The sequence below is a fragment of the Buttiauxella izardii genome (genome assembly GCF_003601925.1).
Taxonomy (GTDB): domain Bacteria; phylum Pseudomonadota; class Gammaproteobacteria; order Enterobacterales; family Enterobacteriaceae; genus Buttiauxella; species Buttiauxella izardii.
The window spans coordinates 1-57,671 of record NZ_QZWH01000015.1 but is presented as its reverse complement, the minus strand read 5'-3'; the positions used below and the strand labels follow the sequence as shown (position 1 = coordinate 57,671).

54 protein-coding genes, 1 rRNA gene and 2 pseudogenes (1 of these 57 running past the window's edge) are annotated in these 57,671 nt (G+C 48.8%); 32 read left to right on the top strand and 25 right to left on the bottom strand.

What is annotated here, in order from left to right; genetic code table 11:
• Nucleotides 1-596, bottom strand: partial view of a glycine C-acetyltransferase gene (kbl, locus tag D6029_RS08610; RefSeq protein ID WP_120064378.1) — the 5' end (the start) only. 601 nt of this gene lie to the left of the window's left edge; only the first 596 of its 1,197 coding nucleotides appear in the window; it begins with the start codon at nucleotides 594-596; its stop codon lies off the left edge, out of view.
• A gap of 216 nt (nucleotides 597-812) precedes the next feature.
• Between kbl and rfaD the strand changes: the two genes are divergently transcribed.
• Genes rfaD through D6029_RS08580 form a run of 6 tightly spaced genes read left to right on the top strand, consistent with a single transcriptional unit; the run spans nucleotide 813 to nucleotide 7,040 of the window.
• Entirely contained in the window at nucleotides 813-1,745 is a 933-nt protein-coding gene (gene rfaD, locus D6029_RS08605; protein WP_120064377.1) for an ADP-glyceromanno-heptose 6-epimerase, read from the top strand.
• 16 nt (nucleotides 1,746-1,761) lie between these two features.
• Nucleotides 1,762-2,811 (top strand): ADP-heptose--LPS heptosyltransferase RfaF, encoded by a 1,050-nt coding sequence (gene rfaF, locus D6029_RS08600; protein WP_120064376.1) that lies wholly within the window; start codon nucleotides 1,762-1,764, stop codon nucleotides 2,809-2,811.
• Nucleotides 2,811-3,788, top strand: a complete 978-nt coding sequence (gene rfaC, locus D6029_RS08595; protein ID WP_120064375.1) for a lipopolysaccharide heptosyltransferase RfaC — start codon at nucleotides 2,811-2,813, stop codon at nucleotides 3,786-3,788. Before rfaF ends, rfaC begins: the two co-directional genes overlap by 1 nt.
• Before the next feature lie 6 nt (nucleotides 3,789-3,794).
• A complete protein-coding gene (locus D6029_RS08590; RefSeq protein WP_120064374.1) occupies nucleotides 3,795-4,871 on the top strand; it encodes a glycosyltransferase family 9 protein in 1,077 nt (358 codons plus the stop codon).
• 46 nt (nucleotides 4,872-4,917) lie between these two features.
• The gene (locus tag D6029_RS08585) at nucleotides 4,918-5,838 is read left to right on the top strand and encodes a glycosyltransferase family 2 protein (protein WP_120064373.1); all 921 of its coding nucleotides are present in this window, start codon (nucleotides 4,918-4,920) and stop codon (nucleotides 5,836-5,838) included.
• The gene (locus D6029_RS08580; protein WP_120064372.1) at nucleotides 5,826-7,040 is read left to right on the top strand and encodes an O-antigen ligase family protein; all 1,215 of its coding nucleotides are present in this window, start codon (nucleotides 5,826-5,828) and stop codon (nucleotides 7,038-7,040) included. The genes D6029_RS08585 and D6029_RS08580 overlap by 13 nt, the downstream gene beginning before the upstream one ends.
• Before the next feature lie 16 nt (nucleotides 7,041-7,056).
• On the opposite strand, the pseudogene D6029_RS08575 reads toward D6029_RS08580, so the two are convergent.
• A pseudogene (locus D6029_RS08575) lies at nucleotides 7,057-8,015 on the bottom strand (polysaccharide deacetylase family protein).
• 159 nt (nucleotides 8,016-8,174) lie between these two features.
• Here D6029_RS08575 and rfaQ point away from each other — a divergent pair.
• From rfaQ to coaD, 7 genes are all read left to right on the top strand, one after another.
• A complete protein-coding gene (gene rfaQ, locus D6029_RS08570) occupies nucleotides 8,175-9,251 on the top strand; it encodes a putative lipopolysaccharide heptosyltransferase III (RefSeq protein WP_418230252.1) in 1,077 nt (358 codons plus the stop codon).
• A complete protein-coding gene (locus D6029_RS08565) occupies nucleotides 9,248-10,375 on the top strand; it encodes a glycosyltransferase family 4 protein (RefSeq protein ID WP_120064370.1) in 1,128 nt (375 codons plus the stop codon). Before rfaQ ends, D6029_RS08565 begins: the two co-directional genes overlap by 4 nt.
• 3 nt (nucleotides 10,376-10,378) lie before the next feature.
• Nucleotides 10,379-11,479 (top strand): glycosyltransferase, encoded by a 1,101-nt coding sequence (locus D6029_RS08560; RefSeq protein WP_120064369.1) that lies wholly within the window; start codon nucleotides 10,379-10,381, stop codon nucleotides 11,477-11,479.
• Nucleotides 11,480-11,499: 20 nt separating this feature from the next.
• Nucleotides 11,500-12,501: a glycosyltransferase gene (locus D6029_RS08555; RefSeq protein ID WP_120064368.1), complete on the top strand. Its 1,002-nt coding sequence runs from the start codon at nucleotides 11,500-11,502 to the stop codon at nucleotides 12,499-12,501.
• A 166-nt stretch (nucleotides 12,502-12,667) separates the two neighbouring features.
• Complete coding sequence (gene waaA, locus D6029_RS08550; RefSeq protein ID WP_120064367.1) at nucleotides 12,668-13,942, top strand: lipid IV(A) 3-deoxy-D-manno-octulosonic acid transferase; 1,275 nt, start codon at nucleotides 12,668-12,670, stop codon at nucleotides 13,940-13,942.
• Nucleotides 13,942-14,715, top strand: a complete 774-nt coding sequence (locus D6029_RS08545; RefSeq protein ID WP_120064366.1) for a glycosyltransferase family 2 protein — start codon at nucleotides 13,942-13,944, stop codon at nucleotides 14,713-14,715. The genes waaA and D6029_RS08545 overlap by 1 nt, the downstream gene beginning before the upstream one ends.
• Complete coding sequence (gene coaD / locus D6029_RS08540; RefSeq protein ID WP_120064365.1) at nucleotides 14,712-15,191, top strand: pantetheine-phosphate adenylyltransferase; 480 nt, start codon at nucleotides 14,712-14,714, stop codon at nucleotides 15,189-15,191. Before D6029_RS08545 ends, coaD begins: the two co-directional genes overlap by 4 nt.
• Here coaD and mutM read toward each other — a convergent pair whose 3' ends face one another.
• The 4 genes from mutM to radC form a co-directional block, all read right to left on the bottom strand.
• Complete coding sequence (gene mutM / locus D6029_RS08535) at nucleotides 15,192-16,001, bottom strand: bifunctional DNA-formamidopyrimidine glycosylase/DNA-(apurinic or apyrimidinic site) lyase (RefSeq protein WP_120064364.1); 810 nt, start codon at nucleotides 15,999-16,001, stop codon at nucleotides 15,192-15,194.
• Between the two features lie 72 nt (nucleotides 16,002-16,073).
• Complete coding sequence (gene rpmG / locus D6029_RS08530) at nucleotides 16,074-16,241, bottom strand: 50S ribosomal protein L33 (protein ID WP_002208990.1); 168 nt, start codon at nucleotides 16,239-16,241, stop codon at nucleotides 16,074-16,076.
• Nucleotides 16,242-16,254: 13 nt separating this feature from the next.
• Nucleotides 16,255-16,491, bottom strand: a complete 237-nt coding sequence (gene rpmB / locus D6029_RS08525; RefSeq protein ID WP_034461465.1) for a 50S ribosomal protein L28 — start codon at nucleotides 16,489-16,491, stop codon at nucleotides 16,255-16,257.
• 216 nt (nucleotides 16,492-16,707) lie between these two features.
• Entirely contained in the window at nucleotides 16,708-17,373 is a 666-nt protein-coding gene (radC, locus tag D6029_RS08520; protein WP_418230253.1) for a RadC family protein, read from the bottom strand.
• Between the two features lie 174 nt (nucleotides 17,374-17,547).
• Here radC and coaBC point away from each other — a divergent pair, with 174 nt between their 5' ends.
• The 3 genes from coaBC to slmA all read left to right on the top strand — a co-directional run bounded on the left by coaBC (nucleotide 17,548) and on the right by slmA (nucleotide 19,915).
• On the top strand, nucleotides 17,548-18,762 hold the full coding sequence (gene coaBC, locus D6029_RS08515) for a bifunctional phosphopantothenoylcysteine decarboxylase/phosphopantothenate--cysteine ligase CoaBC (RefSeq protein ID WP_167455989.1): 1,215 nt from the start codon (nucleotides 17,548-17,550) through the stop codon (nucleotides 18,760-18,762).
• A complete protein-coding gene (dut, locus tag D6029_RS08510; protein ID WP_167455988.1) occupies nucleotides 18,740-19,198 on the top strand; it encodes a dUTP diphosphatase in 459 nt (152 codons plus the stop codon). The genes coaBC and dut overlap by 23 nt, the downstream gene beginning before the upstream one ends.
• A gap of 120 nt (nucleotides 19,199-19,318) precedes the next feature.
• On the top strand, nucleotides 19,319-19,915 hold the full coding sequence (slmA, locus tag D6029_RS08505; protein WP_120064363.1) for a nucleoid occlusion factor SlmA: 597 nt from the start codon (nucleotides 19,319-19,321) through the stop codon (nucleotides 19,913-19,915).
• 30 nt (nucleotides 19,916-19,945) lie between these two features.
• On the opposite strand, the gene pyrE is transcribed toward slmA, so the two are convergent.
• Nucleotides 19,946-20,587: an orotate phosphoribosyltransferase gene (gene pyrE / locus D6029_RS08500; protein ID WP_120064362.1), complete on the bottom strand. Its 642-nt coding sequence runs from the start codon at nucleotides 20,585-20,587 to the stop codon at nucleotides 19,946-19,948.
• A gap of 186 nt (nucleotides 20,588-20,773) precedes the next feature.
• Nucleotides 20,774-21,490 (bottom strand): ribonuclease PH, encoded by a 717-nt coding sequence (gene rph / locus D6029_RS08495; RefSeq protein ID WP_120064361.1) that lies wholly within the window; start codon nucleotides 21,488-21,490, stop codon nucleotides 20,774-20,776.
• Nucleotides 21,491-21,614: 124 nt separating this feature from the next.
• Here rph and D6029_RS08490 point away from each other — a divergent pair, with 124 nt between their 5' ends.
• Both D6029_RS08490 and D6029_RS08485 read left to right on the top strand, forming a co-directional pair.
• Nucleotides 21,615-22,478: a YicC/YloC family endoribonuclease gene (locus tag D6029_RS08490; RefSeq protein WP_120064360.1), complete on the top strand. Its 864-nt coding sequence runs from the start codon at nucleotides 21,615-21,617 to the stop codon at nucleotides 22,476-22,478.
• A 248-nt stretch (nucleotides 22,479-22,726) separates the two neighbouring features.
• Nucleotides 22,727-23,344 (top strand): trimeric intracellular cation channel family protein, encoded by a 618-nt coding sequence (locus tag D6029_RS08485; protein WP_120064359.1) that lies wholly within the window; start codon nucleotides 22,727-22,729, stop codon nucleotides 23,342-23,344.
• On the opposite strand, the gene ligB is transcribed toward D6029_RS08485, so the two are convergent.
• The gene (ligB, locus tag D6029_RS08480; RefSeq protein WP_120064358.1) at nucleotides 23,338-25,029 is read right to left on the bottom strand and encodes an NAD-dependent DNA ligase LigB; all 1,692 of its coding nucleotides are present in this window, start codon (nucleotides 25,027-25,029) and stop codon (nucleotides 23,338-23,340) included. The two genes, D6029_RS08485 and ligB, sit on opposite strands and share 7 nt — an antisense overlap.
• Before the next feature lie 254 nt (nucleotides 25,030-25,283).
• Between ligB and gmk the strand changes: the two genes are divergently transcribed.
• Genes gmk through recG form a run of 5 tightly spaced genes read left to right on the top strand, consistent with a single transcriptional unit; the run spans nucleotide 25,284 to nucleotide 31,147 of the window.
• Nucleotides 25,284-25,907, top strand: a complete 624-nt coding sequence (gene gmk / locus D6029_RS08475) for a guanylate kinase (RefSeq protein WP_120064357.1) — start codon at nucleotides 25,284-25,286, stop codon at nucleotides 25,905-25,907.
• A 54-nt stretch (nucleotides 25,908-25,961) separates the two neighbouring features.
• Nucleotides 25,962-26,237 (top strand): DNA-directed RNA polymerase subunit omega, encoded by a 276-nt coding sequence (gene rpoZ, locus D6029_RS08470; protein WP_034461476.1) that lies wholly within the window; start codon nucleotides 25,962-25,964, stop codon nucleotides 26,235-26,237.
• 18 nt (nucleotides 26,238-26,255) lie between these two features.
• Nucleotides 26,256-28,367, top strand: a complete 2,112-nt coding sequence (spoT, locus tag D6029_RS08465) for a bifunctional GTP diphosphokinase/guanosine-3',5'-bis pyrophosphate 3'-pyrophosphohydrolase (RefSeq protein WP_115631689.1) — start codon at nucleotides 26,256-26,258, stop codon at nucleotides 28,365-28,367.
• Between the two features lie 4 nt (nucleotides 28,368-28,371).
• Nucleotides 28,372-29,061, top strand: a complete 690-nt coding sequence (gene trmH, locus D6029_RS08460) for a tRNA (guanosine(18)-2'-O)-methyltransferase TrmH (RefSeq protein ID WP_120064356.1) — start codon at nucleotides 28,372-28,374, stop codon at nucleotides 29,059-29,061.
• A gap of 4 nt (nucleotides 29,062-29,065) precedes the next feature.
• A complete protein-coding gene (gene recG, locus D6029_RS08455; RefSeq protein ID WP_120064355.1) occupies nucleotides 29,066-31,147 on the top strand; it encodes an ATP-dependent DNA helicase RecG in 2,082 nt (693 codons plus the stop codon).
• On the opposite strand, the gene gltS is transcribed toward recG, so the two are convergent.
• On the bottom strand, nucleotides 31,148-32,350 hold the full coding sequence (gene gltS / locus D6029_RS08450) for a sodium/glutamate symporter (RefSeq protein ID WP_120064354.1): 1,203 nt from the start codon (nucleotides 32,348-32,350) through the stop codon (nucleotides 31,148-31,150).
• Nucleotides 32,351-32,580: 230 nt separating this feature from the next.
• Here gltS and D6029_RS08445 point away from each other — a divergent pair, with 230 nt between their 5' ends.
• Together D6029_RS08445 and D6029_RS08440 are read left to right on the top strand one after the other, a co-directional pair.
• Nucleotides 32,581-33,972: a nucleobase:cation symporter-2 family protein gene (locus D6029_RS08445; RefSeq protein WP_120064353.1), complete on the top strand. Its 1,392-nt coding sequence runs from the start codon at nucleotides 32,581-32,583 to the stop codon at nucleotides 33,970-33,972.
• A 126-nt stretch (nucleotides 33,973-34,098) separates the two neighbouring features.
• Nucleotides 34,099-35,781: an AsmA family protein gene (locus D6029_RS08440; RefSeq protein WP_120064352.1), complete on the top strand. Its 1,683-nt coding sequence runs from the start codon at nucleotides 34,099-34,101 to the stop codon at nucleotides 35,779-35,781.
• Nucleotides 35,782-35,792: 11 nt separating this feature from the next.
• On the opposite strand, the gene fabY is transcribed toward D6029_RS08440, so the two are convergent.
• The 7 genes and pseudogenes from fabY to typA form a co-directional block, all read right to left on the bottom strand.
• Complete coding sequence (gene fabY, locus D6029_RS08435; protein ID WP_120064351.1) at nucleotides 35,793-36,734, bottom strand: fatty acid biosynthesis protein FabY; 942 nt, start codon at nucleotides 36,732-36,734, stop codon at nucleotides 35,793-35,795.
• 104 nt (nucleotides 36,735-36,838) lie between these two features.
• Nucleotides 36,839-37,276: a D-aminoacyl-tRNA deacylase gene (gene dtd / locus D6029_RS08430; protein ID WP_120064350.1), complete on the bottom strand. Its 438-nt coding sequence runs from the start codon at nucleotides 37,274-37,276 to the stop codon at nucleotides 36,839-36,841.
• The gene (locus tag D6029_RS08425) at nucleotides 37,273-38,145 is read right to left on the bottom strand and encodes a virulence factor BrkB family protein (protein ID WP_120064349.1); all 873 of its coding nucleotides are present in this window, start codon (nucleotides 38,143-38,145) and stop codon (nucleotides 37,273-37,275) included. Before D6029_RS08425 ends, dtd begins: the two co-directional genes overlap by 4 nt.
• Nucleotides 38,142-38,738: a glucose-1-phosphatase gene (yihX, locus tag D6029_RS08420; protein WP_120064348.1), complete on the bottom strand. Its 597-nt coding sequence runs from the start codon at nucleotides 38,736-38,738 to the stop codon at nucleotides 38,142-38,144. The genes D6029_RS08425 and yihX overlap by 4 nt, the downstream gene beginning before the upstream one ends.
• 139 nt (nucleotides 38,739-38,877) lie before the next feature.
• A pseudogene (locus D6029_RS08415) lies at nucleotides 38,878-39,186 on the bottom strand (DeoR/GlpR family DNA-binding transcription regulator); the annotation flags it as partial.
• A gap of 197 nt (nucleotides 39,187-39,383) precedes the next feature.
• A complete protein-coding gene (locus tag D6029_RS08410; protein WP_120064346.1) occupies nucleotides 39,384-39,869 on the bottom strand; it encodes a DUF943 family protein in 486 nt (161 codons plus the stop codon).
• Nucleotides 39,870-40,204: 335 nt separating this feature from the next.
• Complete coding sequence (gene typA / locus D6029_RS08405; protein WP_064541867.1) at nucleotides 40,205-42,031, bottom strand: ribosome-dependent GTPase TypA; 1,827 nt, start codon at nucleotides 42,029-42,031, stop codon at nucleotides 40,205-40,207.
• A gap of 343 nt (nucleotides 42,032-42,374) precedes the next feature.
• On the opposite strand from typA, the gene glnA reads away from it, so the two are divergent.
• The 3 genes from glnA (at nucleotide 42,375) to glnG (ending at nucleotide 46,384) form a co-directional block, all read left to right on the top strand.
• Nucleotides 42,375-43,784: a glutamate--ammonia ligase gene (glnA, locus tag D6029_RS08395; protein WP_064541871.1), complete on the top strand. Its 1,410-nt coding sequence runs from the start codon at nucleotides 42,375-42,377 to the stop codon at nucleotides 43,782-43,784.
• Between the two features lie 132 nt (nucleotides 43,785-43,916).
• Nucleotides 43,917-44,966, top strand: coding sequence for a nitrogen regulation protein NR(II) (glnL, locus tag D6029_RS08390; RefSeq protein ID WP_120064345.1), 1,050 nt, complete (start codon nucleotides 43,917-43,919; stop codon nucleotides 44,964-44,966).
• Nucleotides 44,967-44,974: 8 nt separating this feature from the next.
• On the top strand, nucleotides 44,975-46,384 hold the full coding sequence (glnG, locus tag D6029_RS08385) for a nitrogen regulation protein NR(I) (protein WP_120064344.1): 1,410 nt from the start codon (nucleotides 44,975-44,977) through the stop codon (nucleotides 46,382-46,384).
• Between the two features lie 121 nt (nucleotides 46,385-46,505).
• On the opposite strand, the gene hemN is transcribed toward glnG, so the two are convergent.
• Entirely contained in the window at nucleotides 46,506-47,879 is a 1,374-nt protein-coding gene (gene hemN, locus D6029_RS08380; RefSeq protein ID WP_120064343.1) for an oxygen-independent coproporphyrinogen III oxidase, read from the bottom strand.
• Nucleotides 47,880-48,028: 149 nt separating this feature from the next.
• Nucleotides 48,029-48,550, bottom strand: a complete 522-nt coding sequence (gene yihI / locus D6029_RS08375; RefSeq protein ID WP_120064342.1) for a Der GTPase-activating protein YihI — start codon at nucleotides 48,548-48,550, stop codon at nucleotides 48,029-48,031.
• A 586-nt stretch (nucleotides 48,551-49,136) separates the two neighbouring features.
• Here yihI and yihA point away from each other — a divergent pair.
• Nucleotides 49,137-49,793: a ribosome biogenesis GTP-binding protein YihA/YsxC gene (gene yihA, locus D6029_RS08370; protein ID WP_120064341.1), complete on the top strand. Its 657-nt coding sequence runs from the start codon at nucleotides 49,137-49,139 to the stop codon at nucleotides 49,791-49,793.
• A 103-nt stretch (nucleotides 49,794-49,896) separates the two neighbouring features.
• Here yihA and spfP read toward each other — a convergent pair whose 3' ends face one another.
• Together spfP and polA are read right to left on the bottom strand one after the other, a co-directional pair.
• Nucleotides 49,897-49,944, bottom strand: a complete 48-nt coding sequence (spfP, locus tag D6029_RS22920; RefSeq protein WP_071892919.1) for a small protein SpfP — start codon at nucleotides 49,942-49,944, stop codon at nucleotides 49,897-49,899.
• Nucleotides 49,945-50,097: 153 nt separating this feature from the next.
• Nucleotides 50,098-52,890, bottom strand: coding sequence for a DNA polymerase I (gene polA / locus D6029_RS08365; protein WP_120064340.1), 2,793 nt, complete (start codon nucleotides 52,888-52,890; stop codon nucleotides 50,098-50,100).
• A 447-nt stretch (nucleotides 52,891-53,337) separates the two neighbouring features.
• On the opposite strand from polA, the gene D6029_RS08360 reads away from it, so the two are divergent.
• Nucleotides 53,338-54,225: an acyltransferase gene (locus D6029_RS08360; protein WP_120064339.1), complete on the top strand. Its 888-nt coding sequence runs from the start codon at nucleotides 53,338-53,340 to the stop codon at nucleotides 54,223-54,225.
• Nucleotides 54,226-54,256: 31 nt separating this feature from the next.
• On the opposite strand, the gene dsbA is transcribed toward D6029_RS08360, so the two are convergent.
• From dsbA to D6029_RS08345, 3 genes are all read right to left on the bottom strand, one after another.
• Nucleotides 54,257-54,880, bottom strand: a complete 624-nt coding sequence (gene dsbA / locus D6029_RS08355) for a thiol:disulfide interchange protein DsbA (RefSeq protein WP_120064400.1) — start codon at nucleotides 54,878-54,880, stop codon at nucleotides 54,257-54,259.
• A gap of 28 nt (nucleotides 54,881-54,908) precedes the next feature.
• Nucleotides 54,909-55,895, bottom strand: coding sequence for a serine/threonine protein kinase (locus D6029_RS08350; protein ID WP_120064338.1), 987 nt, complete (start codon nucleotides 55,893-55,895; stop codon nucleotides 54,909-54,911).
• 76 nt (nucleotides 55,896-55,971) lie between these two features.
• Nucleotides 55,972-56,241: a YihD family protein gene (locus D6029_RS08345; protein WP_120064337.1), complete on the bottom strand. Its 270-nt coding sequence runs from the start codon at nucleotides 56,239-56,241 to the stop codon at nucleotides 55,972-55,974.
• 71 nt (nucleotides 56,242-56,312) lie between these two features.
• On the opposite strand from D6029_RS08345, the gene mobA reads away from it, so the two are divergent.
• Both mobA and mobB read left to right on the top strand, forming a co-directional pair.
• Nucleotides 56,313-56,894: a molybdenum cofactor guanylyltransferase MobA gene (gene mobA / locus D6029_RS08340; RefSeq protein WP_272482835.1), complete on the top strand. Its 582-nt coding sequence runs from the start codon at nucleotides 56,313-56,315 to the stop codon at nucleotides 56,892-56,894.
• On the top strand, nucleotides 56,894-57,406 hold the full coding sequence (gene mobB, locus D6029_RS08335) for a molybdopterin-guanine dinucleotide biosynthesis protein MobB (RefSeq protein WP_120064335.1): 513 nt from the start codon (nucleotides 56,894-56,896) through the stop codon (nucleotides 57,404-57,406). Before mobA ends, mobB begins: the two co-directional genes overlap by 1 nt.
• Nucleotides 57,407-57,492: 86 nt before the next feature.
• Here the strand turns inward: mobB and rrf are convergent.
• A 5S ribosomal RNA gene (gene rrf / locus D6029_RS08330) occupies nucleotides 57,493-57,608 on the bottom strand.
• Nucleotides 57,609-57,671 lie beyond the last annotated feature (63 nt).

The following is a 57,671-nucleotide window of genomic DNA, read 5'->3' as shown; positions in this document are numbered from 1 at the left end:
AAATCACAAACACCATTCAGGTTCGCAATCACGCCGTCCATCGAGAACACACCGTCCGTTGCGATCATGATGTGGCGAGCACCCGCTTCACGCGCTTCTTTCAGGCGAGCTTCAAGTTCTTGCATGTCGTTGTTAGCGTAGCGATAACGCTTCGCTTTGCACAGGCGCACGCCATCAATAATAGATGCGTGGTTCAGCGCATCGGAAATAATGGCATCTTCCGGGCCAAGCAGCGTTTCAAACAGGCCGCCGTTAGCGTCGAAGCAAGAAGAATAAAGAATTGAATCTTCCATCCCGAGGAAACTGGCCAGTTTACCTTCCAGCTCTTTGTGGCTGTCCTGGGTTCCACAAATGAAACGCACAGAAGCCATCCCAAAACCGTGTTTATCCATGCCCTGTTTTGCGGCATTGATAAGCTCCGGGTGATTAGCGAGACCGAGATAGTTATTGGCGCAGAAGTTAATGACATGGCTGCCATCAGCAACGGTGATATCTGCTTGTTGAGCAGAAGTAATGATACGTTCTTCTTTAAACAACCCTTCCGCTCGTGCGGTTTCAAGTTGGGTTGTTAACTGTTGGTAAAAATCTCCGCGCATTGCGATTCTCCAGGCATGGCTAATTTCGGCACATATTACCCAAACCTATACCAGGACACGAGATGACGCTTCAATGAAATTGATTTTTGCAGCATAAATCACGAGGCTGAGAAACTTCCTCTGATTAGGCGGGTCAATGAATGTGATGGTATGATAAGAGCCATTAGCGCGTGAGGTATCGTGCCTTACGGCCCTCTTTTGTTTAAGGTTTCGCTCATGATTATTGTCACCGGCGGTGCTGGCCTTATCGGCAGCAACATCATTAAGTCACTGAATGATCTCGGCCATACAGATATTCTGGTGGTAGACAACCTGAAGGATGGCACCAAGTTCGCCAACCTCGTCGATTTGAATATTGCCGACTATATGGATAAAGAAGACTTCTTAATCCAGATTATGGCCGACGAAGAATTCGGCAATATCGAAGCCATCTTCCACGAAGGTGCGTGCTCTTCCACTACCGAGTGGGACGGCAAATACATGATGGATAACAACTATCAGTACTCCAAAGAAGTTCTGCATTACTGCCTGGAGCACGAAATCCCATTCCTGTATGCCTCTTCAGCGGCAACCTACGGCGGTCGCAACAGCGACTTCATCGAATCGCGTGAATATGAGCAGCCGCTAAACGTTTATGGTTACTCCAAATTCCTGTTCGACGAATACGTGCGTCAAATCCTTCCAGAAGCAAACTCCCAGATTACGGGCTTCCGTTACTTCAACGTATATGGACCGCGCGAAGGCCACAAAGGCAGCATGGCGAGCGTGGCATTCCATCTGAATACGCAGTTGAACAACGGTGAGAATCCAAAACTGTTTGAAGGCAGCGACAGCTTTAAACGCGATTTCATCTACGTCGGTGATGTTGCCGCAGTGAATTTGTGGTTCTGGCAAAACGGCGTTTCCGGTATTTATAACTGCGGTACGGGTCGTGCGGAATCTTTCCAGGCCATTGCCGATGCAGCGCTGGCGTACCACAAAAAAGGCAGCATTGAGTACATTCCATTCCCGGAAAAACTCAAAGGCCGCTATCAAGAATTTACTCAGGCCGATTTGACCAGGCTGCGTGCCGCAGGTTACGACAAGCCATTTAAAACTGTTGCCGAAGGCGTGACAGAATATATGGCCTGGCTGAACCGTGACGCATAAGCAGGTCGCCTGACACATGAAAATACTGGTGATTGGCCCGTCATGGGTGGGCGACATGATGATGTCGCAAAGTCTCTATCGCACGCTCAAGGCGCGCTATCCCCAGGCAATCATTGATGTGATGGCACCGGCCTGGTGCCGTCCATTATTATCACGTATGCCGGAAGTTAACGAAGCGCTGGCAATGCCGCTTGGACATGGTGCGCTTGAAATCAGCGAACGCCGCCGTCTTGGACATGCCTTGCGTGAAAAGCGTTACGACCAGGCCTATGTGCTGCCAAATTCGTTTAAGTCCGCACTCGTTCCTTTCTTTGCCAATATTCCACAACGCACCGGCTGGCGCGGCGAAATGCGCTATGGCGTGCTCAATGATGCTCGCGTTCTGGATAAGCAAGCCTGGCCTTTAATGGTCGAACGCTACATTGCTTTGGCTTACGACAAGGGGCGTATGCAGTCGGCAAAAGATCTTCCACAACCGTTACTTTGGCCACAGCTACAGGTTAGCGATGGGGAAAAAGTACAGGCGTGTAAGGCCTTTAGTCTGGACGCACAGCGCCCGATGATTGGTTTCTGCCCAGGCGCTGAATTCGGCCCAGCAAAACGCTGGCCGCATTATCACTACGCGACACTTGCCGGCAAACTCATCGATGATGGTTATCAGGTTGTTTTGTTCGGCTCTGCAAAAGACAAAGAAGCCGGGAATGACATTGTCGCTGCGTTAACCACTCAACAGCAGGCTTATTGCCGCAATCTGGCGGGAGACACTGAACTTGAACAAGCCGTCATTTTGCTTGCTGCTTGTCAGGCTGTGGTGACTAACGATTCCGGTTTAATGCATGTTGCCGCCGCACTTAACCGCCCATTGGTTGCATTGTATGGCCCAAGCAGCCCGGACTTTACGCCACCATTGTCACATAAGGCGCGCGTGATTCGCCTGATCACTGGCTATCACAAGGTGCGTAAAGGGGATGCTGCGGAAGGTTATCATCAGAGCTTGATTGATATTACGCCTGAGCGCGTGATTGAAGAGCTCACTGCGTTGTTACAGGCTGAAAAGGATGCGTAATGCGGGTATTGATCGTTAAAACATCATCCATGGGTGATGTCCTGCATACGCTGCCGGCCTTGACGGATGCAATGCATGCCATTCCCGGCATCCGCTTTGATTGGGTGGTTGAAGAAGGTTTCGCGCAAATCCCATCCTGGCATCCCGCTGTGAATAAAGTGCTTCCGGTTGCGATTCGCCGCTGGCGTAAAAACTGGTTCTCCGCTCCGGTAAAAGCTGAACGCGAAGCATTTTATAAGACATTACGTGTCGAGCAATATGACGCGGTTATTGATGCTCAGGGACTGATCAAAAGTGCTGCATTAGTGACGCGAAAAGCGCGGGGAATTAAGCATGGCATGGACTGGAGTTCCGCGCGTGAGCCTCTGGCGAGCCTTTTTTATAATAAACGCCATCACATTGCGAAGCAGCAACATGCGGTAGAACGGACTCGAGAGCTATTCGCGAAAAGCCTTAATTATCAGAATCCTGAAAAGCAGGGAGATTACGCCATTGCAGGCCATTTCCCTACCAACAGCGAATCAGGCGCAGAGGAGTATGTCGTTTTCCTTCATGCGACAACTCGCGATGAAAAACACTGGCCGGAATCACACTGGCGAGATCTTATTCAATTAATGCATAAAACAGGCTTACGTATTAAACTCCCGTGGGGTGCAAATCATGAGCACGAACGGGCAATTCGCCTGTCTGAAGGATTTGATAATGTTGAAGTGCTGCCGCGTTTGACACTTGAACAAGTCGCCAGAGAACTTGCAGGCGCCAAAGCTATCGTCTCAGTTGATACGGGCTTAAGCCATTTAACTGCTGCACTCGCTCGGCCAAACATAACATTGTATGGTCCTACCGATCCGGGGTTGATTGGTGGCTACGGTAAAAATCAGCACGAAATTAGAGGCGCAGGAAAAAGCATGGCTAACATTACCGCTGCAGAAACATTTAACATACTCCAGAAAATTAGCCACTTAGCAGTAGACTAACAATTAATGAGCTATCTATTCCTATTCATCCTCTTTCTACCTTTCAAGCTGATCGGCAAACTGTTCTATAAAAAAACGGGCCGTAACCTGGTCATCCAGACAGCGAAAATTGGTGATTTCGTTAACGTAACGCCTTTACTCGCCCATCTGAAGCACAGCGATGTCTTGATCAGCAAAACTGTTCGGCCTTTGGCTCAGCATGATGAAACTATTGATACCCTTTTCCTTATCGAAGAACACAAAAAGAGTTTGTGGCGAAAGTTTCGTTTAGCATTCAAATTGTTGAATCGCTATGAGAATGTGTATCTGCTGCAACCGAACAGCACCAACCTTTTCTTTGCTTCAACCTGCAATGCTGCAAACAAGCAGTTTTTATCGACTTATACTCGCCGTTGGTATCAAGCCTTGTTTTATCTTATGGCTAATGGCGTTGTTGAGCATGGTAAATACACTCTCAGCGTTGATAACTATCTGAAACTTGCCGATCGTAATCTGACGTGGAAAGACCAGCCGAAACACGCAACACTGCCGCTAAGAATACCCGCAGAATATCCAGCAATTTTAGACCAACCCAACGTAATAAAAATTGGCTTAAGTATCTCTGCAGGAAACAAAGCCAAGACAATCCCACCGGCCACCTGGAACCGTCTTTTTGAGTCACTCAGTGATCTGCCTTGTTGTTACTATATTTTTGGTTCTAAAAATGAACAAGTGTGGCTCGATGACTTACTTAAAGTGACAGGTGAGCGAAACAATTTTGTCAATTTGATTGGGCAAATATCGCTGGAAGATTTACCACATGCCATCAGTAAAATGGATTTTTATATTGCTTCAGATTCAGGCAATGTTTATATAGCCGATGCGGTAGGCGTACCCGTCATACTGATCTATGGCCCATGTTGTGTTAAAGAACAGCGTCCATTAGGTAATGTGTTGTTGATAGGTGATGATGCCAATACTAACTCCTTTGTTTTTGAAACCAGATATTACTTTGATAAACCTAAAGAAGAGCTGTTTGCTTTGAGTAATGAGAACCTTCGGGAAATAATTAATTTCATTGTTAACAATTTAACAACTTCCTGAGATTGATAAAAAATCCATTTCGGGTTTTGCTATTGATGAGTAAAATATGACTGAAAGGCCACTTCTGAGCATCATCATCGCCGCACACAATTGTGAAGCAACCATTGGTGCTACATTTCAAAGTCTTCTCAATGCGCTGGGTTCTGCGATTGAAGAGTCTGAAATTATAATTATTAATGACGCCTCTAAAGATTCTACTGCTGATATCATAGCCAAATTTGCCGATCAGCATTCACAAGTCTCTGTTTCGGCCGTGGATTATAAAAACGTCGGTTTAGTTCGCCAGCATGGTATTTCCTTATCTCAAGGGGAGTACATCACTATGCTGGATAGCGATGACATCGTTAAGTCAGGAAGTTTTCCTGCTATTTTTTCTTTCTTACGAAACACTCGTCCTGATATGCTTTTGACTAGATTACATGAAATTCGTGATTTAAATAAAATAGATCACCAATGGTCTGGTCTGAATCCTGAAAAGTTATCTCAAGATGAGACAATTACTCGTTTCCTAATCCATAAAGATCTTCAAGCTTATCTTTGTGGTCAGTTTATTAAGCGTGATATTTATCGCTCTCATATTATCCCATCAATGACATGCTATGAAGATTTTTATATATTCCCAAGCATGTTATTAGATGCGCAGGATATATATTTTCAATATGACAGTCCTTATTATTATATTAAACATTCAGGAAGTTTATCCACAACTCCAGATCAGAGCAAAATTACAAATCTGATTGTATGTACATTAAAAATGGAAACTGTCTTACCCAAGAAATTCCATCATTTAATACTGTGTCATTGGTTGGACATTTACCTCAAACATTCGATCTTTCTAAAAGAAAGCAACCAAAAAGATGTTGTAGAAAAACGTGTCTTAATGACTCATTCATTAGGATTCTTTTTGAATCACAACGTGCGATTGAGCTACAAAAGAAAGGCTTTGAGTACATTATGGAAAAATTAAAAATTCGTCTCTATTTTATGGTGTTTGTTTTTGCTATTCTGTCGTTCTCCTTTGCATTAATAAAAACATCGACCCAAAGAGATTTTTATTACATTGCAATATACTTAGGGATTTTAGGACTTATTGTTGAGCGTAAAAAGCTAAACTTTAAAAAATTTAATGTCGCATATCCAATAATTGTTTTTGGTATTGTTAAATTAATTTGGTTTTTTGTTTTAGAACATCACCCGGACGGGTATAACATTTATAGTGACCAGCTTAACGGCGGTAAAAAATTGGTCTTAGGTGGGTTCTTAGTATTCTATCTAACTCAATGCAGTGATTATCTTGGCAACATTGATTATAAAAAAATCATGCTTTGTATTGTAAGTGCTGGATTTGTTGCCGCATCTAGTTACGCAATTTGGCAATCAATGCATGGCATGGTTCGTGTTGAAATGGGTTTGAACCGGGCGACTAATGCTGCATATATTTATTCAACGTTCAGCATGTTATTAACTTATTTATTTTATACACAAAAAAAACCTGTGCTTTACATTATTGCAGCCTTAACTATCCTTTTGTCATTTGTAGTTACGATATTGACTGGGACTCGAGCAGCAATCATTTTTCACTTGCTCATTATAGGTGTCATGACCTTTTATCACTTTAAGAAGATCCACTTTAAATCAACTTTAGTGGTATTAGTCATATCAGCTGTAGCAATCTTTTCATTATATAAGAACTACATCCATCCAAAAATTGAGCAAACATATAATGAAGTTGCGCTCTATCAGGAGGGGCAAGATAACACCTCATTAGGTGCTCGTTTCTCTATGTGGACGATGGGTATAAAGAATTTTGTGCATGCACCGCTGGGGCAATCAATGCAATCACGCTTTGATTATTCAGAAAAATATACTTCGCAACACCCTCAATATCGATCGACCATGGAATTCCTAAATGTTCATCTTCATGATGAAATGATTGAAACGTTATCATTGCAAGGGGTATTTGGCGGCCTGGCTTTACTATGGCTGTATATGGCTATATGCTGGTCAGCGTTACGAGAGCGTAATACTCCGTTGCTGTTTGTCATGAATGGCTTAATTGTCTATGGCTTAAGTGATGTGCTCCTTTTAAGTTCAGAGGCAATTCTATTTTACGTCGCACTTATTGGCGTGTGTAGTATTAATCCTCAAGTGAAGTTAAAAGAAGCCTAGCAAGCAAAAGCCGGGGTTACCCGGCTTTCTTAAAATCATAATACTCTGCCAACGTCATTCCCTTCGTCCGTTCCGCAAGCCACGAAAATAACGTCTCCAGATCCTGATATAACTGTTCAATATCCTCTTCATCCTTGAATGTCGGACTTCCACCCGGCATAAATTCTGATGAATGAAGCATAAATTCAACGTAATCATTTCCCTGAGATAATGTCTTTTCCGCTACCGCGATCATTTGCGCGGCATTACCCCCTGATGGACGCAGCCAGTTAACAGAAGGGCTACGGTATTTCCCACGAAGTCGGTCATAACTGCGTTTAAAACCATTCATTAATGCACTGTGCTTATACTGGATACTCATCGGCACTTCGAGTAATGCGGAATTTCCCGGCTGGTTAATCTTCTCCAAATCCATGAAATAAGCCTGCGTCGGAAAATGTTGATAATCCGTTCCGCCATTTCCAGTGGGTGCACCTTTCGCGTTTCGCCAGTTAACCCGTGGAGTTACTGAACAATCCACTTTGTATCCTAACTCCACCAGCAGTTTGGCGTAGCGACTATCAAAAGCCCAACGCCCCGCACGGTGGCTGAGCATTTTTGTACCAAAAGTTTCTTCCAGCAACGTGGTCATATAAACCACTTTCTCACGCAGGATTTTATCAGGGTACTCAATAAGATATGGCTGCCAGCGCCAATCGTCGCCTGTTAAATCATAATCAGGCGGACTGTTCCAGGCGTGCAAATGCATGCCGACTTCACCTTGCCCGCGGCAATAACATCTTTAGCAAACGCGATGAAATCCGGATCGATTGCCATCTCATAATTAGTTAGCCATACCGGTTTGAAACCATACTTTTCACATAACGACTGAAAACGAGGCAGGTAACGGGCATTCTCAGTTTTGATCTGCCGGTGGTTTTGCCACAGGTTATCGCCTTCGGTATCAATGGTAATGATGAATGCTGGTTTGGTCATTTCCGTCTCTGGGCTAAAACGATGTTTACATCATGTTACGCAGCCTACCAGATAAGGGCAAACCACTTGCGTTCAATTATCCGACTCCTGAGCACAAATGTAGCAACCATACGCAAGGTCTATTAGAATCACCCATTGGTTAATCACCGAAAGATGATAATGAATAACGCTTTGAATTCTCTCGCAGGCGAGCCACCTGCTCGTATTTTACTAATAAAGCTACGCCATCACGGTGATATGTTGCTAACCACTCCGGTGATCAATGCATTGCATCAGGGGTGGCCGCAGGCAGAAATTGATGTTCTGCTTTATGAAGAAACGCGAGACATGCTAGCGGCCCATCCATTCATTCATCGTATTTATGGTATTGACCGTAAATGGCGCAAACTCGGCACTCGCCAGCATTTGTGCAAGGAATGGCATTTACTCAAAACATTGCGTCAGCAGAAGTATTCTCTGGTGCTTAACCTTGCCGACCAATGGCGTAGTGCCATTGTGACTCGCTTTACTGGCGCACCTGCGCGCATTGGTTTCGATTTCAATAAACGCCGGGGATGGTTCTGGCAACATTGCCATACTCAACTTGCTTCAGTGACCGGTCATCAAGCACTGCACACCGTTGAACAAAATCTCTCAATTCTTGCTCCCCTGGCCATTGCTGACTGCAAAAGTGTCACGATGGGTTACCTGCCTGATGACTGGCAAGCCGTTCAATCCCGGCTACAAAGCAAAGGTGTTGAGGGTTCATTTATTGTGGTGCAGCCAACATCTCGCTGGTTCTTCAAATGTTGGGATGAAAGCAAAATGGCGCAAACCATCACGGCACTTCAAAATGACGGTCATACACTGATACTGACTTCCGGGCCCGATAAAAACGAAAAAGCGATGATTGAGAAGATCCGCTCATTGTGTCCGCCAGAGCGCATCCATTCACTTGCAGGCGAGTTAACCCTGCGACAATTAGCTGCACTTATCGACCATGCACGTCTTTTTATTGGCGTTGACTCCGTCCCCATGCATATGGCCGCGGCGCTGAAAACTCCGTGCATTGCGTTGTTTGGGCCTTCAAAGCTCACATTCTGGAGCCCATGGGAAGTCATCGGTGAAGTCATTTGGGCAGGCCATTATGGCGAACTGCCGGATCCGGACAAAATAGATACCAATACTAAAGAACGCTATCTCGATGCGATCCCCGTGGATGTCGTTGTTGCTGCCGCAAGGAAACAGTTGTTATGAAGCATTGTCGTCTGGCCATAGTCCGCCAAAAATATCGCCCGGACGGAGGTGCTGAACGTTTTGTTTCTCGAGCGTTGGAAGCGCTAAGCGCTCACGATATGGAACTGAACGTTATCACGCGGCAATGGCAAGGCGAGCGGCAGGACAATTGGCATATTCATATTTGCGATCCCATGAAACTGGGCCGTATCAGCCGTGAAAAAGGCTTTGCGAATGCAGCCAGGGAATTGTGGCAGCGTGAGAATTTCGACATTGTGCAAAGCCATGAACGTATTGCAGGCTGCGATATTTATCGGGCAGGTGACGGCGTTCATCGCCGTTGGCTTATGCAACGCGCCAGGATTTTACCCGCATGGCGCCAAAAATGGATGTTTTTGGACAGATACCATCGCTATGTGATGCAAGCTGAACAGGCGATGTATCAGGCTCCTGAGTTAAAAGCCGTCATTTGCAATGCCGAGATGGTAAAACGAGAAATTATCGAAGATTTTTCTATATCTGCTAATAAGATACATGTCATCTATAATGCTATTGACTCCTCCCGCTTCGTTCCGGCAAATGAAGCGCGGCGGGGGGAATTGCGCGATGAGTTAGCCATCCCACAAAGCGCGGTGGCGCTGGTGTTTGTCGGCTCAGGTTTCGAGCGCAAAGGGCTTGCCGGTGCAATAAAAACCATTGCGAATACCGATCGCTATCTTGTCGTTGTCGGGCAAGATAAAGCAGAAAAACAGTACAAGGAACTGGCACAATCTCTGGGGTGCCTGAACCGTGTTCGGTTTATGGGAATGCAGAAAAATACGCTGCCTTTTTACCAGGCCGTTGATGGACTATTACTGCCAACACTATATGATCCATTCCCAAATGTGATTCTTGAAGCAATGGCATGTGGTTTACCGGTTATTACCTCGCCCACTTGTGGCGGGGCTGAATTTATAACGACCGGACAAAATGGATACGTTTGCGATGCGTTAAATATTACCCAATTGTCAGATGCCGTGATGGCAATCCCATCACGCCTTATTGACGAAAACATGGGGATATTTGCACGAGAATGTGTCAGGGATGCGACACCGGAAAAACTTTCACAGCAACTTATTTCGCTGTATCAAAACATACTGGATTAGACGATGCGTATCCTAATGATTATTGATGGTTTACCTGGCGGCGGTGCTGAAAAAACCGTGCTGACCTTATCGAAAGGTTTGGTTGGAATGGGCCATCAGGTTTCAGTGTTCTCCCTGCGTCGCGTCTGTGACTACGAAATCCCTGAAGGTGTGGATTATCAGGTCATTCTGGATACCTACAAGAAGCCCTGGCGTAAACTGACAGAACTTTCTCGCCGCGCCGCGCTGCTCGATAACGCTATTGTCGAGGCACAGAAAAAAGGAAGTTTTGACCTCGTCTTCTCACATCTGCATAAGACTGATCGCATTGTTGCCCTGACGAAATCTATTCCGCGTGAAAAGCTCTGGTACTGTGTTCATGGAATGTTCTCTTATTCCTACCTTAAGCACCGTCAGGGGTTTTCTCGCTGGCTAAAACGCAAGAAAATTCAACACGTTTATCAGAATAGCAATGTCATTGGCGTTTCACAGGCCGTGCTGCATGACATCTCGACCCACTTTGGGATTACGTTGTCCAAAAGTGCCGTGATTCATAACCCCTTTGATATCGACGGAATCCACCTGAAGGCAACTGAGCCATGTGAAATGGCCGGAAAGGATTATCTGATACACGTTGGCCGCTTTCACGAACATAAACGTCATGATCGGCTAATCAAGGCCTATGCACTTAGTGGGATTCAAGCCCCACTCGTTTTGATGGGTAACGGCAGCGAAGAACGAATCGCCCAGTTAAAAGCAATTGCCACCGCTGCAGGCGTTGCTGACCGCGTGATGTTTAATTCATTCGTTCCTAATCCATATCCATGGATTGCCAACGCTCGGATGCTCGTTCTGAGCTCAGATTGCGAGGGGTTTGGTAATGTGCTGGTTGAAGCCCTGATTTGCCAGACTCCTGCCGTGAGTACGCTTTGCCCCGGCGGCCCTGTAGAAATCCTTACCGGGGAACTGGCGCGCGGACTTTCGGGAATGGGTGATCAGGAGCTCGCCGATACCATGTCGGATATTTATAACAATCCGCCCAATATCGATACTACGACGATTGAGTCTTACAGCATTGGTGCCATTTGCCGACAGTATTTGTCTCTGGCAACAGAAGAAAGATAACGAAATTTTCAGGTAATTTTATGTCACAGAATTCACGCCCACTGCTTAGCGTTGTCGTCGCCGTTTATAACGGTGAAGATTTTCTGCCCCAGTTTTTTGCCTGCCTTGAAGCCCAGAATATCGACAGCATGGAAGTCATTATGGTGAACGATGGTTCAACAGATGGCTCGATGGCGATAATAGAGGCCTGGCGTAGCAAATTCTCTGATATGAAAGTGCTTGAACAAGAAAACCAGGGCGTATCAATCGCACGCAATACTGGCCTTGCAGTAGCAACAGGCGAGTATCTTTCCTTCCCGGATATCGACGACGACTTCAAGCCGGGCATGTACCGCCATTTGCTGGATTTAGCCCTGAAAGGCAATCTGGATGTTGTTACCTGTAATGGTAATTACGTTTATGAGAACAACAAGAAACCTTCGCGCCCCATTTTCCCTCATGACAAACTTCAGTCTACGGGCGTATTAAGCGGCCCCACCTGGCTTAAACGTGCTTTGGATTCCCGCAAGTTTCTTCATGTCACCTGGCTGAATCTTTATCGTCATGATTTTATTCGTGACCACGGGTTTAGGTTTGAACCGGGTTTGCGTCATCAGGATATTCCCTGGACAACTGAAGTCTTACTGGCGGCAGAACGCGTCCAATACACCGAAGAGCAATTTTACGATTACTACATTCATTCGGCTTCGGTTTCCCATAAACCGGATACTGATGACACGCTAATCCGCTCAGCTCGTCACTATATGAAAATCCTGGAAATGCTGGATGCCATTAATCAGCGTTATCCGGAAGCGGTGAAAAACATACCGGCCTGTAACTGGCAAATTGCGAAAGAAGGTCTTGGGATTCTCCATACTTTCAACAATATGAAAGATCCGCAAAAGAAAAAGATGATCATTCAGGAGTTTTTTGATCGCGGGATCTGGCAACTTATCTGGAAAAATGCCTGTGGATTCCGCCTGCGCTGGCGTCTGGGTCGCCGCTATCTGAAACTGAAGAAAGCGACACGCGTACCGGGCTAGATAATCATTCTGTGAGGGTTGCCGCGCGCCACCCTCCATTTTTCTAATACCCACATTAACTTATCTGAATACTAAGCAATGCCTTCGTGAAGTTACCAAAACGATAGCTTTAAGCTTCCCGAATGCTTAGAATTTGCCCGCCGATAATAAAATACGGAAAATTCGCTTGGAATCGTTGTATACCGCTTTGTTCTACCTTATTCAGCCAATCGTGTGGCTGCGACTTTTACTCCGTAGCCGTAAAGCTCCCGCGTACCGTAAACGCTGGGCGGAACGCTACGGTTATTGCCGTGGAAAAGTGGAACCCGATGGTATTCTTCTGCATTCAGTCTCCGTTGGCGAGACACTGGCTGCGATTCCGTTAGTCCGAGCATTACGCCACCGTTACCCAACCATTCCCATTACCGTCACCACCATGACGCCAACCGGCTCCGAAAGGGCTCAATCCGCCTTTGGGCAAAACGTGCATCACGTTTATTTGCCTTACGACCTGCCTTGCGCCATGAAGCGCTTTTTCAATACCGTGCGCCCTAAACTGGTTATCGTCATGGAAACCGAGTTATGGCCGAACATGATCAACGAATTACACAAACGCAAAATCCCGTTGGTCATTGCCAATGCCCGTCTTTCTGCCCGCTCGGCAAAAGGGTATAAAAAATTAGGCAACTTCACCCGTCGCCTGATGAGCAAAATCACGCTGATTGCTGCGCAAAATGAAGAAGATGGTAATCGTTTCATCGACCTTGGCTTAAAACGTTCGCAGCTTACGGTAACAGGAAGCCTGAAATTTGATATTTCCGTGACGCCTGAACTTGCCGCGCGCGCGATTACTTTGCGCCGCCAATGGGCGCCACATCGCAAAGTCTGGATAGCCACCAGCACTCATGATGGCGAAGAGAGCATTATTCTTGATGCGCACCGCCAGTTGCTGGCCAAATTCCCGGACTTGCTGTTAATTCTTGTGCCACGCCATCCTGAGCGCTTTAAAGATGCGCGGGATATGGCGCAAAAAGCCGGCTTCAGTTACATCATGCGCAGCAGCGGTGAAAAGCCATCGAACAGCACCCAGGTGGTGATCGGCGACACCATGGGCGAGCTGATGATGCTTTACGGAATTGCCGATCTCGCCTTTGTGGGCGGCAGCCTTGTTGAGCGTGGCGGTCATAATCCGCTGGAGCCTTCCGCTCACGCGATTCCCGTGCTGATGGGTCCGCATACTTTCAACTTCAAAGATATTTGCGCCAAATTGCAGAGTGCTGACGGGCTGATTACCGTTACAGATGCGGATTCATTGGTTAACGAAATCACCACATTGCTGACTGACGAAGATTATCGTCTTTACTATGGTCGCCATGCCGTGGAAGTGCTGCACCAGAATCAAGGCGCATTACAACGCTTGCTACAATTACTGCAACCGTATCTGCCACAACGGAGCCATTAATGCCCAACCGTTTGTCCGTCGTGATGATCGCTAAAAATGCGGCTGATGTTCTGCCAGATTGCCTGGCATCCGTCGCCTGGGCAGATGAAGTAGTGTTACTGGATTCGGGAAGCACTGATTCTACCGTTGAGATAGCCCTTCAGGCAGGCGCAAAAGTTTTTATTAATGAAGATTGGCAAGGTTTTGGCAAACAGCGCCAGCTCGCACAGATCTACGCCAGCCACGATTATATTCTGATGATCGATACCGATGAGCGAGTGACATCAGAATTGGCCAGCGCGCTGAAATCTGTATTAGAAAATCCTCAGCCTGATGCGGTTTACAGCATTGCCCGCCGTAATCTGTTTCTCGGCCGTTTTATGCGCCACAGTGGTTGGTATCCCGACCGTGTAACTCGCCTCTATGCCCGCTCGCGTTACCGCTATAATGACAATCAAGTTCATGAATCTCTCGAAGCACCTGGAGCAAAAGTCGTCCCACTGAAGGGGGATTTGCTCCATTTGACCTGCCGTGATTTCGCCAGCTTCCAACGTAAACAATTAAATTATGCGACCGCATGGGCGCAAGAGCGTCACCAACGCGGAAAGAAAGTTTCTATTGCAGGTATTTTCGGTCATACGTTGGGTGCTTTTTGTAAAACGCTTCTGCTGCGAGCTGGCTTTCTTGACGGTAAACAGGGATGGCTATTGGCCGTCGTCAATGCACAATACACGTTCAACAAGTACGCTGAACTCTGGGCGCTGAATCAAGGCTATACGGAAAAACTTCAATGACCACACGAGCGATATACCCAGGCACTTTCGATCCTATCACCAACGGTCATCTGGACATCGTCACTCGTGCGGCAACGATGTTCGACACCTTAATTCTGGCGATTGCTAACAGCCCACACAAAAAAACCATGTTCACACTCGAAGAAAGAGTGCAGTTGGCACAAGCTGTTACAGCACATTTACCGAATGTTCAGGTTATTGGCTTTAGTGATTTGATGGCGAATTTTGCCAAAACCCAACAGGCGAATGTTCTGGTTCGTGGGTTACGCACAGCGGCGGATTTTGAATATGAAATGCAGCTGGCTCATATGAATCGCCACTTAATGCCAGAACTGGAAAGTGTGTTTCTGATGCCGTCAAAAGAGTGGTCTTTTGTCTCTTCATCGCTGGTCAAAGAAGTCGCACGCCACGCAGGTGACGTCACACACTTCTTACCAGGATGCGTGCATCAGGCGTTACTTAAAAAGCTGAAGTGATTATTTCTGGCAATGGCGGCAATAAAATGTGCTGCGTTGCCCGTGCTTGCTAATGAGAATTGGCGCGCCACATACCCGACACGGCTCGCCTGTTCGCCCATAAACCTGAAGCTCTTGAGCGAAATAGCCAGGTTTGCCATCAGACTGTAAAAAATCTTTCAACGTTGTCCCGCCCTGTTCAATCGAACGTAGCAGAACCGCTTTTATCGTTTTGACCAGTAATTCGCATTCGCTTTTTGAGAGTGACTGCGCTGCACGATCAGGGTGAATTCCCGCTGCAAACAGCGATTCACTGGCATAAATATTACCTACGCCGACCACCAGCTTGTTATCCATCAGCCAGGGTTTGATCGCCATTTTCTTTTTCGCGGATTTTTCACGTAGATAATCGGCTGAAAACTCTTCGCTTAATGGCTCAGGGCCAAGATGCGCGAGTACATTGCTTCCTTCTAACTCTTTCGCCCACAGCCATGCGCCAAAGCGGCGTGGATCGGTATAACGCAGCACTTTGCCGTTGCTCATGACCAAATCAACGTGGTCGTGTTTTTCAGCGGGATAATCTTCAGGGAGGATGCGCAAACTTCCAGACATTCCGAGATGGATAATAATCCAACCGTCCGGAAGCTCGAGCAGCAGATATTTAGCCCGGCGCTGCACGCTGAGAACGGGTTTATCGCTTAGAGCATGGATTTCGTCAGAGACAGGCCAACGCAGCCGCCCATTGCGCACAATGGCGTGAAGAATGGTTTCGCCAACCAGATGCGGTTCAATACCGCGGCGGCTGGTTTCTACTTCAGGTAATTCAGGCATCGTTCCTCCAGTCTCAAAACCCTAAAACAAAAAAACCCCGCCGAAGCGAGGTTTTCATCAAAGATTCTAAAATTATTTAATTTTAGCTTCTTTGTACAGTACGTGTTGACGGACAACTGGATCGAACTTTTTCAGTTCCAGTTTTTCCGGCTTAGTACGCTTGTTCTTCGTGGTGGTATAGAAGTGACCAGTACCAGCAGAAGAAACCAGCTTGATCTTCTCGCGAACACCTTTAGCCATGACTTAGTTCCTCTTAGTACTTCTCGCCACGGGTACGCATATCGGCCAAGACCGTTTCGATACCCTTCTTATCAATTACACGCATACCTTTAGCAGATACACGCAGTGTGACAAAACGCTTCTCGCTCTCAACCCAAAAACGGTGAGAGTGCAGGTTCGGCAGGAAACGGCGTTTGGTCGCGTTCATTGCGTGGGAACGGTTATTACCGGTCACCGGACGCTTGCCAGTAACTTGGCAGACTCGGGACATGTCTATTCTCCAAAAATCAAATTAGCTCGAGCTTCGTATAGGGTTATGGCGCCTCGTCAGGCCGCAAGCCTGGTCCCTGGCGGTTCAATGTGAACCACAGTGCCAGGCGCATAATGCCAAAACCCGAGATTCTCAAAGGTGGCGTAGTATACGCTGCATAACGCATGTGCTCAAGTCCCGAACAGACAAAGATCCCCAAGGATCGCCTAATTCGACTTAAATCCACCCACGTTCGGCAAAAGAAACGTACTCTCCACGGCCAATAACAAGGTGATCGAGCACTCGGATTTCCATAAACAGGCAAGCTTTTACGATACGTTCGGTAATAACACGATCAGCTTTGCTCGGTTCTGCTCGACCAGACGGGTGATTATGCGCGAGTATTAGCGCCGCTGCATTTGATTTCATCGCTTCGCGCACAATTTCTCTTGGATGGACCTCAACATGGTTCAGAGTTCCAGAAAACATTGGGCTATATTTAATCACTCGATGCTGATTATCGAGAAAAATGACCATAAAGATCTCACGCTCAGCGGTCGTCAGCTGGCTCTGAATAAATTCCCTGACCGAATCTGGCCCCTTTAAGGTTAATTCCTCAACACCACGCGAGTAATAATAACGCCTCGCCAGCTCAGCAATGGCGTTAAGTTGCGAATACTTGGCAGCACCAATGCCCTTCACATCATTGAATTGCGAATAATCCGCCGACAACAACCTGCTTAATGAGCCGAACTGATTAAGCAAATGCTGTGCGAACGCCAGCACATTCATTCCCCTACAGCCTGTGCGTAGAAAAAGGGCCAGTAATTCCACATCAGACAACGAACTGGCACCATATTTCAGCAGCTTTTCGCGCGGCATACTCTTGTTGCCGAGCGTCATTATCTTATCCATCAGAACCTCCTTGCCCTTCATTGCCGCTATTGTGCATAACTCAACAAGCACAAGCGACGGGCAGATTTCCGACGCTGGGGATGCCTCGCAAATTGCAAAAAAGTCGTTACCTAATGAGTGTGGTAAAATAGCCAGATGACTGTGACTTCTGGTGGAAAAATCATGATAGGGCTTTCTGGCAAAAAAATTGTTCTGGGTGTGAGTGGCGGAATCGCTGCCTATAAAACACCAGAACTGGTACGCCGTCTGCGTGAACGCGGCGCGGAGGTTCGGGTGGTGATGACGGAGGCGGCCAAAGCCTTTATTACACCCCTGAGTTTACAAGCCGTGTCGGGTTATCCGGTGTCAGATAGTTTGTTAGATCCCGCAGCAGAAGCGGCGATGGGACATATCGAACTCGGTAAATGGGCGGATTTAGTTATCCTTGCGCCTGCAACGGCCGATTTAATTGCCCGCATCACAGCCGGTATGGCCAATGATCTTGTCAGCACCATTTGCCTCGCAACGCCTTCCCCCGTTGCAGTCGTGCCAGCGATGAATCAGCAGATGTACCGGGCAACCGCTACTCAGCATAATCTGGACGTTCTTGCGTCACGCGGTTTACTGATGTGGGGACCAGACAGCGGCAGCCAGGCCTGTGGCGATGTCGGCCCTGGCCGAATGCTTGACCCATTAACGATTGTTGAAATGGCCGCTCAACATTTTTCTGTCATCAAAGATCTGCAACATCTTAATGTCATGATTACCGCAGGGCCCACTCGTGAACGCCTCGACCCGGTGCGCTACATCACCAATGATAGCTCGGGGAAAATGGGCTATGCGATTGCAGCCGCAGCGGCAGCGCGTGGCGCAAATGTGACATTAATCTCTGGCCCGGTTTCTTTGCCAACTCCAGCCTGGGTGAAACGTGTTGATGTCACTACCGCCCTGGAAATGGAAGCCGCAGTGCAACAACATGTCCAGGAGCAGCAAATTTTTGTTGGCTGCGCCGCTGTTGCCGACTACCGTGCAGCAAGCGTTGCTGAAGAAAAAATCAAAAAGCAAGGCGATGAAATTACAATAAAAATGGTAAAAAACCCGGATATTGTTGCCGGTGTCGCAGCACTTTTAGCTCATCGCCCTTATGTTGTTGGGTTTGCCGCCGAAACAAATAATGTGGAAGAATACGCCCAGCAAAAACGCCTGAGTAAAAACCTCGACCTGATTTGTGCAAATGATGTCTCACAAGCAGGGCAAGGATTTAACAGCGAAAACAACGCATTGCACCTTTTCTGGCAGGATGGAGATAAAGTCTTACCTCTCGAGCGTAAGGAACTCCTTGGCCATCTTTTACTGAACGAGATAGTTACCCGTTATGATGAAAAAAATCGACGTTAAGATTCTGGACCCACGCGTTGGCCAACAGTTCCCACTGCCGACTTATGCTACTTCCGGCTCTGCGGGTCTTGACCTTCGTGCCTGTCTGGATGATGTGGTAGAGCTTGCTCCTGGTGTCACCAAGCTGATTCCTACGGGGCTGGCTATCCATATCGCCGATCCAACTCTTGCCGCTGTCATTCTGCCTCGTTCAGGTCTTGGTCATAAACACGGTGTTGTTTTAGGCAACCTTGTTGGGCTGATTGATTCGGATTATCAGGGTCAGTTAATGGTTTCCGTCTGGAACCGTGGACAAGATCACTTCACTATCGAACCCGGCGAGCGTATTGCCCAAATGGTGTTTGTTCCTGTCGTGCAGGCTGAATTTAATCTGGTAGAAGATTTTGATTCCAGCGACCGCGGCGAAGGTGGTTTCGGCCATTCAGGCCGCCAGTAACTTCGTTTTTACACGTAACCCCACAGCGTAAAAAATGTGAAAAAACCGCAAACTTAAAGTTTGCGAGCGCTGTGTGGCTACTTGCCTGACAAGTGCGTTATTTCAGGGGTATTTTAGAACATGGCAGAAAAACAAACTGCGAAACGGAATCGTCGCGAAGAAATACTTCAGTCTCTGGCCCAAATGCTCGAATCCAGTGATGGTAGCCAACGCATCACCACCGCCAAACTGGCAGCGACTGTTGGCGTTTCCGAAGCAGCGCTGTATCGACATTTTCCCAGCAAAACGAAAATGTTCGACAGCCTTATCGAGTTCATTGAAGACAGTCTGATTACTCGTATCAATCTCATTCTGAAAGATGAGAAAGACACTCACGCCCGTCTACGTTTAATCGTTCTGCTGATCCTGGGATTTGGTGAGCGTAACCCCGGCCTGACCCGCATTCTCACCGGCCACGCATTGATGTTTGAACAAGACCGCCTGCAAGGCCGCATTAATCAGCTCTTTGAGCGTATCGAAGTGCAGTTGCGTCAGGTTATGCGCGAAAAGAAGATGCGTGAAGGCGAAGGTTTCATTACCGATGAATCTCTGCTGGCAAGCCAGCTTTTGGCATTCTGCGAAGGGACGCTATCACGTTTTGTGCGGAGCGAATTCCGTTATCTACCTACCGATGATTTTGATATCCGTTGGCCGCTTGTCGCCTCACAACTTCAGTAATTGAAAAGGGCCTTTGAAAGGCCCTTTTTCTTATACGCCGTACTGAGTACGGTATTCCTGCACGGCAACTAAATGCCCGGTCATTTCAGGTTTTTCTTCCAGATATTCAATCAGGTCTTTCAAAGTAATGATTGAAATCACTTTGCACTGATAGTCACGTTCCACTTCCTGAATGGCAGAAATTTCGCCGCGACCACGTTCCTGGCGATCCAGTGAAATCAGCACGCCGGCGAGTGATGCGTTGTTCGCAGCAATGATTTCCATTGATTCACGGATTGCTGTACCTGCGGTGATAACATCATCCACCAGCATCACACGCCCTTGCAGCGCGCTGCCGACCAGGTTGCCACCTTCACCGTGATCCTTTGCTTCTTTGCGGTTGAAGCAATACGGTAAATCAAGCTCATGATGCTCAGCCAATGCCACCGCCGTGGTTGTCGCAATTGGGATGCCTTTGTAAGCCGGCCCAAACAGCAAATCAAACTCAATACCTGAATCCACTAACGCGGCGGCATAAAAACGGCCTAGCAGAGCCAGGTCGCGCCCGGTATTAAAGAGTCCAGCGTTAAAGAAGTAAGGACTGGTGCGCCCGGACTTCAGTGTAAATTCGCCGAACTTCAGTACCTGCTTGTTAAGCGCAAACTCAATAAACTGGCGCTGATACGGTTTCATGGATTTGCTCCTATAAATTTCATTTAGACATTTACCCAAAATAATTCGAGTTGCATCGCGGCGGCAAGAGAGCAAGTCCCGATGAGCTTACATAAGTAAGTGATTCGGGCGAGCAAACGCAGCCAACAAAGATGCAGCTTGAAGTATGAAGGGTATAAAAAAGGCGACTCACCGAGTCGCCTAAAATTAATTCTCTAACGCCGCCTTCTGCGCCGTTACGATCGATTCAATTCCCCCTCGCGCCAGCGCCAGTAGCGCCAACAACTCTTCGTGGGAGAACGGCTCGCCCTCAGCGGTGCCCTGAACCTCAATCATGCGGCCATCTTCCATCATCACGACGTTCATGTCGGTTTCTGCCGCGGAATCTTCAACATATTCCAGATCGCACAGCGCTTCGCCTTTAACGATACCGACTGATACCGCCGCAACCATGCCTTTCATCGGATTGGTTTTCATTTTGCCGCTAGCCACCAGCTTGTTCAGTGCATCAGCCAGAGCAACACAAGCGCCGGTAATAGACGCAGTACGTGTGCCACCATCTGCCTGCAAAACATCGCAGTCCAGCGTGATGGTGTACTCGCCGAGCACTTTCAAATCCACTGCAGCACGCAGAGATCGAGCAATCAGGCGTTGAATCTCAAGAGTACGACCGCCCTGCTTACCTTTTGCCGCTTCGCGAGCGTTACGGCTATGGGTCGCACGCGGCAGCATGCCATATTCAGCGGTGATCCAACCTTGCCCCTGGCCTTTCAGAAAACGCGGCACGCCTTCTTCAACGGTGGCGGTGCAAAGCACTTTGGTATCGCCGAACTCGACCAGCACGGAGCCTTCTGCGTGTTTGGTGTAATTACGGGTCAGGGTGACTGGGCGCACTTGTTCGGCGCTACGACCTGATGGACGCATGGGGTTATCTCCGGCTAAAACGAATGTGGCTGCGCATTATACGGACTTCGCTCGCTTATTCCTATCCTGCAAGTCCAGGCATGGCTATAATCCCCACATCTATAACAGAATACGGTTACGAAATATGATCCGCAGTATGACCGCCTATGCCCGACGTGAAGTTAAAGGCGAATGGGGCAGCGCCTCCTGGGAGTTACGTTCGGTAAACCAACGTTATCTCGAAACTTACATCCGCATGCCGGAACAATTCCGTAGCCTCGAACCAGTGGCACGCGAACGTATTCGTACCCGCTTAACCCGTGGGAAAATCGAATGTAACCTGCGTTTCGAGCCAGATGCTCGCTCTCAAAGCTCTTTGCTGCTCAATGAAAAACTGGCTAAACAGCTGGTTGAAGCAGCGAATTGGGTAAAAATGCAAAGCGACGAAGGCGAAATCAACCCGGTTGATATTCTGCGCTGGCCTGGCGTGATGTCTGCTCAAGAGCAGGATCTCGATGCTATCACTGCTGAAATTCTTGCAGCCCTCGACGGCGCGCTGGACGACTTCATTATTGCGCGTGAAACAGAAGGCCAGGCACTTAAACAACTTATCGAGCAGCGCCTCGAAGGTGTGAGCGGTGAAGTCATTAAAGTTCGTTCACAAATGCCAGAAGTTCTGAAATGGCAGCGCGAGCGTTTGGTAGCCAAACTCGAAGATGCTCAGGTTCAGCTTGAAAATAACCGCCTTGAGCAAGAGCTGGTGCTAATGGCTCAGCGTGTCGACGTCGCTGAAGAGCTTGACCGCCTGGAAGCTCACGTTAAAGAGACTTACAACATTCTGAAGAAAAAAGAAGCCGTTGGCCGCCGCCTCGACTTCATGATGCAGGAGTTCAACCGCGAGTCGAACACACTGGCGTCAAAATCTATCAATTCAGATGTCACCAATTCAGCCATTGAGCTGAAAGTCCTGATTGAGCAAATGCGCGAGCAGATTCAGAACATCGAGTAATGTTCCGCTTTGAGCATCAAAGCCCGTGTCTGCGGGCTTTTTACTTCCAGCGATAATTCACAATCACTTTAACCATAGTTTTATTAATCCATTTCAAAACAAAAAAACCAACACATCCCCATGCAATAATGGGAAAGCACTCATTTATTCATTAGTAAAACTAACCCAAATCACATCGCTTTAGAAAATCTCAATCGTGACATCGTTCACAAAACGTTACCCTCTCAAGCTACTTACTGGGGGTATCAATGCTGTTACATGTACTTTATTTAATTGGCATTACAGCCGAAGCCATGACCGGCGCGTTAGCGGCTGGGCGCCGCCGTATGGATACTTTCGGTGTGATTATCATTGCAACCGCCACGGCTCTGGGTGGTGGTTCCGTACGTGATATCCTACTGGGACACTACCCATTGGGTTGGGTGAAACACCCTGAATATGTCGTCATTGTCGCCATCGCGGCAGTGCTCACAACCGTCTTTGCCCCCGTAATGCCTCATTTGCGCCGTCTTTTCCTGGTGCTGGATGCCCTCGGCCTGGTGGTGTTTTCTATCATCGGTGCACAAATCGCTTTAGATATGGGCGAAGGGCCAATCATCGCGATTATCGCCGCTGTGGTAACGGGTGTGTTTGGTGGTGTGCTGCGCGACATGTTCTGTAAACGCATTCCCCTGGTCTTTCAGAAGGAATTGTACGCAGGTATCGCTTTCGCCTCCGCGGTGCTTTACATCGTGTTGCAGCACTACGTTTCCAACCAGGACGTGGTTATCATTTCCACTCTGATCTTCGGATTCACTACCCGCTTGCTGGCATTACGTTTGCGTCTTGGATTACCCGTGTTTCACTACAAACACGCAGATCACTGATTGCTAAACCCCTGAATGCCCTGCTGCGCCAGAAAAGCCGCAAGTGCTGCAATTTGGGGATGATTCACAAATTCCACCAGTTTTTTAGCTCTTCCCGGGCCAATACCCGGCAGCTTTTGCCAGCTAAGTTCATCCCGTGCGACTAAATGCAGCCATTGCGAATCCGGTAATGTGGTTAGCACTGCTCTGGGCAGGGGAAAACCAAATGCCATCAACCATTGTTTGAAAGGTTGTTGCCGGGTTTTACTGAATTGCTGCCAAAGGTGCGCAGATCTGACTGGAGACATGCCGCTAATCTGAGATAACTGTTCCTGTGTCACCGCCATCCAGGAAAAGATATGTTCCAGGCCGAGTTTTTGTTGAAGGTACTGCCATGAACTAACGCTCACGCCATTAATATTCAAAATAGCTGGAGAGCTTATCCAGGCCAGTCGAGCAATAAACTGCTCGCGACATATACTTTCAAAGTACAGGCAACTTAATGGCGTAATCATCTCTTTTGATGGCGGTGCAGGTTTCTTACGTTCACTGACTCTCCACACAACTTCATCGACACGCGGAATCCCCTGCCCAGCAAGACTCACCATCACATGGTCACCAGGCGCAATATCCATCTCCTGCCATCGTTTAACTGAACCTATATTGACGCGTTTAACCTGTTTATCATCAATCTGTAAGGGATTCAGGTTGAGGACAACGGCAATTTTCCCCGTACGCCCCATCGAGAATTGAATATCTTTAACTTCAGCAAGTTGCTGTACTGGTGGGAATTTCCAGGCTATCACCCATGTTGCTTTACCTGGAAGCCAGTACTTTCCCGCAGGTTCTTGCGATTGGCGAATGACAATTCCATCGGTCACAAAAGGCAATGGTTGCGTAAACCAGGACTCCCGTTGTTGTGCGATATCGCTGAGAGATTTAACGGGTTTTGACCATGCTTTAGTCAGTGGAAAACCAGCCTGTTCAAGCGAGTCCAACTTTAGTTGCATATCAGAAGGGCCATCCGGCCACGCCCAAACAAATATTTCTAGTTCCTTGAGTACCTCAGGCTCACTTTTATGCATCATGGCACCTGCAGCTTTTCCCCTGGCATTAATACTTCCCATCTTTTTCTGTACATGACTTTCCCTTTTCCAGAAAACCTCGCCCTGCAAAATACTGTTAGCCAGCGGCCCGGAAAGTGTCTTAGGAATGGCATCCATCATTTTGGCTTTTGCAGTCCAGTCTTGCCCTTTCTCACCATCGCCACGACTCAGAAGCTTTACCAAACGGCCCTGCTGATAAACCAACGTTACGGCAACGCCATCCACCTTTGGCTGCACCCAAAGGTCAGATTTGCCTTTTATCCACTGTGCAACAGCAGCACTATCTGGAACTTTTTTAACACCGGTATGAGCAATTGGATGCAGCGCTTTGCCCTCGGTGAAAAGCTGAGGTTCGTGCGGAGTTTCGGCAGGGTTAAAACATTCCTGCCATTCATTAAACTGGCTACGTAGCCCGTCGTATGTCGCGTCACTGACAGCGCTGATACCTTTTTGGTAATAGGCTCGATCCCATTCTGTAAGCTTTTCATTCAATTTCGTCATCTCCTGCTGGGCCTGAACCGGTGACCAGGCAGGGCAAGTTGCCGATGCCATTGCACTGAGCAAAACCAGCAAGCCGAGAAGTTTTGTTATCCACCACATAAGTCCTCCATTTCAAACGCAGAGAGGTATAACGCCAGGAAGTGAACATGACGAATGGCGATTAATCAGAATGCGAGAGGTTTTCAGAGGAAGTTAATTTGTTGCAGCAACACGATGTGTTCTTTGGAAAGCATTACGCAAAATGGCAGAAATATTGCCGATGGGCATGACAAATTCACCGTGACTCGATGACGGCGTGTATAATAGGCCCGTATACGCTCTTCTTTTTATGCTTACCGAATAAGTTAGAACTCATGGCTCAAGGCACGCTTTATATCGTTTCTGCACCAAGTGGTGCAGGGAAATCCAGCCTCATCCAGGCTTTGTTAAAGACACAACCGCTGTACGACACGCAGGTTTCTATTTCCCATACCACTCGTGGTATTCGTCCGGGAGAGAAGCATGCCGAGCACTATTTCTTCGTGGAAAAGGAAGAGTTTAAGCAGATGATTGCTGAAGACGCATTCCTTGAACACGCTGAAGTATTCGGTAATTACTACGGCACCTCACGCCATGCCATTGAGCAAGTTTTGGCAACGGGTGTTGACGTTTTCCTGGATATTGACTGGCAAGGTGCGCAGCAAATCCGTGAGAAAATGCCGCACGCCCGCAGTATTTTTATTCTGCCTCCATCAAAAGATGAGCTGGACAGACGTCTGCGCGGGCGCGGGCAAGACAGTGAAGAAGTTATCACGAAGCGTATGGAGCAGGCTGTTGCAGAAATGAGCCACTATGCTGAATATGACTATTTAATCGTCAACGACGATTTTGACACTGCACTGTCAGATTTAAAAATTATCATTCGTGCCGAGCGTCTACGAATGGGTCGCCAAAAAGCGCGACATGACGCTTTAATCAGCAAACTATTGGCAGACTGAGCCCAGTTTCAGTATCATGCCCAGTCATTTCTTCATCTGTGGAGCATTTTAATTATGGCACGCGTAACTGTTCAGGACGCTGTTGAGAAAATTGGTAACCGTTTTGACCTGGTTCTGGTCGCCGCACGTCGCGCTCGTCAGATGCAAACTGGTGGTAAAGATCCACTGGTGCCTGAAGAAAACGACAAAACGACTGTAATCGCACTGCGCGAAATCGAAGAAGGTTTGATCACCAACCAGATTCTCGATGTTCGTGATCGCCAGGAACAGCAAGAGCAGGAAGCCGCAGAACTGCAGGCCGTTACCGCTATTGCTGAAGGTCGTCGTTAATTAGCCTGCGGGTAGCCCTTGTATCTGTTTGAAAGCCTGAATCAACTGATTCAACAATACTTGCCCGAGGAGCAGATAAAGCGACTTCGGCAAGCATACCTTGTTGCGCGTGATGCTCACGAGGGACAAGCACGTTCAAGTGGTGAACCCTATATCACCCATCCAGTCGCTGTTGCTTGCATTCTGGCCGAGATGAAACTCGACTACGAAACGCTGATGGCCGCGCTGTTGCATGATGTGATTGAAGACACCCCTGCCACCTACCAGGATATGGAACAGCTGTTTGGCAAAAGCGTTGCCGAACTGGTGGAAGGGGTATCTAAGCTCGACAAACTGAAATTCCGCGATAAGAAAGAAGCTCAGGCTGAAAACTTCCGCAAAATGATCATGGCGATGGTGCAAGACATCCGCGTCATTCTGATCAAACTCGCCGACCGTACGCATAACATGCGCACACTCGGGGCTTTGCGCCCTGATAAGCGCCGTCGCATTGCTCGCGAAACCCTCGAAATTTATAGCCCTCTGGCACACCGTCTTGGTATTCATCACCTGAAAACTGAGCTTGAAGAGCTGGGCTTTGAAGCGCTTTACCCGAACCGCTATCGCGTCATTAAAGAAGTCGTGAAAGCAGCACGTGGTAACCGTAAAGAGATGATTCAAAAAATCCTCTCGGAAATCGACGGGCGTTTGCAGGAGGCGGGCATTCCTTGCCGCGTCAGTGGTCGCGAAAAACACCTTTACTCCATCTACTGCAAAATGACGCTCAAAGAGCAGCGTTTCCACTCGATTATGGATATCTACGCCTTCCGCGTTATTGTCCACGATATGGATACCTGTTATCGCGTGCTTGGGCAGATGCATAGCCTCTACAAGCCGCGTCCTGGGCGTGTTAAAGACTATATTGCCATTCCAAAAGCGAACGGATATCAATCCCTGCATACTTCAATGATTGGCCCACACGGTGTGCCAGTTGAAGTGCAAATCCGTACCGAAGACATGGATCAAATGGCAGAGATGGGGGTCGCCGCGCACTGGGCTTATAAAGAGCAAGGTGAAAGTGGCACTACCGCACAAATCCGCGCCCAGCGCTGGATGCAAAGTTTGCTGGAATTACAGCAAAGCGCCGGTAGCTCATTTGAATTTATCGAGAGCGTAAAATCCGATCTGTTCCCGGATGAGATTTACGTTTTCACCCCGGAAGGGCGCATTGTCGAACTGCCTGCGGGCGCTACACCAGTCGATTTCGCATACGCAGTTCACACCGACATCGGCCACGCCTGCGTTGGCGCACGTGTCGACCGCCAGCCCTATCCGCTGTCTCAGTCGCTTAGCAGCGGCCAGACAATCGAAATTATTACCGCACCAGGCGCTCGCCCGAACGCAGCCTGGCTGAACTTTGTTGTGAGCTCGAAAGCGCGCGCCAAAATCCGCCAGATGCTGAAAAACCTCAAGCGAGACGACTCCGTCAGCCTGGGTCGCCGTCTGCTTAACCATGCGTTAGGTGGCAGTCGCAAGCTCGCCGAAGTTCCGCCAGAAAATATTCAACGTGAGCTTGAGCGTATGAAGCTCGCCACGCTTGACGATTTGCTGGCTGAAATTGGTTTAGGTAACGCCATGAGTGTGGTGGTGGCAAAGAATCTGCAAGGTGAATCATCGGTCATTGCGCAAGGAAATACACCGGCACACAGCCATTTGCCTATCAAAGGCGCTGATGGCGTGTTGATTACCTTCGCTAAGTGTTGCCGTCCAATTCCTGGTGACCCAATTGTGGCTCACGTCAGCCCTGGCAAAGGGTTGGTTATCCACCACGAATCCTGCCGTAATATCCGTGGCTACCAAAAAGAAGCCGAGAAGTTTATGGCGGTCGAGTGGGATAAAGAGACTGAGCAGGAATTCCTTACGGAAATCAAAGTGGATATGTTCAACCATCAGGGTGCGTTGGCTAACCTGACGGCGGCAATCAACACTGCCGGTTCCAATATCCACAGCCTGAATACTGAAGAAAAAGATGGCCGCGTCTATAGCGCGTTCATTCGTTTATCCGCTCGCGATCGTGTTCATCTGGCTAATGTTATGCGCAAGATTCGCGTAATGCCGGATGTCATTAAAGTTACCCGCAACCGAAACTAGTGTTATGAACCCTCAACGTTATGCGCGTATTTGCGAGATGCTTGCCAGGCGTCAGCCTGACCTGACCGTCTGCATGGAACAAGTCCATAAACCTCATAACGTCTCGGCGATTATTCGTACCGCTGATGCCGTGGGCGTCCACGAAGTTCACGCAGTCTGGCCGGGTAACCGCATGCGCACCATGGCCTCTTCTGCTGCGGGAAGTAACTCCTGGGTTGAGGTAAAAACGCATCGCCAGATTAGTGATGCCGTAAGTCACCTTAAAAGCAGCGGGATGCAAATCCTCGCCACCAACCTTTCCGATAAAGCCGTCGATTTCCGCGAAATTGATTACACCCGCCCGACCTGCATTTTGATGGGTCAGGAAAAAACCGGTATTACTCAGGAAGCGTTAGCGCTGGCAGACCAGGACATCATTATTCCAATGGTTGGTATGGTGCAATCGCTCAATGTTTCCGTCGCTTCCGCGCTTATTCTTTATGAAGCGCAGCGCCAGCGCCAAAACGCCGGGATGTATCAACGCGAAAACAGTACTCTGCCGGAATCCGAACAACAGCGTCTGCTGTTTGAAGGCGGCTATCCGGTACTGGCTCGCGTTTCTCGTCGTAAAGGTTTGCCCTACCCGCATGTGAATCAGCAAGGTGAGATAGAAGCTGATGCCGCATGGTGGGCCACAATGCAATCTGCGGAGTAGCTGAATGAAAGGCCGTTTGCTGGATGCCATACCGTTAAGCACGCTTGCCGGAGTGGGCGCCAGCCAGAGCGGCAAACTGGCCAAAATTGGCCTGTACACCATTCAGGATCTCCTGCTTCATCTGCCTTTGCGCTACGAAGACCGCACCCAACTCTACCCAATTAACGACCTGCTGCCGGGCATTTACGCCACGGTGGAAGGTGAAGTGCTGAACTGTAATATCAGTTTTGGCCGTCGCCGTATGATGACCTGTCAGATTTCAGATGGCACTGGCATCCTGACCATGCGGTTTTTCAACTTCAACGCAGCAATGAAAAACAGCCTTGCTGCGGGCAAGCGTGTGCTTGCTTATGGCGAAGCAAAGCGTGGCACGCACGGTCCGGAGATGATTCACCCGGAGTACCGTGTTCAGGGTGATTTGAACACACCTGAATTGCAGGAAACGCTCACGCCGGTGTATCCAACGACCGAAGGCATTCGCCAGGCAACTCTGCGCAAACTCACCGACCAGGCTCTGGAATTGCTGGATACCTGCGCCATTGCCGAGTTGCTTCCTGCTGATTTGAGCAAAGGAATGATGAGCCTGCCGGAAGCGTTGCGCACCTTGCATCGCCCGCCACCATCAATGCAATTAGCCGATCTCGAAACGGGTAAACATCCCGCGCAACAGCGCTTAATTCTTGAAGAATTACTGGCGCACAACCTGAGCATGCTCGCGCTTCGTGCGGGCGCACAGCGTTATCACGCACTGCCGTTGCATAATAATGATGAGTTAAAAAACCGCCTGTTAGCCGCCCTGCCGTTTAAACCAACCGGTGCGCAGGAACGCGTGGTCGCGGAAATCGAGCACGATCTGGCGCTGGATGTGCCGATGATGCGCCTGGTACAAGGTGATGTGGGTTCAGGTAAAACACTGGTTGCCGCTCTCGCCGCTTTACGCGCGATTGCGCATGGCAAGCAAGTGGGCCTGATGGCGCCAACTGAATTGCTCGCCGAACAGCATGCCAATAACTTCCGCCAGTGGTTTGCGCCGCTGGGCATTGAAGTTGGCTGGCTTGCAGGTAAGCAAAAAGGCAAAGCGCGCATTGCCCAACAGGACGCGATTGCCAGCGGCCAGGTATCGATGGTGGTAGGAACGCACGCGATCTTCCAGGAACAGGTGCAATTCTCGCAACTTGCGTTGGTTATCATTGATGAACAACACCGCTTTGGTGTTCATCAGCGTCTGGCGCTATGGGAAAAAGGCCAGATTCAAGGCTTCCATCCACATCAGTTGATCATGACTGCAACCCCGATTCCGCGCACGCTGGCGATGACGGCCTATGCCGATTTGGATACTTCGACCATTGACGAACTCCCACCAGGCCGCACGCCAGTTACCACCGTCGCGATCCCTGATACCCGCCGTAACGATATTATTGAGCGGGTACGTGAAGCTTGTAGCAATGAAGGTCGCCAGGCGTATTGGGTTTGTACGCTGATTGAAGAGTCAGAATTGCTCGAAGCGCAAGCCGCCGAAGTGACGTGGGATGAACTTAAAACCGCCCTGCCGAACCTGAACGTCGGCCTGGTTCATGGGCGCATGAAGCCACAGGAAAAGCAGGCTGTGATGCAGGCTTTCAAAGAAGGCTCGATTCATTTGTTAATTGCCACAACCGTTATTGAAGTGGGTGTCGATGTGCCGAATGCCAGCCTGATGATTATCGAAAACCCTGAACGACTCGGCCTGGCGCAACTCCACCAGCTCCGTGGCCGTGTGGGCCGTGGCGCTGTCGCCTCGCACTGCGTGTTGCTTTACAAGTCCCCGCTGTCGAAAACGGCGCAGCTACGCTTGCAGGTGTTGCGCGATAGCAATGATGGCTTCGTGATTGCACAAAAGGATTTGGAAATTCGTGGACCGGGGGAATTGCTCGGCACGCGCCAGACGGGGAATGCCGAGTTTAAAGTCGCTGATTTACTGCGTGATCAGGCGATGATTCCTGAAGTACAGCGCCTTGCGCGCCATATCCATGAACGTTATCCGGAACAGGCAACCGCGCTCATTGAACGCTGGATGCCTGAAACGGAACGCTATTCAAATGCCTGATTAGCCAAACAGCGGCAACATCAGGTACAGCTTGATCACCAGCGCGTTGACGATATCAATAAAGAACGCGCCAACCATCGGAACCACCAGGAATGCCATATGCGACGGGCCAAAGCGCTCGGTAATGGCCTGCATATTAGCGATTGCCGTGGGTGTAGCACCTAAGCCAAAACCACAGTGCCCTGCCGCGAGAACCGCCGCATCGTAGTTTTTACCCATCAAACGATACGTCACGAAAATGGCATACAGCGCCATAAAGATGGTTTGCACCGTCAGGATCGCCAGCATCGGCAACGCCAGTGAAGCCAGTTCCCACAATTTCAAACTCATCAGCGCCATGGCGAGGAACAGTGACAAACAGACGTTCCCCAACACGGAAACCGCACGTTCGAAAACCCGATAAAAGCCGAGCAGTGAAAGTGTGTTGCTGAGGATGACACCGACAAACAACACGCAAACAAATGTCGGTAATTCAAAGGCTGTGCCCTGAATGAAATGCGCGGCAAATTTGCCGACAGTCAAACAGATGGCAATCATCGCAATGGTTTCAATCATTACCATTGAGGTGATCACTCGCCCGACCGCTGGTTTTTCAAAGGCTGTTGGGTCAACGCTATCTTCAGGTGTGCCATTAGGTGTCGATGAGTGTTTGACCAGATAACGCGCCACTGGCCCGCCAATCAAACCACCCAACACCAAACCAAATGTTGCGCAAGCCATCGCAACTTCAGTGGCATTCTGGAAACCATAGCGCTCAGTAAACAGCTTACTCCAGGCCGCACCCGTTCCATGTCCGCCCGACAACGTTATCGAACCGGCCAGCAGACCCATCAACGGATCGAGGCCCAGCAGACTTGCCATCCCGATACCAATGGCGTTTTGCATGACCAGCAAACCCACCACCACAATCAGGAAAATGCCCACAACTTTACCGCCAGCACGCAGGCTGGAGAGGTTGGCGTTCAGGCCGATGGTGGCAAAGAAAGCGAGCATCAATGGGTCTTTGAGGCTCATATCAAATTCAAATTCCCAGCCGATGCTTTTTTTGAGGACCAGCAATGCCAGAGCGATTAACAAGCCACCCGCTACGGGTTCAGGAATGGTGTATTTTTTTAACAGCGGTACGGTGTGGACCATTTTTCGGCCCAGTAACAACACGAGAGTTGCAGCAACAAGGGTAGAAAGAGTATCAAGATAAAACATAAGAAGTGCTCCTGTTTGCGCAGATTTCTCACAGACGCTTTTAATTATCCTTCACTGGAATTTCAGGGTTTAGAAAAGTCAGCAGCTGGATTTTAACCAAAAAGCAGTCGAAAGTTATATAAAAAGCTCGGCATATACACTTTTTATCTTAGGAATCATCACTAGCAAACGTTTGCTTTTACCCTTCAGTCCGTTAAAATCACCGTTTTTTCTGCTGGGGATAAATTCTGATGTCTGTTAATGCTGTTGAGTCTGAAGATGCGCAACCGATTGCTAAGGCTCATTCCAGTGAATTGATCTACCGCCTCGAGGACCGACCTCCTCTCCCACAAACTCTTTTTGCTGCCGGTCAGCACTTACTCGCGATGTTTGTAGCGGTTATCACGCCTGCGATGTTGATTTGCCAGGCGCTGGGACTACCGGCTGAAGATACCCAACACATTATCAGCATGTCGTTGTTCGCCTCAGGCGTGGCATCGATTATCCAGATTAAAGCCTGGGGACCTGTCGGCTCTGGGCTTTTGTCTATTCAGGGGACCAGCTTTAACTTTGTCTCACCGCTGATTATGGGCGGCATGGCATTGAAAAATGGCGGAGCCGATGTGCCGACGATGATGGCAGCGTTGTTTGGCACCTTGATGCTCGCAAGTTGCACAGAAATGCTGTTATCGCGCTTCCTGCATTTGGCTCGCCGCATTATTACTCCACTGGTTTCTGGCGTGGTGGTGATGATTATCGGCCTGTCGCTGATTCAGGTGGGTTTGACGTCCATCGGCGGCGGATACGGCGCAATGAGCGACCACACCTTTGGCGCACCGAAAAATCTGATGCTGGCAGCCGCGGTTTTGCTGGTCATTATTCTGCTTAATCGCCAGCGTAACCCTTACTTGCGTGTAGCTTCGCTGGTTATCGCGATGGCTGTGGGTTACGCGCTGGCCTGGGCGATGGGCATGTTGCCGGACGTAGCGCCATCAACCAATACCGACCTGATTATGGTGCCAACACCGCTTTACTACGGTCTGGGAATCGACTGGAATCTGCTTATCCCGCTAATGCTGGTGTTTATGGTGACCTCACTGGAAACCATCGGCGACATTACGGCGACGTCTGACGTTTCCGAGCAGCCCGTTTCCGGCCCGCTATATATGAAACGCCTGAAAGGCGGCGTGCTGGCAAACGGCCTGAACTCCTGCGTTTCTGCCGTATTCAATACCTTCCCAAATTCTTGCTTTGGTCAGAACAACGGTGTCATCCAGCTAACCGGCGTTGCCAGTCGTTACGTGGGATTTGTGGTCGCGCTAATGTTGATTGTGCTCGGCCTGTTCCCAGCCGTGAGCGGGTTTGTGCAGCATATTCCTGAGCCGGTTTTGGGCGGCGCAACTATCGTCATGTTCGGCACTATCGCCGCATCCGGTGTGCGTATTGTTTCCCGCGAACCGCTAAACCGCCGTGCAATTATGATTATTGCGCTGTCACTGGCAGTCGGGATGGGCGTTTCTCAGCAGCCACTGATTCTTCAGTTTGCTCCTGACTGGCTGAAAACGTTGCTCTCCTCCGGTATCGCTGCCGGTGGTATCACCGCCATCGTGTTAAACCTGATTTTCCCGCCTGAGAAAAATTGATGTACCTCACGCGCTGATGATTTGTTCACATCAGCGCGTGTTACCCCTCCTGACAATCCCATCCTTGAGCTATAAACGTATTTGGGGCATAACACCCGTTACCGAAACTTCATGGGATGGAAGACAATGAAATTTCTCGGAAAGCTATTCATTGCGTTATTGGTCGTCATATTTGTACTGCTTCTGGCGGCTTATATTTTGCTGCAAACCCGCTGGGGAGCTGCGCAGGTCAGCAGTTGGGTCAACGAAAAAAGCGATTACCATTTCTCTTATGAAGAGATGGATCATCGCTGGGCATCGCCAACACACGTTACTCTGACGAATGTGACCTTCGGACTTAAAGGCCAACCGGCTACGCTGGTTGCGCAAAATATTGATATTGGCCTGAGTTCGCGTCAGTTCTCTGAACCTATGCACGTCGACAAGATTCTATTGCAAAACGGAACGCTGAATATCAGCCCAAACGCCGCCCCACTGCCATTCCAGGCCGATATGCTGCAATTAAGCGATATGGCGCTAAACAGCCCGAATACCGAGTGGGATTTGCATGCCCAGCGCGTCAACGGGGGCGTGATGCCATGGCAGCCGCAGCAAGGAAAAGTATTAGGAAATACGGCGGATATTCAGTTTAGCGCCGGTTCCATGACACTCAACGGTGTTCCCGCAACCAATGTCTTATTGCAGGGCGCAATCAATAATGAACAAGTCACGCTTTCGACGATTGGCGCTGATATCGCTCGCGGCTCGCTCACAGGCAATGCAAATCGTCTTGCTGATGGTTCATGGCAAATTGGCAGCCTGCGTTTAAACGACATTCGCCTGCAAACTGCAAAATCGATTACCGATTTCCTGGCCCCGTTGACCACAGTACCTTCGCTAAAAATAGATAATCTGGAAGTCACCGACGCGCGGCTGGAAGGTAAAAATTGGGCAGTCACTGATTTAGATCTGAGTTTGCGCAACCTGACGCTGGCAAATGGCGGATGGCAGAGCGATGACGGGCGGCTGTCGATGAATGCCAGCGACTTTATCATTGGCAGCTTCCAGCTTAATGATCCCATCGTAAACATCGATTTTAACCAGCAAACCGCTTCGCTGCGCCAGTTCACCTCACGCTGGGAAAGAGGCATGGTTCGCGCTTCGGGCGAATGGCAACGTAACGAGAAAAAACTCGCTCTCGACGAGCTGGTTTTTGCCGGGATGGAATATACGCTGCCCGCCGACTGGAAAACCCTCTGGATGGAGCCTTTACCGCAATGGCTAAACTCGGTATCGATTAAAAAGCTCACGGCAAACCGGAACCTGGTGATTGATATCGATCCAACCTTCCCGTTCCAGCTCACGTCTTTGGACGCCACAGCGAACAATATCGAAGTGGTGCGCAACCATCAGTGGGGGATCTGGAGCGGTAACGCCACCCTGAATGCCGCAGCCGCCACGTTTAACCGCGTGGATGTTCGTCGCCCGTCGATTTCATTGAATGCCACCGACAGCCAAATCACGATTACGGAATTAAGTGCGTTTTCGGGCGAAGGAATGCTGGAGGCGACAGGTGCAATTTCGCAGGCTCCACAGCGCAATTCGGCGATTAATCTTCGTGGGCGTTCGGTGCCGGTAAACGTATTGCAGCAATGGGGATGGCCTGCCGTACCGCTGGAAGGGAACGGGAATTTGCAGCTTTCTGTCACGGGAAATATTGCTGCGCAAACACCGCTTAAACCGACGGTGAACGGCACTTTGCAGGCCACCAGCAGCGACGGAAAGCAAGTGCTGCAAAGTATGCAGAATGGGGAAGTTCCCGGCGCATAAGCGCCGGGCAGTCACTCTTCTTCGTTGCCGCCTTCTTCGAGCGGCCCGAAAGGTTTCGCTGGCAACACCAGATACACACCTTCAAAAACAGCCCCCGGCGTGTCGTCGCCGAAAAGCTCAACTTGCAACGCAACGCGAGCTTTGCGGCCACGCGCCAGGCGGTCGAGATCGCCGCTCAATGAACCTAAGTCAGCAATGGCTCCCGGCCTTCCGGTGATCGGGTTGCTATATCGGATATGCGCGTCAGCAAGAATAATCGTGCCACCGAGATGGCGCTCACGCAGCATCAACCAAATCAGCCCCCAGCCCGTCAGCGTCGCGAGCGAAAACAGGCTACCGGCAAATAAAGTTTGATGGGGGTTTTGATTGCCAGCCTCCGGCATGGTGGTAATGAATTTCTGCCCGGTGTATTGCAGGATACGCACGCCCATTTTTTCACTTAACGGGATGTGTTCGTACCAGGCCTGCTGCAACTGACCGCACCAGTCAGCGCGATGAAGAATGTCATCCAGCGAGGCGACGGGTTTGATCATCAAATAGTGGCGAATAGGCGTGGTGGACGGCGTGGTAATTTCGCCCTGATTCTCAAAGCCCAATTTGGCAAAGAACTCGACGGCATCTTCACGCGCGCTGCACACCACACGTTTAACGCCTTCCTGGCGTGCAACGGTTTCAAGCGTCATCGCTACCAGCGTGCCCAATCCCTTATCTTGTACCGAGGGATGAACCGCCATAAAACGGATAGCCGCTTCGTTGTCGGCATTGATATACAAGCGCCCAATGGCTACGGGATTGCCTTCTTCGTCCACCACCATCTGGTGATGGGCCATGGCATCCCACGCATCGCGTTCGGAGCCTTTGGGTTGATGCAGCGGCTTACGCAACATCTCCCAGCGAAACTGGTAATAGAGCTCAAGCTCTTCTTCGGTTTGCGGTACGCGAAGGTGATACATACATGTACTCTCTCTTGTTACGCGGGACCGTAAAGGCTGCGAGTTAATTTTGTCGGATGACGCTACGCATATCCGACCTACCAAAAAAGCTTGTCGTCAGTTTGCTAGACCTGTAACCAAAAAGTCACCGGGCCATCGTTAGTAAGGCTCACCTGCATGTCGGCGGCGAAGCGACCTGTTTCGGCCACAATGCCTTGATGTCGACAGCGTTCGACAAAGTATTCATACAATTCTTCAGCAAGCTTAGGTTCCGCGCCACCGGAAAAACTCGGACGCATGCCGCGTTCGGTATCAGCCGCTAAAGTAAATTGCGATACAACCAACACGCTGCCACCGGCTTGCTGAACATTCAGGTTCATTTTGTCGTTTTCATCGCCAAAAATACGGTAACCCAAAACTCGTTCGCAAAGACGATTCGCTTTCTGTTGGTTATCTTCTTTTTCGACACCCAATAACACTAAAAGTCCTGGGCCAATTTCACCCGTCACTTCACCCGCCACGGTGACGCGAGCGTGGGTGACGCGCTGAATTAATGCAATCATGGTTCTTCCAATTTTTCCTGCTGAGCTTCAATGCGAAGTTTGCGGTAATCGCCGAGAGTGACAGTAATTTCGGCACCGAGCAACACGATACACCAGGTCCAGTAGACCCAGACAAACAAAATGGGGATCACGGCTAATACGCCGTAAATCAATTGGTAAGAGGGAAACATGGTGATGTAGAGGGCAAAACCTTTCTTACCTAGCTCAAATAATAGAGCTGCTACCAGCGAGCCAATCAGTGCGTCGCGTACCGGGACACGAGTCGTTGGGACAATGCTGTACAACATCCAAAAAGAAAGCCAGGAAAGCAGCAACGGGAAAACACGCAGCAAAATATCAATCGAGCTGTTAAAGCCCGTCACCCAGCGCAACGACAGCAGATACGAGCTAATCACCAGGCTTGCACCAGCCAACAGCGGCCCAAGCGTTAAAATCATCCAGTAGACGGCGAACGAATAGATTTTTGGCCGCGTGCGTGTGCTGCGCCAGATGGTATTGAGCGCACTATCCACGGCATACATCAGCAGCAACGCAGTCACGATAAGCCCGCAGGCCCCTACCGCCGTCATCTTGTTGGAGTTAGCAACAAACTGCTCGATATAGCGCTGGATAATGTCGCCTGTCGCAGGCAAGAAATTTGAGAAGACAAAATGACGAAGTTGAATGCTGACATCAGCAAACATGGGGAATGCAGCAAAAAGTGCAAACACCACCGCAACCAAAGGCACCAGCGAAAGCAATGACACGTAGGCAAGATTCCCTGCAAGCGTGGTCATATTGTCCTGGTCGATGCGATGCCAGAGCAACTTCCCCCAGGCGATACACGGCCTGAGGTGTTGACTCGTTTTACGATGAACGTTTTTGATCATAGGCCTTTTGCGAAATAGCCGGGCACCGTCTCTTTTCCGGTCACCAGAATGCTGGTGATCCCCAACTGTTGAGCTCCTTTAATATTATCGGCGTTGTCGTCAAAAAAGACCGCTTCACTGGCAGAAAAACCTTCTTCTTCTAGGAGTTTTTGGTAGATCTCAACGTCTGGTTTACGCATGCCCATTTCCTGGGATAGATAGATTTTATCCGCCGCCAGGCCAATTTGTGGATATTCACCCGGCCAGAAATAAGTGTGTAAACGGTTGGTATTGGAAAGCACTACAACGCGATGGCCTTGTTCACGAAGTTTATTCATCACATTGATAACTTCCGGACGCAAACCAACAAAAATAGCCTGCCAGCCCGCAGAGAACTGATCAAAGCTCAGCGCCATGCCCATTTCCTCGCACACCGCAGTGGCGAACTCTTCATCGCTAATCTGCCCGCGCTCGTGGCGTTTGAACGCATCACCCATGACAAAACTTTTTTGCAAATTCGCCAGTGGTACGCGGCTGTAATCGCTCCAGACCCCCATCACGCGGTTGAAGTCGATATCAACAATGACGTTACCTAAATCAAAGATATACAACATAAGCCTCTCCTTTGCGCATGGACAAATAACTGTAGCGGTTATCGGAGAGGGTGGATAGGGGCTGTCACAACGAGACGTCAACGAATGCGAGCTTGATCGTTAATCTGTGAGATAAGCAAACTCGGTTTTTAGCGCAGCCCTACCCCGCAAACTCTGACACAATCACCTCAATCTGCTGCTGCTTGAGTAAGCTTTGCAGACGTTCGTCCGGTTGCAGATCGGTAAACAGCGCCGTGACTTGCCGAGTATTACCAATCTCAACTGCCGCGGAAGCGTGAAATTTGGTGTGATCTGCTGCGAGCAAAATATGGCGGGAATGCGACATCATCGCTTTCACCACGCTGACTTCGTTCACATCAAAATCCAGCAGCGCGCCATCAGGCTCAATCGCCCCAACGCTGGTTATCAGATAATCCGCGCGAAAACCTTCAACAAACGTGGTCGCCGCCACGATTTTCGCCACCTGCGGATTACTTTGTATGTGGGGGTGCTACAGCGGCGTGAAGGAACGTTATGTAGAAATCCCCGGCATTCTGCAAATTGTAGGGATGTTGAATGCACTCACAAACCTGAGTCACTTACCTGAGAATTATTTTGGGTACGGAACATTAATTTACCGTCATCAGCAGCAATGGTGACGGTCTTTCATCCCCCATTCCTTTCAGCTATCAACTTCCCTTGTTTATCGACAGAATAAGAATATCCACTGTATCCAATTTCAAGTACCTCTTTTTTAATCTCATCTCCGTTTTTAAACAATCTTACTTTGAGGTATAAGTTTTTCTCTATGCATTTATTTTTTTCATGTATATCCATGAAACAATATAAATCACGTTTGTAATTTTTTTCGGGGTTTAAAAAACCCTCACCAATACCCCAAATCAAAATTGAATACTCGTCCTTCCCAGGCACACCATAAATCTCCTGCAACTCCTTTCTATGGTCTAAATACCAATGAATTCTATCACGATCGGTGTAGGGAAAATGGTCTACAACAATAGCACTCCCTCCAGAACCTTTAGCGCTAGCATGAATTATATTCACATGACGCAAAGACCACATATTAAGAGTTATCATAATAATAAAAAGTATAAACAAAAAAAGCCTGATTTTGATTGATGGCGACTTCATATTTCACCATGAATATCAGTATTTGCACTAAAGTTGGTGAAAAATGGTTTGAAAGCATAACTTCGAAGCATATATAAATTCCATTTATAATTAACAAGAATCACATTGGTAATATAAATACAATCATCTCCGTAGAGTAAGTTATTAAATATTAGACTGAAGAATAAAAACAAGATAAAGATAACAACACTGACTAATAAATTAAAATTAATGTGAGAACGTCTGAATTCGCATTTAAAAACACTTAGCCAGAGATAGTCTAGTTTTTTCAAAAATGAAAATAAAAAAAGCCCCGCCTAAACAGGCAGGGCTTCAATGCTTTGCAGGAAAGAAACTTACGCTTCTTTGCCGCCACGACCCGCGCGTTTGCGGTCGTTTTCAGTCAGGTGACGTTTACGAATACGGACAGAAGTAGGTGTTACTTCTACCAGTTCGTCGTCATCGATGAATTCCAGAGCTTGCTCCAGAGACATCTTCAGTGCAGGAACCAAAGTGGTTGCTTCGTCAGTACCGGAAGCACGCATGTTGGTCAGTTTCTTACCGGTCAGGCAGTTTACAGTCAGGTCGTTAGAACGACTGTGAATACCGATGATCTGGCCTTCGTAAACTTCAGCACCGTGACCCAGGAACAGCTTGCCGCGATCTTGCAGACCGAACAGAGCAAACGCAACTGCTTTACCCTGGCCGTTAGAGATCAGCACGCCGTTCTGACGCTGGCCGATTTCGCCTGGTTTCACGTCGTCGTAGTGGCTGAATGTGGAGTACAGCAGACCAGTACCAGAAGTCATGGTCATGAACTCAGTACGGAAGCCGATCAGGCCACGTGCTGGGATCAGGTAATCCAGACGGATACGACCTTTGCCGTCAGGGATCATGTCTTTGACATCGCCCTTACGCTCGCCCATCGCCTGCATGACAGAACCCTGGTGCTGTTCTTCGATATCCAGAGTCACGTTCTCGAACGGCTCTTGCATACGGCCATCGATCATACGGTTGATTACTTTCGGACGGGACACAGCCAGTTCGAAGCCTTCACGACGCATGTTTTCGATAAGAACTGACAGGTGCAGTTCGCCACGACCGGATACACGGAATGCATCCGCATCTTCGGTTTCTTCAACACGCAGTGCCACGTTGTGCACCAGCTCTTTATTCAGGCGGTCAAGGATCTGACGAGAGGTAACGAATTTACCTTCTTTGCCACAGAACGGAGAGGTGTTGACGTTGAAGAACATGGTAACAGTTGGTTCATCAACAGACAGTGCTGGCAGCGCTTCAACATTTTGCGTATCGCAAAGGGTGTCGGAGATGTTCAGCTCGCCCAGACCGGTGATTGCGATGATGTCGCCAGCTTCCGCTTCGGTGGATTCAATACGCTCCAGGCCGAGGTGGGTCAGTACTTTACCGACTTTACCGTTACGAGTTTTACCTTCGCTGTCGATGATAGTGATTTGCTGGTTAGGCTTCACTTTACCGCGTTTGATGCGACCGATGCCGATAACACCAACGTAGTTGTTGTAATCGAGCTGGGAGATTTGCATCTGGAACGGACCATCAAGGTCAACGCTTGGTGCTTTAACGTGGTCAACAATCGCCTGGTACAGCGGGGTCATGTCTTCCGCCATATCACCGTGATCGTTACCCGCGATACCCATCAATGCTGATGCATAGATGATTGGGAAATCGAGCTGCTCGTCGGTCGCATCAAGGTTAACGAACAGGTCGAAGACCTGATCAACAACCCAGTCAGGACGCGCGCCAGGACGGTCAACTTTGTTAATTACAACAATTGGCTTCAAACCATGGGCAAATGCCTTTTTGGTTACGAAGCGCGTCTGCGGCATTGGGCCATCCATTGCGTCAACGACCAGCAGAACGGAGTCTACCATGGACATTACACGTTCAACTTCACCACCGAAGTCGGCGTGCCCAGGGGTATCAACGATGTTGATACGGTAGTCATTCCATTTGATAGCGGTGTTTTTAGCGAGGATGGTAATCCCACGCTCTTTCTCCAAATCGTTGGAGTCCATCACGCGTTCGGTGGCTTCAGCACGGTCGTTACTGAAAGTACCAGATTGCTGCAGCAGCTTATCAACCAGGGTAGTTTTACCATGGTCAACGTGCGCGATGATGGCGATATTACGCAGATTTTCGATCACAACTTTGCCTCAGGCATTAGAAATAGCGCGTTATTGTACACGTATTAATCGAAGGACATAACAGGATCACAAAGAACTTTTACAAACAATGTAAAAACTAAGGGTTTGTGATCGCTTTCACGGAGCAAAAAAGGGAGCCACAACGAAAATTGCACCAATATGGTGCTCAAATCTCAGACTGAAGCACTACATTGGTGCAAACTATCCATCATGGTGCAGCCCTTTTGCACTATAGTGCGCATGATAGCGCCTTTTTGGGGTAATTTAAAAGTTGGCACAGATTTCGCTTTAATCATTTCAGGGCAACAAGCCAATTCAATGACCAAATCCGGGAGAGTTAAGTATGTCCGCTGAACACGTTTTGACGATGCTGAATGAACACGAAGTGAAGTTTGTAGATTTGCGCTTCACTGACACCAAAGGTAAAGAACAGCACGTCACTATCCCTGCTCATCAGGTTACTGCTGACTTCTTCGAAGAAGGCAAAATGTTTGATGGATCTTCAATTGGTGGCTGGAAAGGCATCAATGAATCCGACATGGTTTTGATGCCAGATGCGTCTACCGCTGTCATTGACCCTTTCTTCGCTGATTCTACGCTGATCATTCGTTGCGATATTCTTGAGCCTGGCACCATGCAAGGGTATGACCGCGACCCGCGTTCCATTTCCAAGCGTGCTGAAGACTACCTGCGTTCTACCGGTATCGCCGATACCGTGCTGTTCGGGCCAGAACCAGAGTTCTTCCTGTTTGACGATGTTCGTTTCGGTAGCTCTATTTCTGGTTCTCACGTCGCTATCGATGATATCGAAGGCGCATGGAACAGCGGCACCAAATACGAAGGCGGCAACAAAGGCCACCGTCCTGCTGTTAAAGGCGGTTACTTCCCAGTTCCTCCGGTTGACTCCGCTCAAGACCTGCGTTCTGCGATGTGTCTGACTATGGAGCAAATGGGCCTGGTTGTTGAAGCTCACCACCACGAAGTGGCAACTGCTGGTCAGAACGAAGTGGCTACCCGCTTCAACACCATGACTAAAAAAGCAGATGAAATTCAGATCTACAAATATGTGGTTCATAACGTTGCTCATGCATACGGTAAAACTGCGACCTTTATGCCAAAACCAATGTTTGGCGATAACGGTTCAGGTATGCACTGCCATATGTCCCTGGCTAAGAACGGTGTAAACCTGTTCGCTGGTGACAAATATGCGGGCCTGTCTGAGCAAGCGCTGTACTACATCGGTGGTGTTATCAAACATGCTAAAGCCATCAACGCCCTGGCTAACCCAACCACCAACTCCTACAAGCGTCTGGTCCCGGGTTACGAAGCTCCAGTAATGCTGGCTTACTCTGCAGCTAACCGTTCTGCTTCAATCCGTATCCCAGTGGTTGCGTCTCCGAAAGCACGTCGTATCGAAGTACGCTTCCCGGATCCAGCGGCTAACCCGTACCTGTGCTTCGCAGCGCTGCTGATGGCTGGTCTTGATGGTATCAAGAACAAAATCCATCCGGGCGAAGCAATGGACAAAAACCTGTACGACCTGCCGCCAGAAGAAGCCAAAGAGATCCCACAAGTTGCTGGCTCTCTGGAAGAAGCACTGAACTGCCTGAACGAAGACCGCGAGTTCCTGACTGCGGGCGGCGTGTTCACTGATGAAGCTATCGATGCTTACATCGCTCTGCGTATCGAAGAAAACGACCGTGTGCGCATGACTCCGCACCCAGTAGAGTTCGAACTGTACTACAGCGTTTAATAAGTCGTTCTATCCAAATTAAGCCCATCAATGATGGGCTTTTTTCTCCACAAATAACCTGCTGAAACAATATCTTTTGCCAGCGGGAAACTATAATGCACCATCACAGTGCAAATTATCGGAGACTGCTGTATGGCAACCGGCACACTGCCCGATGCTGGGCAGATCCTGAATTCTTTAATCAATAGCATTTTACTGGTCGATGACGAGCTGGCGGTGCATTACGCCAACCCGGCTGCACAGCAACTTTTGGCGCAAAGTTCGCGCAAGCTGTACGGCACACCACTTCCAGAGCTGTTGAGTTACTTTTCGCTCAATGTTGGTTTGATGCAGGAAAGCCTGACCGCAGGCCAGGGTTTTACTGATAACGAAGTCACGCTGGTTATTGATAGCCGCTCCCACATTCTTTCCCTGACTGCACAACGTTTACCTGAAGGGTACATCCTGATGGAAATGGCGCCGATGGATAACCAACGTCGCTTAAGTCAGGAGCAGTTGCAGCAGGCGCAACAAATTGCCGCCCGAGATTTAGTTCGTGGACTGGCGCACGAGATTAAAAATCCACTTGGTGGATTACGTGGTGCAGCCCAACTGCTGGCCAGAGCATTACCAGACCCGTCGCTGACTGAATACACCAAGGTGATTATTGAGCAGGCTGACCGCTTGCGTAACCTGGTCGACAGACTGTTAGGCCCACAGCAGCCGGGGATGCACGTCACTGAAAGTATTCACAAAGTGACGGAGCGAGTGATGAAACTGGTGTCGATGGAGCTGCCTGCAAACGTAACGCTGGTCAGAGATTACGACCCAAGCTTGCCAGAGCTGGCGCACGATCCCGACCAAATTGAACAGATTTTATTAAATATTGTACGCAATGCGCTTCAGGCACTTGGCAGCGACGGCGGTGAAATTGTGTTACGTACGCGAACCGCTTTCCAGCTTACGCTGCACGGCACGCGTTACCGTCTAGCGGCGCGTATTGATGTTGAAGATAACGGCCCGGGTATTCCGGCCCATCTGCAGGACACACTATTCTACCCTATGGTGAGCGGACGTGAAGGAGGGACCGGTTTAGGTCTTTCTATAGCACGCAACTTGATAGATCAGCATTCGGGAAAAATCGAATTTAACAGTTGGCCAGGACATACCGAGTTTTCGGTTTACCTGCCTATTCGTAAGTAGAGGTCTTTATGCAACGAGGGATAGTTTGGATCGTTGATGACGATAGCTCCATCCGTTGGGTGCTGGAACGCGCTCTGACTGGGGCTGGTTTAAGCTGCACAACATTTGAGAGCGGCAGTGAAGTCCTGAATGCTCTTGCAACCAAGACCCCGGACGTATTGTTATCTGATATTCGTATGCCTGGCATGGATGGCCTGGCGCTCCTCAAGCAGATAAAACAACGCCACCCGATGTTGCCGGTCATCATAATGACAGCTCATTCAGATCTTGAAGCTGCCGTCAGTGCCTATCAACAAGGCGCTTTTGATTACCTGCCAAAACCTTTTGATATTGATGAAGCGGTCGCGCTTGTTGAACGCGCCATCAGCCATTATCTGGAGCAACAGCAGCCGCGCAATGTGCAGGTGAATGGGCCAACGACCGATATTATCGGTGAAGCGCCAGCGATGCAGGATGTGTTTCGTATTATTGGTCGCCTGTCCCGGTCATCAATAAGTGTGCTGATTAACGGCGAATCTGGTACCGGTAAAGAGCTGGTTGCACATGCTTTGCATCGCCATAGCCCACGAGTGAAATCGCCTTTTATTGCGCTGAATATGGCTGCAATCCCCAAGGATTTGATTGAGTCTGAACTGTTTGGCCACGAGAAAGGCGCGTTTACCGGAGCCAATCAAATTCGCCAGGGGCGTTTTGAGCAGGCCGACGGCGGCACGTTGTTCCTCGATGAAATCGGCGATATGCCGATGGATGTGCAAACTCGCTTACTGCGCGTGTTGGCCGATGGTCAGTTTTATCGCGTTGGCGGCTATGCACCAGTTAAAGTCGATGTGCGCATTATTGCCGCAACGCACCAGAACCTGGAATTGCGCGTGCAGGAAGGGAAATTCCGTGAGGATTTATTCCACCGCCTGAATGTGATTCGCGTGCATCTACCACCGCTGCGTGAACGCCGCGAGGATATTCCGCGTCTTACTCGCCACTTCTTGCAGGTGGCGGCTCAGGAATTGGGCGTGGAAGCAAAACTGCTGCATCCCGAAACCGAAAATGCGTTAACGCGTCTGGCCTGGCCGGGTAACGTGCGCCAACTGGAAAACACCTGCCGCTGGTTAACAGTAATGGCTGCGGGCCAGGAAGTGCTGATTCAGGATTTACCGGCTGAACTATTCGAAACCACCGTTCCCGATAGCCCTACGCATTCTCAGTCAGACAGTTGGGCAACATTACTGGCGCAATGGGCTGACCGCGCATTACGTTCCGGTCATCAAAACCTGCTTTCCGAGGCACAGCCAGAAATGGAGCGCACTCTGCTAACGACGGCATTACGTCACACGCAAGGCCACAAACAGGAAGCGGCGAGATTACTGGGTTGGGGGCGAAATACCCTGACGCGTAAGCTCAAAGAGCTGGGCATGGAGTAGAAATTGTAGGGGATAAGCCAATGTCATCCAGCATTTTTGGTGGATGACACTGCGTTTATGCCCTACAAAAGCAAACGTAACTCACCTGTAGGTCGGATAAGCTTGCGCCATCCGACACAATTCAAATGACGCGTGAGAACTGTTGTAGCCGCGCCTTCTGCCGCAAGTAACTATCAAAACACATGCAGATATTACGGATTAGCAGGCGGCCTTTTGGCGTCACCTGAATATGTTTACCGTCGATATCCACCAGCCCATCTTTCGCCAGCGGTTCGAGAAGCTTCAAATCTTCTGCAAAATACTCTGCAAAGTTCAGATCCCAAAGCTGCTCAATTTCAGCAAATTTAAGCTGGAAGTTGCAGATCAGTGCTTTGATCACATCACGTCGGATACAGTCATCGCGGGTTAATGCCAGGCCGCGCCACAGTGCATCGCCCTGATTATCAACCTGCTGGTAATAACTCTTCAGCTCTTTCTGGTTTTGCGCGTAGCAATCGCCAATCATGCTAATGGCGGAAACGCCCATGCCTAACAGATCAGTATCGCCCTGCGTGGTGTAACCCTGGAAGTTACGGTGCAGTTTGCCTTCGCGCTGCGCAATCGCCAGCTCGTCATCCGGGCGGGCAAAGTGATCCATGCCGATAAACTGGTATCCGGCGTGGGTCAACGAACCAATGGTTTCTTGCAGGATATCGAGCTTTTGCTGGGCGCTCGGTAAATCTTCGTCTTTAATTTTGCGCTGTGCGGCGAACAGAGTCGGCAAATGTGCGTAGTTAAAAACGCTCAGGCGATGCGGGCTTAGCTCTGCGACGCGTTTAAGCGTGAAGGCAAAGCTTTCTGGTGTTTGCTTTGGCAGGCCGTAGATCAAATCGATATTGGTCGAGGTAAAGCCCAGCTCGCGAGCACGCTGAATCAACGCGAAGATAAACTCTTCGTCTTGCTCACGGTTGACCAGGCGCTGCACTTCTTTGTTGAAATCTTGCACGCCCATGCTCAGGCGGGTAAATCCTTCCTGACGCAAATGGTCGAGCACATCGAGTTCGATTTCACGCGGATCGATTTCAATCGACAGCTCGGCATCTTCGTCAAAGTTGAAATGACCACGCAGAAGCCCCATCAGACGGCTTATCTGCGCTTTGCTGAGATAAGTTGGCGTACCGCCGCCCCAATGTAGTTGGCTGACGTGACGGCTCTTAAAGAGCGGCGCACGGTGGGCAATCTCTTGCTCGAGGGCATCTAAATACTGATCGGCTTTGTGCGTCTGGCGGGTAACGATTTTATTACAGCCGCAGAAATAGCAAAGTTTGTGGCAAAACGGGATATGGACATATAGCGACAGCGGCCGCTCAGGGTAACGAGCCACCGCTTCAAGAAATGCCGCCTCGCCGAAGTTCTCTGAAAACTCCAGCGCGGTGGGATAAGACGTGTAACGCGGCCCTGAATAATTATATTTCTGGATCAGGGCCAGATCCCAATCGATTAACTGCTCAGACATTCTCACACCCTCCGGTGATGCCGCATTCGTTGACGGCGCAACGATTTTTGCAATCGCGACAACCGCCGTAGTTTAACGAATAACCACAGCAGATAACACACCAGCGGAATAACCACGCAAAGAACAGGTAATCCCATTGAGGTAGACCGTTAGTCGGTGCCTTTAAGCAGGCGCATTAAATCATCGCCCTTTTCTTTTTCTTCTTCATCTTCGTCATCTTCATAAGAGATGCCGAGTTCTTCCATCAGTGCGTCAATGCGATCAAGCTTAGCGTTAACCCACGCTTGCTCTTCTGCATTGAGTGTTTCACCTTCTTCAAGGCGTTCAAGCAGCGCGTCCAGGCGCTCATCATTTTCCAGCAAGTCCAGTTCAGCCTGTGGTGTAAGCATAGGTTTCTCAACTTTAGGTTTGTGCTGTTTTGGTTTCTTAACCTGGACTTCAGTTACGCCCAGAGCGACGGGTTTTTTACTGCCGATACGCGGATCTTTAGCCTGAGAGCTACCGGTTCCAGCTTTAGCCTGAGTGCCGCCAGTTGCGCGGCTACCTGCTGCGTGTCCACTGTGTTTTTTATCGCGTTTACGGTCACGCGCTTCACGATCTAGCTCTTCACGCGTTTTACGACGTGCTTTAGAAGGTTTGGAACCAGGTGCTGCTGAGTTTTGTTGCTTCATAATAGGTTATCTTGAGCCATTTTTATTCAGTATAGAATTGCGGCGGAATCTAGCAGAAAGCAAGCAAAGAAAAAAGGCGGCAGGTTAACCTGTCGCCTTTTTCTTGTCTCTGGACCCTTCATAGGTCACACAATCCCTGTTTGCACTCGACGCCCTGTCTTTCCCTTGCAAACAACTTCCGTGTAATTCCTTGTCCCTGTTAAACGTCTCCTGACGTTGCCTCCTGGCATTTCCCTGGTTCTTCGCCATCCTGACGATCCTGAACCCTCATCCTGAGTTGCTATCCTTTGTGGCTCTCCTTTGCCTGTGCCGCTTACTTTACGCTTACCCATTGATTCTACAAGATGAGCATCTGAGTTAAGTCATTGGCACAATCAAACACTTACACCATAAATACATGTTATATAAGTACTTTTTATAATGTCTGCATCTCACGACGCTGCGTTGTCTGCCAATATGAATGGGCAATGTCTTACAAAGCGCGGGCGGATTTCTGTAGGCCTGCGAGCCTTGCCGAGAAACACGGCGTTTTCTTCATGTTCAGGTATAATCCCCCACAATGCTCATCCTGAGGGAGACAACCGTTTTGAAAAACTGGAATTATCAACTGACCCACTTCGTGCTTAGCGCACCGGATATTCGCCATTTGCCTTCTGATACCGGTATTGAGGTTGCTTTCGCAGGCCGCTCTAACGCAGGGAAATCCAGCGCATTAAATACGCTGACTAATCAGAAAGCACTGGCTCGTACCAGTAAAACCCCTGGCCGTACTCAGCTCATCAACCTGTTTGAAGTGGCTGAAGGTAAGCGAGTGGTGGATTTACCCGGTTATGGCTATGCCGAAGTACCGGAAGAAGTAAAACTGAAATGGCAGCGTGCACTTGGCGAATATCTGCAAATGCGTAACAGCCTGAAAGGCTTAGTGGTGCTGATGGATATCCGTCATCCGCTGAAAGACCTGGATCAGCAAATGATTCACTGGGCCGTTGCGAGCGACATTCCTGTGATGCTGCTGTTAACCAAAGCCGACAAACTGGCTTCTGGCGCACGTAAAGCGCAACTCAATATGGTGCGCCAGGCGGTTGTGGAGTTTAACGGTGATATTCAGGTTGAGGCGTTTTCCTCACTTAAGAAAATCGGCGTTGATGTACTGCGTCATAAGCTTGATGGTTGGTACAACGATATCCCACCAGCAACTGAAGAAGATGGCGTAGAAGAAGACGACGAAACGACCGGGGAATAAATACTTTCTGGGGATAAATAATGTATGGGGAAACCCATGCATTTTCTGACTCGCGCCCAATAAAAAACGCCCCAGTCATTACTGACTGGGGCGGCTAAAATATTCAGCCAAATCCGATTACGTGAAGTAAAAGGTCTGAAAGATAGAACATCTTACCTCTGTACCCTACGCAAATAACTCTACTCCTTTTTATTCGGTTGAAAAAGCATTTTTTGTAGTTTTTTTTCACCCGTTACACTCCGATATTGAAGCGTCATCACAAAAAGCTATGAGTTATGTTGCTTAGTTACAAAAACCGTCTTAATTAGTGAGCTTCGTCCCAGTTTGCACCGCTTCCCACTTCCACCAGCAACGGCACATCAAGCTTCATACTCCCTTCCATCAGTTCGTGAACCTTCTTCGATACCGCTTCCAGATCATCCTGATGCACTTCAAATACCAATTCATCGTGCACCTGCATGATCATTTTCACGCGCGGTTTTTCTGACTCAAGCCAGGCATCGACGGCAATCATGGCGTGCTTGATGATATCTGCCGCCGTGCCTTGCATTGGGGCGTTAATCGCCGCGCGTTCAGCGCCAGCACGACGCGCCGCATTGCTGGAATTGATGTCCGGTAAATACAAACGACGGCCATCCAGCGTTTCGACATATCCCTTATCTTTCGCCTGTGTGCGGGTGCGCTCCATATATTCCAGCACGCCAGGGTAACGTTCAAAGTAGAGATCCATGTATTTCTGCGACTCTTTGCGCGGAATATTGAGCTGACGTGATAAACCAAATGCGCTCATGCCGTAAATCAAACCAAAGTTGATCGCTTTTGCGCTGCGGCGCTGCTCACCAGAAACATTATCCAGCGGAATACCGAATACTTCCGCAGCCGTCGCACGGTGGATATCTTTGCCTTCGGCAAATGCCGTCAGCAGCCCTTTATCGCGGGATAAATGCGCCATGATGCGCAGTTCGATTTGCGAGTAGTCGGCAGAAACAATCAGGTAATCTTTTGGAGCAATAAAAGCCTGGCGAATACGACGCCCTTCTTCATTACGCACCGGAATGTTTTGCAGGTTTGGCTCGGTTGAAGATAAACGCCCGGTCGCCGCAACAGCCTGATGATATGAAGTGTGTACGCGCCCAGTTTTCGGGTTAATCATCAACGGCAGCTTATCGGTATAAGTCGATTTCAGCTTCGCCAGACCGCGGTGCTCGAGAATGACTTTCGGCAGTGGATAATCCAGCGCCAACTCTTCCAGCACTTCTTCTGACGTGGAAGGGGCACCGCCAGGGGTTTTCTTCAGCGGCTTAATGCCCTGCTTTTCAAATAAAATCGTCTGCAGCTGTTTTGGCGACGAGAGGTTGAACGGTTCGCCCGCAATGTCGTGAGCCAGAATTTCCAGCTCTGCCAGACGTTTTGTCAGTTGCTCAGAATGGGTATGCAAAACTGCAGGATCAATCTTCACACCGTTACGCTCGATGCGTGAAAGCACCGGCACCAATGGCATTTCAATGTTTTTGAAAACGCTTAATGGCCCTTCACGCTTTTCCAACTGCGGCCACATTTTGAGATGCAACTGCAACGTCACGTCGGCATCTTCTGCGGCGTAACGCCCAGCCTGCTCAAGATCGATCTGGTTGAAAGTTAGTTGCTTCTTACCTTTACCGGCAATCTCTTCAAAAGTGATGGTGGTGTGTTTCAACCAACGCGCAGAAAGGCTGTCCATATCATGGCGGCCTGCGACGCTATCAAGAATGTAGGACTCAAGCATGGTATCGAACGCAATACCGCGCAGCTCGATATCGTAGTTCTGCATGATGCCACGGTCATACTTGAGGTTTTGCCCAACCTTCAGAACGCTTTCATCTTCCAGTAATGGCTTCAGCAGCTCAAGCGCACGCTCACGTGTAATCTGCACCGGAGCATCTAAATAGTCATGCGCAACCGGGATGTAGCACGCCACACCGGGTTCGGTGGCAAATGACAAGCCAACCAGATTCGCGCTGATGTTATCCAGGCTGTCGGTTTCAGTATCAAAGGCTATCACTGGCGCTTTCTTCAGGCGGGTGATCCACTCTTCGAGCACGCTTTCTTCGAGAATGGTGACGTAGTTTTCATAAGACAGCGCAGTTGCTGGCTCTTCTGGCTCAGCTTCGGCTTCGATCTCGATGGTCTTTTTAGGTTGTGCAGCCGCCTTTGTACCCTTGGCCTGCAACCACTTTCCACCCTCAACGTCGGTGATCCAGCGCTTAAACTCATACTGTTTGAACAGCTCGAGAAGCTCTTCATCTGCTGGCTGCTGTACTTCTAATTGCTCGCATCCCAGTTCAAGCTCAACGTCCGTTTTGATGGTGGCTAATTTGTAGGAGAGGTACGCAAGCTCTTTGCTTTGCTCAAGCTTTGCCGCCATGGTTTTTGCACCACGGAACGTTAATTCTGCAATTTTCTCTGGATTGGCATACAGCGTATCCAGGCCACCTAAACCCTGCAGCAGCGCCTGAGCCGTTTTCTCACCAACGCCCGGCACGCCAGGAATGTTATCTGAGGAGTCCCCCATCAGCGCCAGGAAGTCGATGATTAACTCAGGCGGTACGCCATATTTGGTGCGGACTTCATCGGGGCCAAGAATGGTATTGGTCATGGTGTTTATCAACGTCACACCCGGCGTAACCAACTGCGCCATGTCTTTATCGCCGGTACTAATCAGAACCGGGCGGCCAACTCGCTCAGCCTCAAGCGCCAGCGTACCAATCACATCGTCAGCTTCCACGCCTGAAACCGCCAGAAGCGGCAAGCCCATCGCTTTAACCATGGCGTGTAGAGGTTCGATTTGCGCACGAAGATCGTCAGGCATTGGCGGGCGGTGGGATTTGTAATGCTCAAACAGCTCGTCACGGAAGGTTTTGCCTTTAGCATCAAAAACCACGGCGGCGTGAGTCGGTTGATACTGCAACAACAGACTGCGCAGCATGTTCAGCACGCCGTACATTGCCCCGGTCGGTTCACCTTTGCTATTGGTCAGCGGTGGAAAGGCGTGATAAGCACGATAAAGATAAGATGAGCCATCAACGAGGATAAGTGGGTTTTGCGCGATCTGAACCATAATGTTCCGTTCCGTGACTGGTTTTAGTTTATAGCTAAAGGATGCCATAGCCTGGCTGAAAACATGAGCTTTTGAGGCAGATTAGGTGAAAAGTTTTGTTGATCTTCGAGATCGGCCTCAAGATCAATATTGTGGATAAGTTTGTGCATAATTCTTTAAGTATTTGATAATTCCATTTAACACAAAATCGAGATTATAAAAATAGTGTTATTTATCATAACTTTATCATTTATCCATTCATGCAACATGGTTTTCAATGCATGATCTATAAATGTGGATATAAAAAATAATTATGTTATAGAGCAATAATTTCAAAAGCACTTTGTATACCGCTTTTTAATCAGCAGTTTTAGTTTCATCACTCCTTAGCCTTTTCTGATAAAATTCGCCACGAATTATTCTTTTCCCTGACTTCTGACACTCTCTAACCATCCGAAAAATTCATTTATGTCGAGATTATTCGCCGCGATAACGTTGATTCTGAGTGTCGCTCTCACCATTCTTGTTACTGTCGCTTGCTCAATTCCCATTATTATTGCGGGCATTATCAAGCTGCTGTTACCTGTTCCGATCATCTGGCGTTCAATCTCAGTCTTTGCTGATTTCATGATGTACTGCTGGTGTGAGGGGTTAGCTTTCTTACTCAAGCTTAATCCACACCTAAAGTGGGATATTGAAGGGCTCGATGAGCTCAGCAAGAAGAACTGGTACTTGCTGATTTGTAATCACAGAAGCTGGGCCGATATCGTCATTTTATGCGTGCTATTACGCAAACATATCCCGATGAATAAGTACTTTTTAAAGCAACAACTCGCCTGGGTTCCGTTTATGGGGCTGGCATGTTGGGCTTTGGATATGCCTTTTATGAAGCGTTATTCACGTGGCTATTTACTGCGCCACCCGGAACGACGCGGAAAAGATGTTGAAACAACTCGGCGCTCATGTGAGAAATTTCGCTCTCACCCCACAACGATTGTGAATTTTGTCGAAGGCTCAAGATTTACCAAAGAGAAGCGTTTACAGACACGGTCAGCTTTCCAGAACCTGCTTCCACCGAAAGCCGCAGGTATCGCAATGGCTCTAAATGTATTGGGAAAACAGTTTGATAAACTACTGAATGTGACACTCTGTTACCCAGAAAATACGCAGAGTCCATTCTATGACATGTTAAGTGGCAAGATGACCCGGATAGTGGTGAGAGTATCGCTGGTGCCGATTGCAGAAGATTTGCATGGCGATTACGTGAATGATAAAGCTTTTAAGCGACGCTTCCAGCAATGGCTGAATGCGTTATGGCATGAGAAAGATGCTCAGCTAACAAACATCAAACGATAAAAAAAAGCCGGTCAATCGACCGGCTTTTTTATTACTTTTTCTCGACCAGGAACTTGGCCACGTCAGCATATTGCTGGACGAACACGTCCATATTGCTGGTGTCCATTCCTTGCGGATTCAACTGGTATTTGCCGTTCACGAAAATAGCAGGAACGCCCTGCAACTGCAGGTCTGCTGCTGCTTTCTCTTGTTGAGCAACCAATGATTTCACTACAAAGCTATTCCATGCAGCATCGTACTCTTCAGCTTTAATGCCCGCATCAATGAATACCTTGCGGATATCTGCAACGTTTTGAACAGATTGAGTTTTTTGCACGGCTTCAAACATAGGTGCAGTGATTTTATCTTCCACACCCAAAGCCATGGCAACTGCCCACGCCTGAGTCAGATCTTTGCCCAATGGGCCGAGGAACTCAACGTGGTATTTAGTCATTTTGGTGCCTTCCGGCAGCTTTTTCTTCACGGTATCAGAAACATGAAGAACTTCTTCAAACTGGTAGCAGTGCGGGCAGTAGAAAGAGAAGAACTCTAAAACTTGCGGCTCACCTGCCACAGGTTTTTCTAAAGTCACGAACTCTTTACCATCTTGATACTGCGCAGCAGAGGCACTAAAAGCCAGGATCATCCCCGCCAGTGCCAGCCAAATCTTTTTCATCATCAAATCTCTCCTGAATAAATACTGATTAATACATTGGCGTTAATGTTAATGGTGGTTCACGCAGAACCCGGAGCTGCTCTGTAAAAGTCGCAGTTTGTGTTCGCCAGTAATCTTCGTCGGTAATCCACGGAAAATTTCTGGGGAAAGCAGGATCATCCCAGCGTCGAATTATCCACGCGAGATAATAGACCATACGCATCGCTCGTAAAGGTTCTATGAGCGAAATTTCGTCTGAATTAAAGGGGGCAAACTCTTCATATGCCTCAATAATCATTTCCAACTGCATTCTCTGCTCAGCTTTATCGCCATTAAGCAGCATCCAGATATCCTGAATGGCGGGGCCATTGCGGGCATCATCGAGATCGACAAACAAAGGGCCGTCGCGCCAGAGAATGTTCCCTGGATGGCAGTCACCGTGTAGACGCAATGGTTGGAAATCAGAATGCCAGCGAAGCTTAACTTCCTCGATTAGAGCATCTGTCGCTTTAAGGAAATTTTGCTTCAGGGCTGATGGAATGAGATGAGTATGCTCAAACAGTTCGCGTGGCTCAAACAAATACTCACTCAACCCTATGTCAGGACGCGCTGCAAAGAGCTTGCGTCGCCCAGTTTGATGGATACGACCAAGATAACGGCCAACCCATTCCATTTGATCGAGATTATCTGTTTCGTATTGTCTCCCACCTAAGCTGGGAAACACGGCATACATAAAGCCATGATGGCGCAGCAATGTCTGGCCGTTGAAATGCAGCGGTGCAGCTAGCGGAACCTCATCAGCTTGTAACTCTAATGCAAACTGATGCTCTTCTTCTATTTGCTCTGGGGACCAGCGATGAGGGCGATAAAACTTCACCACATAACGTTTGCGATCCTCATCCTGAAACTGATAGACGCGGTTCTCAAAACTGTTTAGTGCGGTCAAGCCGGAATCCACCCGTATACCCTGTTCAAAAAGGGCATCCATGATGGTATCCGGATGGAGTGTTTGAAAATTGAAAGCGCTGTCTGTCATCCACGCAACCGACTGTAAATGCGAATAGTTGAGGATAACATTTCATAGCCGATAAAGTGGCCTGGCTTACAAGCTTTTACTCTTTAATTACGCCACGAGCGCGTAATAATGCCGTCTTAAAATCTTCTTCATAATCTTTCTGAATGCCAGGAATAACAGCATCTTTGGCGGAATCACGCATTTTCAGTTGATAGATAAGCACGTCATCAGTCAGATCAGTAAATTCGCCGGTATAACCTGACTCTTTACTAAGTTTCTGTAAAAATTGAATCAAGTTGAGATCCGGCTCTTTCTGCCATGCGGGCTGAAGTAGCTCGAGCAGTTCGTTAAGACGTTTGCATTTCATTATTGTGCTCCTTTCACATGCGAGAGGTACACGTTAGCAGGCTCAAACCCACATTAAAAGAGGCGATATTAGTGAGATGTTTAACGGAAGTTACTGGTGTGGTTTTGGCTGGCGGGCGAGCAACTCGGATGGGTGGCCAGGATAAAGGTCTTATTAACTTAAACGGACAACCGCTGTTTGAACATGTCATCAGTAAGCTCGCACCACAGGTCAGCAATGTGGTCATTAGCGCCAACAGAAATAGAGATAAATATCAGTCTATTGGGTTAAATGTACTCAGCGATACACTGCCCGATTACCCCGGGCCACTGGCAGGTATGTTGTCCGTAATGAAGCAACGAAACAGTGAATGGTTTCTTTTTTGCCCTTGCGACACGCCCAATATCCCGGAGGATTTAGCATTAAAGCTTTGGGAGAAAAAGGGCGATGCTCCTGCCGCTTGGGTAAACGACGGTGAACGGGATCATCCCACGATTGTCCTCTTACACAAAAAGCTCACTGCCCCACTGGAGAACTATTTGGCTTCTGGTGAAAGGCGGGTGATGGTTTTTCTTCGAGAGGCCGGAGGCCACGCCGTATTATTCCCGAATCAGAAGCAAAATTTCATCAACATAAATACGCTGGAAGATCTCACGCTCTGGGAGAACAAATAGTGGTCCCTCTACTCGCGTTTGCCGCCTGGAGCGGTACAGGTAAAACAACACTTCTTAAGCAATTGATTCCTCTACTTAATGAACGTGGTATTCGTCCCGGTTTGATCAAGCACACTCATCATGATGTGGATATCGATACGCCGGGAAAAGACAGTTATGAGCTGCGAAAAGCTGGGGCCGCACAAACCATTGTCGCCAACACGAATCGCTGGGCATTAATGACCGAAACACCTGAGCAAAAAGAGCTGGATTTACATTGGTTAGCCAGTCGAATGGATTCAAAATCATTGGATTTGATATTGGTTGAAGGATTTAAGCATGAAGCCATTCCCAAAATCCTGCTTTACCGCGATGGGCTAAAGCACAGCGTTACCGAGATTGAAATCGACAGCCATGTAATTGCCATTGCTAGTGACGTAAAGATCCCTGATGTGCAGATTCCGGTACTTGATATCAACTCACCTGCTCAGATTGCTGATTTTATTCTGGATTGGGTCAACAAAAGAATTTAGCCGGCCTTGTTGCTGGCACTTTTCTTCATAAAACGCAGACAGCAAAAAGCCCTGTACGTCAGTACAGGGCTTTCCACTTATTTGGAGCCTGGCAGTTCCCTACTCTCGCATGGGGAGACCCCACACTACCATCGGCGCTACGGCGTTTCACTTCTGAGTTCGGCATGGGGTCAGGTGGGACCACCGCGCTAGTGCCGCCAGGCATATTCTGTTTCATCAACCGTCATGTGATTCACACAACCATCGACTTAAAATCTCGGTTCAA

Coding starts and splice junctions, on each gene's coding strand:
- rfaD (WP_120064377.1), top strand. CDS start 813: ATGATTATTGTCACCGGCGGTGCTGGCCTTATCGGCAGCAACATCATT.
- rfaF (WP_120064376.1), top strand. CDS start 1,762: ATGAAAATACTGGTGATTGGCCCGTCATGGGTGGGCGACATGATGATG.
- rfaC (WP_120064375.1), top strand. CDS start 2,811: ATGCGGGTATTGATCGTTAAAACATCATCCATGGGTGATGTCCTGCAT.
- D6029_RS08590 (WP_120064374.1), top strand. CDS start 3,795: ATGAGCTATCTATTCCTATTCATCCTCTTTCTACCTTTCAAGCTGATC.
- D6029_RS08585 (WP_120064373.1), top strand. CDS start 4,918: ATGACTGAAAGGCCACTTCTGAGCATCATCATCGCCGCACACAATTGT.
- D6029_RS08580 (WP_120064372.1), top strand. CDS start 5,826: ATGGAAAAATTAAAAATTCGTCTCTATTTTATGGTGTTTGTTTTTGCT.
- rfaQ (WP_418230252.1), top strand. CDS start 8,175: ATGAATAACGCTTTGAATTCTCTCGCAGGCGAGCCACCTGCTCGTATT.
- D6029_RS08565 (WP_120064370.1), top strand. CDS start 9,248: ATGAAGCATTGTCGTCTGGCCATAGTCCGCCAAAAATATCGCCCGGAC.
- D6029_RS08560 (WP_120064369.1), top strand. CDS start 10,379: ATGCGTATCCTAATGATTATTGATGGTTTACCTGGCGGCGGTGCTGAA.
- D6029_RS08555 (WP_120064368.1), top strand. CDS start 11,500: ATGTCACAGAATTCACGCCCACTGCTTAGCGTTGTCGTCGCCGTTTAT.
- D6029_RS08545 (WP_120064366.1), top strand. CDS start 13,942: ATGCCCAACCGTTTGTCCGTCGTGATGATCGCTAAAAATGCGGCTGAT.
- coaD (WP_120064365.1), top strand. CDS start 14,712: ATGACCACACGAGCGATATACCCAGGCACTTTCGATCCTATCACCAAC.
- mutM (WP_120064364.1), bottom strand. CDS start 16,001: ATGCCTGAATTACCTGAAGTAGAAACCAGCCGCCGCGGTATTGAACCG.
- rpmG (WP_002208990.1), bottom strand. CDS start 16,241: ATGGCTAAAGGTGTTCGCGAGAAGATCAAGCTGGTTTCTTCTGCTGGT.
- rpmB (WP_034461465.1), bottom strand. CDS start 16,491: ATGTCCCGAGTCTGCCAAGTTACTGGCAAGCGTCCGGTGACCGGTAAT.
- radC (WP_418230253.1), bottom strand. CDS start 17,373: ATGACGCTCGGCAACAAGAGTATGCCGCGCGAAAAGCTGCTGAAATAT.
- coaBC (WP_167455989.1), top strand. CDS start 17,548: ATGATAGGGCTTTCTGGCAAAAAAATTGTTCTGGGTGTGAGTGGCGGA.
- dut (WP_167455988.1), top strand. CDS start 18,740: ATGATGAAAAAAATCGACGTTAAGATTCTGGACCCACGCGTTGGCCAA.
- slmA (WP_120064363.1), top strand. CDS start 19,319: ATGGCAGAAAAACAAACTGCGAAACGGAATCGTCGCGAAGAAATACTT.
- pyrE (WP_120064362.1), bottom strand. CDS start 20,587: ATGAAACCGTATCAGCGCCAGTTTATTGAGTTTGCGCTTAACAAGCAG.
- rph (WP_120064361.1), bottom strand. CDS start 21,490: ATGCGTCCATCAGGTCGTAGCGCCGAACAAGTGCGCCCAGTCACCCTG.
- D6029_RS08490 (WP_120064360.1), top strand. CDS start 21,615: ATGATCCGCAGTATGACCGCCTATGCCCGACGTGAAGTTAAAGGCGAA.
- D6029_RS08485 (WP_120064359.1), top strand. CDS start 22,727: ATGCTGTTACATGTACTTTATTTAATTGGCATTACAGCCGAAGCCATG.
- ligB (WP_120064358.1), bottom strand. CDS start 25,029: ATGTGGTGGATAACAAAACTTCTCGGCTTGCTGGTTTTGCTCAGTGCA.
- gmk (WP_120064357.1), top strand. CDS start 25,284: ATGGCTCAAGGCACGCTTTATATCGTTTCTGCACCAAGTGGTGCAGGG.
- rpoZ (WP_034461476.1), top strand. CDS start 25,962: ATGGCACGCGTAACTGTTCAGGACGCTGTTGAGAAAATTGGTAACCGT.
- trmH (WP_120064356.1), top strand. CDS start 28,372: ATGAACCCTCAACGTTATGCGCGTATTTGCGAGATGCTTGCCAGGCGT.
- recG (WP_120064355.1), top strand. CDS start 29,066: ATGAAAGGCCGTTTGCTGGATGCCATACCGTTAAGCACGCTTGCCGGA.
- gltS (WP_120064354.1), bottom strand. CDS start 32,350: ATGTTTTATCTTGATACTCTTTCTACCCTTGTTGCTGCAACTCTCGTG.
- D6029_RS08445 (WP_120064353.1), top strand. CDS start 32,581: ATGTCTGTTAATGCTGTTGAGTCTGAAGATGCGCAACCGATTGCTAAG.
- D6029_RS08440 (WP_120064352.1), top strand. CDS start 34,099: ATGAAATTTCTCGGAAAGCTATTCATTGCGTTATTGGTCGTCATATTT.
- fabY (WP_120064351.1), bottom strand. CDS start 36,734: ATGTATCACCTTCGCGTACCGCAAACCGAAGAAGAGCTTGAGCTCTAT.
- dtd (WP_120064350.1), bottom strand. CDS start 37,276: ATGATTGCATTAATTCAGCGCGTCACCCACGCTCGCGTCACCGTGGCG.
- D6029_RS08425 (WP_120064349.1), bottom strand. CDS start 38,145: ATGATCAAAAACGTTCATCGTAAAACGAGTCAACACCTCAGGCCGTGT.
- yihX (WP_120064348.1), bottom strand. CDS start 38,738: ATGTTGTATATCTTTGATTTAGGTAACGTCATTGTTGATATCGACTTC.
- D6029_RS08410 (WP_120064346.1), bottom strand. CDS start 39,869: ATGAAGTCGCCATCAATCAAAATCAGGCTTTTTTTGTTTATACTTTTT.
- glnA (WP_064541871.1), top strand. CDS start 42,375: ATGTCCGCTGAACACGTTTTGACGATGCTGAATGAACACGAAGTGAAG.
- glnL (WP_120064345.1), top strand. CDS start 43,917: ATGGCAACCGGCACACTGCCCGATGCTGGGCAGATCCTGAATTCTTTA.
- glnG (WP_120064344.1), top strand. CDS start 44,975: ATGCAACGAGGGATAGTTTGGATCGTTGATGACGATAGCTCCATCCGT.
- hemN (WP_120064343.1), bottom strand. CDS start 47,879: ATGTCTGAGCAGTTAATCGATTGGGATCTGGCCCTGATCCAGAAATAT.
- yihI (WP_120064342.1), bottom strand. CDS start 48,550: ATGAAGCAACAAAACTCAGCAGCACCTGGTTCCAAACCTTCTAAAGCA.
- polA (WP_120064340.1), bottom strand. CDS start 52,890: ATGGTTCAGATCGCGCAAAACCCACTTATCCTCGTTGATGGCTCATCT.
- D6029_RS08360 (WP_120064339.1), top strand. CDS start 53,338: ATGTCGAGATTATTCGCCGCGATAACGTTGATTCTGAGTGTCGCTCTC.
- dsbA (WP_120064400.1), bottom strand. CDS start 54,880: ATGAAAAAGATTTGGCTGGCACTGGCGGGGATGATCCTGGCTTTTAGT.
- D6029_RS08350 (WP_120064338.1), bottom strand. CDS start 55,895: ATGACAGACAGCGCTTTCAATTTTCAAACACTCCATCCGGATACCATC.
- D6029_RS08345 (WP_120064337.1), bottom strand. CDS start 56,241: ATGAAATGCAAACGTCTTAACGAACTGCTCGAGCTACTTCAGCCCGCA.